The sequence below is a fragment of the Enterobacter cloacae complex sp. I2 genome (genome assembly GCF_014896205.1).
GTDB classification, from domain to species: Bacteria; Pseudomonadota; Gammaproteobacteria; order Enterobacterales; family Enterobacteriaceae; genus Enterobacter; species Enterobacter quasihormaechei.
Genome location: NZ_JADBRA010000008.1, coordinates 57377 through 114249, shown reverse-complemented (window position 1 = coordinate 114249; position 56873 = coordinate 57377). Strand labels below are relative to the sequence as shown.

Sequence of the window (56873 nt, the reverse complement as noted above, 5' to 3'; positions counted from 1 at the left end):
GCTGCTCGTGGCCGCACAGCCTGACCTCGGTACCTCGATTCTTATCGCCCTCTCCGGCCTGTTCGTCCTGTTCCTGTCCGGCCTGAGCTGGCGCCTGATCGGCATTGCGGTGGTCCTGCTGGCTGCCTTTATCCCTATTCTCTGGTTCTTCCTGATGCATGATTACCAGCGCCAGCGCGTGATGATGCTGCTCGATCCCGAGACCGATCCGCTGGGCGCAGGCTATCATATTATTCAGTCGAAGATTGCGATTGGCTCCGGCGGCCTGCGCGGAAAAGGCTGGCTGCACGGTACGCAGTCGCAGCTCGAATTTTTACCGGAACGCCACACCGATTTTATCTTTGCCGTTCTGGCTGAGGAGTTAGGGCTGGTTGGCATCCTGGTGCTGCTTGCACTCTACGTGCTGCTGATCATGCGTGGGCTCTACATTGCCGCGCGTGCACAGACCACCTTTGGCCGGGTCATGGCGGGTGGGTTAATGTTGATTTTATTCGTTTATGTCTTCGTAAATATTGGTATGGTGAGTGGTATTCTGCCGGTTGTTGGCGTACCGCTGCCGCTGGTGAGTTACGGGGGCTCGGCACTGATCGTGTTGATGGCCGGGTTTGGTATCGTGATGTCGATCCATACCCACAGGAAAATGTTGTCCAAAAGCGTATAAAAATAAGGGGATCGCAATGCGTAAGCAGTGGCTGGGTATCTGTATCGCAGCAAGTTTACTTGCCGCCTGTACAAGTGATGATGGTCAGCAACAGGCAACCGTCGCGCCGCCGCAGCCTGCGGTCTGTAATGGCCCGATAGTTGAAATTAGCGGTGCCGATCCCGTTTATGAACCGCTGAACCCCAGCGTGAATCAGGATTATCAGCGCGACGGTAAAAGCTATAAAATCGTTCAGGATACTTCCCGCTTCAGCCAGGCGGGCTTTGCTGCCATCTATGATGCTGAGCCAGGCAGCAACCTGACCGCGTCAGGTGAAACCTTCGATCCGATGCAGATCACGGCGGCACACCCGACGCTGCCCATCCCGAGCTATGCGCGCATCACTAACCTGGCGAACGGCCGAATGATCGTGGTGCGCATCAACGATCGTGGCCCTTACGGCAACGATCGCGTGATTTCCCTGTCGCGCGCGGCGGCCGATCGTCTGAACACCTCCAATAATACGAAAGTGCGTATCGACCCGATTATCGTGGCGCAGGATGGGTCGCTGTCTGGACCAGGCACAGCCTGTACCACGGTGGCGAAGCAAACCTACGCCCTGCCCGCTCGCCCGGATCTGAGCGGTGGTATGGGGGGCGCGTCAACGCCGGCAGAGCCCGCACAGCCGCAGGGTGAAGTGCGCGCCATCAGCAACGATACGCTGCAAAGTGAAGATGCGACAGGCGCCCCGGTGAAAAGCAGTGGTTTCCTTGGCGCACCCACCACGTTAGCGTCGGGCGTGATTGAAACGAATGAACCTGCTCCAGCGCCTGCGCCTGTCGTTACTGCGCCCGCAGCACAACCCGCCCCGGTAACTGCGCCGGCTGCGACGCAGACTGCTGCGCCTGCGGCGGCGAGCGGCACCTACGTGGTTCAGGTTGGCGCCGTCAGCGATCGGACGCGTGCAGAGCAGTATCAGCAGCGCTTAAGCCAGCAGTTTGGCGTGCCAGGCCGCGTTGAGCAAAACGGTGCGGTATGGCGTATCCAGATGGGCCCGTTTGCCAGCAAAGCACAGGCCGCGTCCCTGCAACAGCGTTTGCAGAGCGAGGCGCAACTCCAGTCGTTTATCGCTGTTACAAAATAATTAATCGGTGGTATCCGAAATGTCAGTTTGTGTAAACCACGTTAACACTCTCATGATGAAAGTCGGATGCCTGCCCGTATAGCATTTGCTATAGTAAGGCACTTTTTTAATTCCATCACGGATGTCGTAGTTCTGACCATGAAGACCACTTTTTCTGCTCGTTTTGTGCAGCGCATGGCGCTGACCACGGCCCTTTGCGCTGCTGCGTTCTCCGCCGCTCACGCTGATGACCTGAACATCAAGACCATGATCCCTGGCGTTCCGCAGATCGACGCGGAATCCTACATCCTGATTGATTACAACTCCGGCAAAGTTCTGGCAGAACAGAACGCCGATGTCCGCCGCGATCCGGCCAGCCTGACCAAAATGATGACCAGCTACGTTATCGGCCAGGCGATGAAGGCAGGTAAATTCAAAGAAACCGACCTGGTAACTATCGGTAACGACGCGTGGGCGACCGGTAACCCGGTGTTCAAAGGTTCATCGCTGATGTTCCTGAAGCCAGGCATGCAGGTTCCCGTCTCTCAGCTGATTCGCGGCATTAACTTGCAGTCCGGTAACGACGCCTGCGTGGCAATGGCCGACTTTGCCGCAGGCAGCCAGGACGCGTTTGTGGGTCTGATGAACAGCTACGTCTCCGCGCTGGGCCTGAAAAACACCCACTTCCAGACCGTTCACGGCCTGGATGCGGAAGGCCAGTACAGCTCCGCGCGTGACATGGCGCTGATTGGTCAGGCGCTGATCCGCGATGTGCCAAACGAATACTCTATCTACAAAGAGAAAGAGTTCACCTTTAACGGCATTCGTCAGACCAACCGTAACGGCCTGCTGTGGGATAACAGCCTGAACGTCGACGGCATTAAAACCGGTCACACCGACAAAGCCGGCTATAACCTGGTGGCCTCCGCTACTGAAGGCCAGATGCGTCTGATCTCCGCCGTGATGGGAGGCCGCACGTTTAAAGGACGCGAAACAGAAAGCAAAAAACTGCTGACCTGGGGCTTCCGCTTCTTCGAAACCGTGAACCCGCTGAAGGCCGGTAAAGAATTTGCTTCTGAGCCCGTCTGGTTTGGCGATAACGACCGTGCTTCCCTGGGCGTGGACAAAGATCTCTATCTGACAATCCCACGCGGGCGCATGAAAGATCTGAAAGCCAGCTACGTGCTGAACACCACCGAACTGCACGCCCCGCTGCAAAAGAATCAGGTTGTGGGTACCATCAACTTCCAGCTGGATGGCAAAACCATCGATCAGCGCCCACTGGTGGTGCTGGAAGAAATTCCTGAAGGCAATTTCTTCGGCAAAATCATTGATTACATTAAGCTGATGTTCCATCACTGGTTTGGTTAAAAATTGAACACTTGAAAGTGTGATTTTGATCCCCATATACTACGTATCAGTAAAACTCCCGCCCCGTGGCGGGAGTTATTATTTTTTATACACACGCCGGAGCTGACATGAAAACCAAACTTAACGAACTGCTTGAATTCCCTACCCCTTTTACTTACAAAGTAATGGGTCTGGCGAAACCTGAGCTGGTTGATCAGGTGGTTGAAGTGGTACAGCGCCATGCGCCGGGCGACTACTCTCCATCAGTCAAACCGAGCAGCAAAGGTAACTACCACTCGGTCTCAATCACCATTACTGCAACACACATTGAGCAGGTAGAGACCCTGTACGAAGAGCTCGGCAATATCGAAATTGTTCGTATGGTACTGTAGTCCCTCTGCGGTTGCCCGGTTTGCCGGGTAACCCCCTTCCCCGCTGTGATATACTCCCCGTTACCTATTCTCCCCTGTCTTCGGAGACATCCTTTTGTACCAGGATAAAATTCTTGTCCGCCATCTTGGGCTACAGCCTTACGAGCCTGTTTCTCAGGCTATGCATGACTTTACCGATACGCGCGATGACACCACGCCTGACGAAATCTGGCTGGTTGAACACCTGCCGGTGTTCACTCAAGGCCAGGCAGGAAAAGCAGAACATTTATTGATGACGGGCGATATCCCGGTGATCCAGAGCGATCGCGGTGGACAGGTGACATACCACGGCCCTGGCCAGCAGGTGATGTATGTCTTGCTAAACCTGAAACGCAGAAAGCTGGGCGTGCGCGAGCTGGTTACCCTACTGGAACAGACCGTGGTGAACACGCTGGCTGAGTATGATATTGACGCTCATCCTCGCGCCGATGCGCCGGGCGTCTATGTTGGAGAGATGAAGATCTGTTCGCTGGGGCTGCGTATTCGTAAAGGCTGCTCGTTCCATGGGCTGGCGTTGAATATCAATATGGATCTGACCCCCTTCCAGCGCATCAACCCGTGTGGGTATGCCGGTATGGAAATGACGCAAATGTGCCAGTGGGTTGATACCGCCACGCCTGACAATATCCGCCCCGTGCTTCTGAAGAACTTTTTAGCGCTGCTTAACAATCCCGCTTACGAATATATTACTGCTTAACACCCATCCGTCAGTGGCTCGATTATTTGACGAGCCACGTCTTAATAAACGCATTTACGCTTTACAATAAACCGCATATTCTATATTTTCGAGTCGCCCATATATTAGCGACCCATATTAATTAGAACCTTAATAGAACCATTACCGGGTATCGTGTAACGTGCGTGACAATCACCCAACTGCTTGTTTTCGATAAACAATGGAAACTTACGAAAGACTTTACTGATCTCTGCAAGCATAATAAATAAATTCAACTATCATTCATATTGTGAATGAATACGGAGTAAGAGCGTGGAGCCTACTAATTTACCAGCCAAACGCCTGAATGAAACCGGCGGCGAAGATAAGCCGCAAATTTTTCGGACTTTACGTAATATTGATCTCAATTTACTGACTATTTTTGAGGCGGTATATGTCCACAAAGGTATCGTTAATGCTGCGAAAATTCTTAATCTCACGCCCTCTGCTATTAGCCAGTCCATTCAAAAATTGCGCGCGATATTTCCCGATCCGTTATTTATTCGTAAAGGCCAGGGCGTAACCCCAACCGCATACGCCACCCATCTGCATGAGTACATCAGTCAGGGCCTGGAGTCGATTCTGGGCGCGCTGGATCTCACCGGCAGTTACGATAAGCAAAGAACCATCACAATAGGCACCTCGCCCTCGGTGGGCGTTCTGGTCATGCCGGCTATTTATCAGGCTGTGAAACAGCATGCGCCGCAGCTGCTGATCCGCAACGTGCCCGTAAACGATCCGGAAACACAGCTGGCGCAATTCCAGACAGATCTGATCATCGACAGCAATACCTTCGCGGCCAGAGCATTAGGGCATAACGTTCTTTATTCCGACTCGCTGGCGCTCGTTTGCCGTCAGGATCACCCTGCGTTAAGCGCACCATTGACGCCAGAAAATCTGCGTCAATACGAACATGCCACGTTTATGGCCGAAGGACAGGGACAAGATCCGCTGCGACAGCGTATTAACGAACTGTTCCCGGACCGTCTGATCAGCTTCAGCAGTTACAATATGTTTACCCTTGCGGCCCTGCTTGGCAGCAGCGATTTGCTCTGTATCATGCCCGTGCGTCTCTTCACTCTGCTGCAAAAGTGCTGGCCGCTGGAGAGCATTCCGCTGAGCCAGCTCGCTACGGAATCTGTTGAAATCTCACTGCATTACAACAAACTAAGCCTGCGCGATCCGGTCCTGGAAAACGTCATTAACGTGATCCGTCAGGCTTTCTGATCCTGCCTTTCAGCACAAGCCCCTGCCGCATGCGGGGCAAAAGGCACAAAACAACAACTATTTTACAAATTGGCGACCTGGCAGGCTGCTTTCACGCCCCTATAAATGATATACTGCCTGTCGTTCGTTCAAAAATAGTTGATAATTACAACATTCCCTTGAATTGAAACGCTTTCCTTCGATATTCGCAACTGGAACACGCACGCTATGAGTAAACCCATTGTGATGGAACGCGGTGTTAAATACCGCGATGCCGATAAAATGGCCCTTATCCCGGTTAAAAACGTGGCTACAGAGCGCGAGGCGCTGTTAAGAAAACCGGAATGGATGAAAATTAAACTTCCGGCTGACTCTTCGCGTATCCAGGGGATCAAAGCGGCGATGCGCAAAAATGGCCTCCACTCTGTCTGTGAAGAGGCCTCCTGCCCTAACCTTGCTGAATGTTTCAATCACGGTACCGCGACGTTTATGATTCTGGGTGCCATCTGCACCCGCCGCTGTCCGTTCTGTGACGTTGCCCATGGCCGTCCTGTTGCGCCTGACGCAAACGAACCGCAAAAACTGGCGCAGACCATTGCCGATATGGCGCTGCGTTATGTGGTTATCACCTCCGTTGACCGTGACGATCTGCGCGATGGCGGTGCTCAGCATTTTGCTGACTGCATTACCGCCATCCGCGAAAAAAGCCCGAACATTAAGATTGAGACGCTGGTGCCGGACTTCCGTGGCCGAATGGACCGCGCGCTCGATATTCTGACCGCGACGCCTCCAGACGTGTTCAACCACAACCTGGAGAACGTGCCGCGTATCTACCGTCAGGTGCGTCCTGGTGCAGATTACAACTGGTCTCTGAAACTGCTGGAGCGCTTTAAAGAAGCCCATCCGCATATTCCTACCAAGTCTGGCCTGATGGTGGGTCTGGGTGAAACCAACGCTGAAATCATTGAAGTGATGCGCGATCTGCGCCGCCATGGCGTGACGATGCTGACGCTGGGCCAGTACCTACAGCCGAGCCGTCACCACCTGCCCGTACAGCGTTACGTGAGCCCGGATGAGTTCGATGAAATGAAAGCCGAAGCGATGGCGATGGGCTTTACCCACGCGGCCTGCGGCCCGTTTGTTCGCTCCTCTTATCACGCCGATATGCAGGCGAAAGGCGAAGAAGTTAAATAAACCTGTAAAATTTGCTTACAGTAAAACAAAAAACCGGCCTCGTGAGCCGGTTTTTTTATGCAAGCCTTGCAGCATTGCCATTACTCTTTGTGCGAAAGCTTCTGTGCGGTGATGTCATCTTCGGCACTTTTCTTTGCTGCCGCGTCGTCATCGTTCATTGCTTTCTTAAAGCCCTTAATGGCAGCACCCAGGTCTCCACCCAGCGTGCGTAACTTCTTGGTACCGAACAGCAGGACGACCAGTGCGGCAACCACCAGCAGTTTGGTAATACTAATCTCACCCATAAATACCTTCTTTACATGAAACAGGCTGCATTCAGCGCCAAAGAAACCTGAACGTATTAACGGTCATCAGGCGCGCGCACACAATAGCAATCTGTAACAAGGTGAATCAAGCATTGTTGAAAAAAACATCATATTAATTGCGGTGGCGCAAATCTGCGGTTACGCAGAACAGGTAATTGCTCACGCGCAAGCGCGATTCGGTCTGATATTATCTCCGTCAGCAGTAGCGCAGGCGACTCCGCCGCCGCCGCAACGGTCACTCCCAGCGGATCAACAACCCTGCTCTGCCCGATATTCCTGTTACCACATTCCCCTGCGGCAACCACATAACAGGTGGTATCCAGCGCGCGTGCGGTCAGCAGCGTGGCCCAGTGATGCTCCTTAAGCGGGCCTCTGACCCACGCGGCAGGCAGCACCAGCACCTCTGCCCCCTGCAATGCCAGATTCAGCGCCAGCTCGGGAAAACGGATATCGTAGCAGGTCATCAGGCCAACCTTAAAACCGTCCACCTCAATCAGCGGCGGAATAATACTCCCCGGATCGACCAGCCGCGACTCCTGGATGCTGAACGCATCATACAGATGTAGCTTGGCGTAACTCGCGACAATCGCACCTTCACGAATCGCCACCAGCGTGTTCACCGCGCGTCCCGGCGTGGAGGGAACATGAACAGTCAAAATGGTGGTGAGCGCGTTGCCAGCGCTCTCGGCCAGAAGTCGTTTCAAAAACGCCCCCTCCAGCATTTGCGCAGATTTGACCGACAGGTCCGGATCGCTATCATCGCGCGCCAGTAACGCTTCCGGAAGCACCAGCAGCGCCGCCCCTTTTTGCGTTGCCTGGTCCATCAGGGAGACGCATTTGCGCGCATTTTCATTCCAGTCCGGCGTCACCGCGAACTGCCCTACTGCTACATACATAATTGTCTCCCGGTTAAAAACAGCGTTACACTCGACGCATTCACACAGCAAACAGCAGGTAATGACAGTGTTACAACTACTTATAGCCGTTTTTATTGGTGGGGGCACGGGTAGCGTTGCGCGGTGGCTCTTAAGCATGCGGTTTAACCCTGTGCATCAGGCCATTCCGATGGGCACACTGGCAGCAAATCTGCTTGGCGCATTTATTATTGGCATGGGGCTAGCGTGGTTCAACCGCATGACCCATATTGACCCCATGTGGAAGGTGCTGATCACGACCGGTTTCTGCGGCGGCTTAACGACGTTTTCGACCTTCTCTGCGGAAGTAGTATTTCTGTTTCAGGAAGGACGGATGGGCTGGGCGCTGACGAATATCGCCGTTAACATGCTTGGCTCGTTTGCGATGACCGCGATCGCATTCTGGTTATTTTCCCCCGCCAGCGGACAGTAAACGCGGCACCCTTAATGTTGGCTTAACTTTTCTCTGTCACTCTTGGCGCAATACTGACTGAGGGTGAGAGCATGAAAGAGAATCTGTTGAGCGCGGGCATGGTACTGCTAAGCGTTGCGATCGTCGCCAGCTTTCTGAAGATCTATCTTATGGGTTGATTCAGAACGAAAAAAACCCGCTCATTGAGCGGGTTTTGAAATTCTTGCTGACGCGCCTGAATTACAGAGCGATTACGTTAGCAGCAGAAGGGCCTTTGGCACCGTTAGTGATTTCGAACTCTACGCGCTGACCTTCAGCCAGAGTTTTGAAACCATTAGACTGGATTGCAGAGAAGTGTACGAACACGTCTTTGCTGCCATCTTCAGGAGTAATGAAACCGAATCCTTTGGACTCATTAAACCACTTAACGTTACCTTTAATCTTAGACATCAAAATTACCTTTACATTAAAAAACGACACAAATGCTGTGTCGGGTATCAGTACAACAATTGTGAGGCGTTTTGTCCAGCGGATCTTTGATAAAAAGTGACAAAAGTCGCGTTAATTTTCGCTGTCCGATTTTTATCCTTTACATTTCAATGTCTGTGCATTTTTTGGCCGATTCATCACCCGAAATCAGTTAAAACTGGAACCGCATCCAGGCAAAGTAAACGTTACCGTTGTTATACGTACCCGGTATGTAGGTCATCTGAAACGTCGCCGGGCCGTAACCGATAGAGGCAAGCGGCAACAGCACCGGGACAGGAATGTATTTCCAGTTATCACGCGCCGTCACCCCTGCCGTATAGCCTAAACCCAGATGGAAATTGTCGTCTGATAACGGACGCCAGGTTTTTTCCCAGCCGTAGCCACCGATGGGCTCCCATTTGTTGTAGGAGTCCTTAAACGCCATCAGGTACAGGCCATGCCAGTTCCCTTTTTCATCCCAGCGAGACTGACCGAAGCCAGCCCCCCAGGGACGCTCGTTATAACGGTCTGTTTTTTCTTTATCGTAGGCAAAACGGGCGTGCCACGTAATGGCCGGAACATAGAGATCGTAATGCTCGGGTTCCTTCCATGTTTGCGCGACGTTATCCGTGAAGGTCGTAAACCAGCCTTTATCCGCTGTATTACCCTCTGCATTTACAACGGACGCGAACGATAACTGCCCAATAATAAACAATAAAAGAAGGGGGAATTTAAATCGTACAATCACAGTGCCATTACCCTATTTCGTATTCAGTGCAAACCTTAACACAGGATACTTGAATGAACGCTTAACGGCATGGGGGGGTATTCTTAATTAACAATCCGGTACTAAGAATAGTCTGCGTACCGGAAATCTGCCTGACTGAATAAGCGCATGCAGATGGCATATTTAACTCTGATGTAACAATTTATGCTGCGCAGGAATATCCGACATTCACAGCCGTGGTGCGGTAATCTTCCTGCCGCCATCGCTGCGACGGTACAGCGCCGGGCCGCGGCCAGGGCACGTTCGCGTGCTTCAACGCTTTTCGAAGCGAGATGCTGGGACAACAGCACGCCACACCCAAAAAATTAACACTTAAATATCAATTTAATGACATATAATCTCTATTCATCCGGTCAATAAGGACATAAGATAAATGACGCAGGATGAGCAAAAATATCATCATCATTGCCTTTAGTCGTCGCTTTCTTGATTTTAATCAGCAAGGACTGGCCATTTATTCGGCACATTTCAGGCTGCTTTTTTATTGATTATTTGTCCTCTCGGGCAGCAAGGATACAGGGGAAATCATGCTTACTTTTCTCGAACTCCTCATTGGAGTCGTGGTCATTGTCGGTGTAGCGCGCTACATCATTAAAGGATACTTTGCCACCGGCGTGTTATTTGTCGGCGGCCTTGCGCTGCTCATCATTAGCGCGCTAATGGGTCATCAGGTATTACCCGCCAGTGAAGCCAGCACGGGATATACCGCCACCGATATTGTGGAATATATAAAAATTCTGCTGATGAGCCGCGGCGGCGATCTGGGCATGATGATCATGATGCTCTGCGGTTTTGCCGCCTACATGACCCATATCGGCGCGAATGATATGGTGGTGAAGCTGGCCTCTAAACCGCTGCAATATATTAACTCCCCCTACCTGCTGATGGTCGCGGCCTATTTCCTGGCCTGCCTGATGTCGTTAGCCGTTTCCTCAGCCACAGGCCTCGGCGTGCTGTTGATGGCGACGTTATTCCCGGTGATGGTTAACGTCGGGATCAGCCGTGGCGCAGCGGCGGCTATTTGCGCCTCTCCGGCGGCAATTATCCTCTCCCCTACTTCCGGTGACGTAGTGCTGGCCGCAAAAGCAGCGGAAATGTCGCTGATTGACTTCGCCTTCAAAACCACGCTGCCGATCTCTATTACCGCTATTCTCGGTATGGGCGTGGCGCACTTCTTCTGGCAGCGCTATCTCGATAAGAAAGAGAACGTCAGCCATGAAATGATGAACGTCAGCGAAATCACCACTACCGCCCCGGCGTTTTATTCCATCCTGCCGTTCACCCCGATTATTGGCGTGCTTATTTTTGACGGCAAATGGGGTCCGCAGCTGCACATCATCACTATCCTGGTGATCTGTATGCTGCTGGCGGCCATCCTCGAATTTGTCCGTGGCTTTAATACCCAGAAAGTGTTCACTGGTCTGGAAGTCGCCTTCCGCGGTATGGCAGACGCCTTCGCGGGCGTGGTAATGCTGCTGGTTGCCGCAGGGGTATTTGCCCAAGGGCTGAGCACTATCGGCTTTATTCAGAGCCTGATCTCTATCGCCACCTCGTTCGGCTCGGCCAGTATTATCCTGATGCTGGTACTGGTGGTGCTGACCATGCTGGCGGCGATGACCACCGGCTCCGGTAACGCGCCTTTCTACGCCTTTGTTGAGATGATCCCTAAGCTGGCACACACCTCCGGCATCAACCCGGCTTACCTGTCCATTCCAATGCTTCAGGCCTCTAACCTGGGTCGTACCATCTCTCCGGTATCGGGCGTGGTGGTTGCGGTTGCGGGGATGGCAAAAATCTCTCCGTTTGAAGTGGTAAAACGCACGTCAGTGCCGGTGCTGGTTGGTCTGATTATCGTCATCATCGCCACCGAAGTGCTGGTACCCGGCGCTGCCTAAGCGAAATTCCTGGTTTCCAAAAAGCGCCTGCTGGCGCTTTTTGTGCTTTAATAACCCCCAGAAATTAATCGCGCCCAACCAATCAGGAAAGCAAATGTTCAGGAAGGATATCGTTATCCCGTCTGGCGCAGTAGCGCTTGCACTCTGTGTCTTCTCACTCCAGGCGGACCCTCTTAAGGCAACGCAGTACGGCGATTTCGATCGCTACGTTCTGGCGCTTTCCTGGCAAACCGGATTTTGCCAAAGCATGGTCGAACGTAACCGCGACGAACCGGACGAGTGCCGGCTGCAAAAAGAGAGCAACAACAAAACCGATTTTCTGACCGTCCACGGCTTATGGCCCGGCCTGCCGAAATCGATCGCTGCTCGCGGCGTGGATGAACGCCGCTGGATGCGCTTCGGCTGCGCCACGCGTCCGGTGCCGAACATGCCGGAAGCAAAAGCCAGCCGCAAATGTGCCGCCGCAGAAACCGGACTATCGCTCTCGGGCGCGGCAAAGCTGAACAGCGTGATGCCCGGCGCGGGCGGCAACTCCTGCCTTGAACGTTATGAATACGCGAAACACGGCGTCTGCTTTGGTTTTGATCCCGACGCCTACTTCGGCACCATGGTGCGCATGAACCAGGAAGTGAAGAGTAGCGCAGTAGGGGAATTTCTGGCGGAAAACTACGGCAAAACCGTACGCCGCAGCGACTTTGATGCCGCCGTGGCCAAAAGCTGGGGGAAGCAGAACGTAAAAGCCTTCAAGCTTACCTGCCATGGCAATCCGGCCTATTTGACCGAAATGCAAATCTCGCTGAAATCCAGCACCATTAACCAGCCGCTCTCTGCCGGCTCCTTTGCTCCGCAGCCGCATCCGGGCAACTGCGGTAAACAGTTCGTCATCGATAAAGCCGGTTACTGATTGTTCCTGCGCGCGTCCGGGCGTACCAGATCGAACCGATGGCTGTCGCTGATGGCGTAATAGGCCGTCGGTCCACCCGCACGCAGAATGGGCTGCGCTTTTGCGGTCTGGTAAATCCCCTCTTCCAGCAGACTTTCGGCGATATGGACGCCCACCACTTCGCCGAGCACCAGCCAGGTATCAATCGGCGTCCCGTCCGCGCCGGTAAGCTGAATGCACTGCGATAATCGACACTCGAAATTAACCGGGCTTTCCGCCACGCGCGGCGCGCCCACAAGCTGGCTGGCTACGGGCGTCAGGCCGGCAAAGGTAAATTCATCCTCACCATGAGGCAGCGTGACGGAGGTTTCATTCATCGCCTCGGCCAAATCGCGCGTAGCGAGATTCCAGACAAACTCACCGGTTTCGGTAATATTCCGCACGCTGTCTTTCCAGCCGTTGCTGGAAAAACCAATGATTGGGGGGCGATAGTTAAAGCAGTTAAAGAAGCTGTACGGGGCCAGGTTCAGCTGTCCGGCCTTATCACTGGATGAGATCCAGCCAATCGGACGCGGGCCGATAATGGCATTCAGCGGGTCGTGCGGCAGGCCGTGCCCCTGAGAAGGTTGGTAAAAGTACATATCGCTCTCTCTACGGTGGGCTGCAACGCGCATTGCCCGGGTTCGGTCTTCCCAGACTAACGAAATTTCCGTTCAGCGTGAATCGGGGGCCGGGTTTATTGCCAAAAATTCATATGGCGCATGATTGTGACGTTCATCACTTCAAACTTACGGGTTCAGACAGTATCATCAGATAAGTTAAACCCTCGCTGCCAGACGGCGAGGGTTTTCTTTTGGATTGGTTTCTGCGTTACACGCAGCATTAACGACATGGAGTAAAAATGTCCAGACCTACGATTATCATCAATGAACTCGACGCAGAACGTATTGACCGCCTGTTGGAAAAACCAGAATTTGCCTCGCTGCCGGTAGCGGATGCGCTGAACGAGGAGCTAGACCGGGCGCAGATGTGTACGCCTGAAACCATGCCGCATGATGTGGTCACCATGAACAGCCAGGTGAAGTTCCGCAACCTGACGACCGGGGAAGAACTGACCCGCACGCTGGTCTACCCGGCGCAGATGACCGACAGCAGCACGCAGCTTTCGGTGCTGGCCCCCGTGGGCGCGGCGCTGCTTGGGCTGCGCACGGGCGATACCATCCACTGGGAACTCCCGGGCGGCGCCTCGGCCCATCTGGAAGTGCTTGAGCTGCTCTACCAGCCCGAAGCCGCGGGCGATTACCTGCGTTAATCCCTTCTGAACAAGCGACCCCGCTTTGCACAGAGGATGCGTCTGCATCCTCTTTCCGCAAAATCACCCGAGAGTGTCAGTGAGAGGCCTCACACGACGCCGCCGGGGAAAGCATTCACCAGCCCTTTCACCTTCTGCTGTGCGGCCTCCGGGGTATCTGCGCCAGGCACCAGGATCACCTTGCGGCACTCCTCCTCGCGTTTTTCGAAAATCTTATAGGCGCGCTCCGCGTCGGCCAGCGGAAGGTAATGGGTCACAATATCTTCCGGCGTGAGCAGCCCCTTTTCGATGAGCGGCAGCAGCTCTCCCAGCCAGGCATGGACGTGCGTCTGGCCCATCTTAAAGCTCAGCCCCTTATCGAAGGCATCGCCAAACAGGAAGCCGTGGATAAACCCGGCATACACGCCCGGCACGCTGACCACGCCACCGCGTCGCACCGCCGCAATGCACTGGCGCAGGGCTTTGCCGCTGCTGCCTTCAATTTTCAGGTTACTGAGGATCGTTTCCGTCGTGCTGCCTTTGGCCTCAAACCCGACGGCATCAATGACCGCATCCACCCCGCGCTGCCCGGCCGTTTGCTCAATGATTTTCTCCGCCGCGTCGTTATCGTCATCAAAGTTAATCGGGATGGCGCCATAGCGCTCCTGAGCAAACCGCAGCCGGTAAGGGTGATGGTCAACCACGAAAATCTGCTCTGCGCCAAGCAGACGCGCGCAGGCAATGGTCAGTAGCCCCACTGGTCCGGCCCCGAATACGGCGACGCTGGAGCCCTTCTGGATCTGAGCATTTTTCGCCGCCTGCCAGGCGGTTGGCAGAATATCGGACAGGAAAAGCGCTTTGTCATCAGACAACAGCTGCGGCACTTTAAACGGCCCCACGTTACCTTTCGGCACGCGCACGTACTCGGCCTGTCCGCCCGGCACGCCGCCGTAGAGATGGCTGTAGCCAAACAGCGCCGCAGGAGCGGGAATTTGCTTTTTGTTCAGCGCCGCGCCCTGCCCGCGGTTCGTGTTTTCGCAGGCCGCGTACTGCTGCATCTGGCAAAAGAAGCAGTCGCCGCAGGCGATCACAAACGGGATCACCACCCGGTCGCCTTTCTGCACGTTTTTCACCTCGCTTCCGCACTCCACCACTTCGCCCATAAATTCATGACCAAAGATATCGCCGTGCTGGACCTTGGGAATTTTTCCGCGATAAAGATGCAGATCGGAACCACAGATCGCCGTGGCCGTTACGCGCAGGATGATATCGTCTGGCTGTTCAATGCCCGGGTCAGGCACGTTATCAACCCGAACATGGTGTGGACCGTGATAGGTGAGAGCTTTCATGCAACCTCCGAAAGGGTGTGGGTTAGCTTATAAAAGGGTAGCTACCCCACGGGATCTGCCCCGGAATCCGGCTGTTTTGAGATTTATCCTGGCGAAATGAAAAAGTGCTGTCGGGATTACAGAAACCATTTATATTTTGTGGTTGAATGATTTCAGCGTTTATAAACAAGGAGAAACGGTTATGTATCAAACAATCATTATGCCGGTTGATGTTTTCGAAATGGAACTGAGTGATAAAGCTGTACGTCACGCGGAATTTCTCGCGCAGCAGGACGGAATTATTCATCTTCTGCATGTCTTACCGGGCTCTGCCAGCCTGAGCCTGCACCGCTTTGCTGCCGACGTGCGTCGTTTTGAAGAGCATTTACAGCACGAAGCCGAGACGCGCCTGCAAACCATGGTCGGGCATTTCAGCATCGACCCTTCCCGCATTAAAACTCACGTTCGCTTCGGCAGCGTTCGCGACGCCGTTAACGAGCTGGCCGCGGAGCTGAATGCGGACGTAGTGGTGATCGGTTCACGTAATCCTTCCATCACCACGCACCTGCTGGGATCGAACGCGTCCAGCGTGATTCGCCACACCCACATTCCGGTGATGGTCGTCAGATAAAAAAAGAGGCCACCTTCTGGTGGCCTCTTGCATTGCAGGTATAGTCTTGCTTTCTTTTGTTATGCGGTTTTGGTGCGGATCAGGTAATCAAACGAGCTCAGCGACGCTTTCGCACCTTCGCCGGTGGCGATGATGATCTGCTTGTACGGCACGGTGGTGCAGTCGCCCGCCGCAAATACCCCTTTCACGCTGGTTTCGCATTTCGCATCAATGATGATCTCGCCCATGCGGTTGCGCTCAATCGCGCCTTCCAGCCAGGTGGTGTTTGGCAGCAGACCAATCTGAACGAAGATCCCCGCCAGCGGTACACTGTGGATATCGCCGCTCACGCGGTCGCGGTATTCCAGGCCGGTCACCTTGCTGCCGTCGCCTTTCACTTCCGTCGTCTGGGCATTCAACACAATGTCGACGTTATTCAGGCTACGCACTTTGTCCTGCAACACCTGGTCCGCTTTCATCTCTGGGGCGAACTCCAGCAGGGTAACGTGTTCAACAATCCCCGCCAGATCGATAGCCGCTTCCACGCCGGAGTTACCGCCGCCGATCACCGCTACGCGTTTGCCTTTGAACAGCGGGCCGTCGCAGTGCGGGCAGTAGGTCACGCCTTTGGTGCGATACTGATCTTCACCCGGCACGTTCATGTTGCGCCATTTCGCGCCGGTGGCAATGATCACGCTGCGCGCTTTCAGCACCGCGCCAGAGGCGGTTTCAATCTGGTGTAAGCCACCTTCTACCGCCGCCGGAACCAGTTTGCTGGCGCTCTGGCTGTCGATGACGTCCACAGCGTAATCGCTGACGTGCGCCTTCAACGCACCGGCCAGCTTCTGACCTTCGGTTTTCGGCACGGAAATGTAGTTTTCGATGTCTACCGTATCGAGCACCTGACCACCGAAACGCTCGCCCATCAGGCCGGTGCGGATCCCTTTACGTGCGGAGTAAACCGCTGCCGCCGCGCCCGCAGGGCCGGAACCGACAATCAGCACATCGTACGCATCGCGTTTGTTCAGCTCTTCCGCCGCGCGTTTTTCCGCGCCGGTATCCACTTTCGCGACGATCTCCGTCAGCGTCATGCGGCCTTGACCGAACTCCTGACCGTTCAGATACACCGCCGGAACGCCCATCACGTTGCGATCGGTGATTTCATTCTGGAACGTGCCGCCGTCAATCGCCGTATGCTTGATGCGCGGGTTCAGAACCGACATCAGGTTGAGCGCCTGCACCACGTCCGGGCAGTTGTGGCAGGAGAGCGAATAATAGGTTTCAAACTCAAAATCACCGTCGATATCGCGGATCTGCTCCAGCAGGGTCTGCGCTTCTTTCGACGGGTGACCACCGGTCCACAGCAGCGCCAGCACCAGTGAGGTAAATTCATGTCCCAGCGGAGAGCCGGCAAAACGCGGTCCCTTGTCCGAGCCCGGGTTAGTAATCAGGAAAGAAGGTTTACGAACCGCAAGCGAATTGTCTTCTTTGAAGGTCACTTTCGGCGACAGCTCAGCGATCTCTGCCAGCAGCTCTTTGATTTCTGCCGATTTCGCGCTGTCGTCCAGCGTGGCAATCAGCTCAACGGGTTTGGTCAGTTTCTCAAGGTAGGCCTTGAGCTGGGTTTTCATATTGGTGTCGAGCATGGTTCTTCCCTCTCTTAAGACGTCATCATGCAAGCTGCCTTTGCGGGCGGCCTGAATGCAACTTGCATCATGGTGCTGGAATGAAATGGGCGCGGGTGCGCCCATTGATTGCCGGGGGCACTTCGTTTACCCGGCCTACGATACCGTAGGCCTGTGCAAGCGCAGCGCCGCCAGGCTTTACAGACTTAGATCTTGCCGACCAGGTCTAAAGATGGCGCCAGAGTTGCTTCGCCTTCTTTCCATTTCGCCGGGCACACTTCGCCTGGGTGAGAAGCAACGTACTGTGCCGCTTTCACTTTACGCAGCAGGTCAGATGCATCACGGCCGATACCTTCAGCGGTAACTTCGATAGCCTGGATAATACCCTGCGGGTCAACAACGAAGGTTGCACGGTCTGCCAGGCCTTCATCTTCACGCATGTTGTCGAAGTTACGGGTCAGGGCGCCAGTCGGGTCGCCGATCATCGCGTATTTGATTTTCGCGATGGTTTCAGAGCTGCTGTGCCACGCTTTGTGGGTGAAGTGGGTATCGGTAGACACTGAGTAAACGTCTACGCCCAGCTTTTGCAGTTCGTCGTAATGGTCAGCAACGTCGCCCAGTTCAGTCGGACAAACGAAGGTGAAGTCAGCCGGATAGAAGAAGAAGACGCTCCAGCGACCTTCAGTATCTTTCTCGGTAACTTCAATGAACTCACCGTTTTTGAACGCCTGGTTTTTGAAAGGTTTAATTTTGGTGTTAATCAAGGACATCTGTACTTCCTCCGTGTTTTCGTTGAGATGTAAGGTAACCAACTTTGCTCATCGGGGCTAATGCGTATGCTTTATCAAATCAATCAGCCAAACCTTACAACGGCAACAAGACAGCAAGGTGAACTCTTTACAGGAAAGCCTGAAAGTAAAAAGGCCGCCTCAACGGGCGGCCCTGATACCTGAATTCCCCGCAGGTACATTCAGTGCCAGCCGAAGCTGGCGTTGCGTTGCGCTCTACTTACCTTGTATCAAGGCGGTAACAGCACCCTGATTACACCACCCGTACAGGCATTGAGCAATCCTTAACAGGGGCATTCCTGTCTATGGCTCTGATAGGTTTAACCGAACAGTCATAACCGCCTGACTAAATCAAAACGGGTGATGAATAAGAGGCAATATATAAATGTCAATTACCCTTTAATTTATTATCGCTCTGTTTAAAGATAAAATTATCTTAATCACATCTGAAGTTCTATTTCATTAATGCGACAGCGTGATATATTAAGATGACTTAAATATCTTTTTAAGTCGTTAACCAAAAGGATTGTAAATGGTTAGCTTTAATCTATAGTTATCAACAATATGTCATACCCGCACATACGGCACAGTCAGGATGAAACATGGCAAACCTTTACGATCTTAAAAAGTTCGATCTTAACCTGTTAGTTATTTTTGAATGCATTTATCAACATCTTAGCATCAGTAAAGCAGCGGAAATGCTTTATATCACCCCTTCCGCGGTAAGCCAGTCGCTTCAGCGCCTGCGTGGACAACTGAACGATCCGCTGTTTATTCGTTCCGGTAAAGGCATCACCCCGACGACCGTTGGCATCAATCTGCACCAGCATCTTGAGAAAAACCTCAACCAGATCGAGCAGACCATCAACCTGATGCACGATGCCGACATCAAAAAGAAGTTTGTGATTTATTGCTCGCAGATGGTCTCTCCGGGCTACCTTTATGAACCCATCCGGCTGCTGATGTCTCAGGAAAATTACGAGGTAGAACAACGCGATATGCTCGTTTCGGCAGAGTCTGCGGAGGATTTACTGGCCTACCGCAAAGCCGACCTGATCTTTACCGTTTCGCCGGTCAACAGCCGCGCCGTGGTGTGCTCTCACTTCGTGACGATTCCGTCTGTGCTGTTTTGTCGCCAGGATCATTCGCGCCTTGACGGCGAGGTCACGCTGGACCAGCTTAAGCAGGAGAAATTTACCTTCTACCAGAGCAACAATCCGGGTATTAAGGAGCTTCAGGGCCGTGCATCGGACATTTATCCTGACAGAAATATCGCCTTTCGCACGGACTCCATGAGCTCGTTTGTCTCTATGGTCAGCATGTCGGACCTGTTAGGGTATATCCCGCTTTCTATTTTTGAAACGTATAAATCGTCGCTCGGGTTAAAACGGCTTTTACCGCCGTTTGAATTACCGGCAGTTCCTATTTATATGCTGTACAACCGCTCATCGCTGAACAGTACCGTTTTTGCAACATTCATTGAAAAAATGCATAAGCTGGCGCATTAAATGTATCAATATATTGAATAACCGCTTCCCGTGAGCAGGCGCACGATATAGCAATGATGACTTGTGAATACAGACAGATAATACCATTATTGGCGTTCAATAATGTAAAAAGTCTTCAATACGCAGGACGCGATTCATCATGTCTCTCTATAAATTACCGCTTCAGGAAAATGTTCTGGAGGCGTCTACCGAACGCATAAACTGGACGCTTCAGAACCTGACGCGGGTCTGCGTCTCTTTTTCTGGCGGAAAAGATTCAACGGTTATGCTCCACCTTGTCGCGCAGCAGGCGCGGCGCTTAAAGCGAAAAATCGACGTGCTTTTTCTGGACTGGGAAGCACAGTTTTCAAGCACCATCGAGCACATCGAAAACATGCGTGTGCTGTATCAGGACGTTATCCATCACTTCTGGTGGGTGGCTCTGCCAATCACCACGCAAAATGCGCTGTCCCAGTTTCAGCCCGAATGGCAGTGCTGGGAGCCGGGCACCCGCTGGGTTCGCCTGCCGCCTGAAGATGCCATTACCGACCCACAATACTTCGCTTTTTATCAGCAAGGGATGATCTTCGAAGCCTTCGTCCGGGACTTTGCCGAATGGTATGCGCGAAGGCGTCCCGCCGCAGTGATGGTGGGCATCCGCGCCGATGAATCCTACAACCGCTTCCTGGCTATCGCCTCCGCCCGCAAGCAGCGCTTTTCCGATGACAAACCCTGGACAACCGTCGCGCAGGGCGGGCATGCCTGGTATATCTACCCTCTCTACGACTGGAAAACCGCCGACATCTGGACCTGGTTTGCCAAATCCGGCTGCCCCTATAACCCCCTCTACGACCTGATGTACCAGGCCGGCGTGCCGCCGCGCTATATGCGCATCTGTGAGCCCTTTGGCCCCGAGCAGCGTCAGGGGTTATGGCTCTATCACGTTGTGGAGCCCGATCGCTGGGCCGCCATGTGCGAACGCGTGAGCGGCGTGCGCAGCGGCGGAATTTACGCCGGGCACGATAACCACTTTTACGGCCACAGGAAGATCCTTAAGCCCGACCACCTGAGCTGGCGCGCATACGCCATGCTGTTGCTCGACAGCATGCCGCAATCGACCGCTGAACATTACCGCAATAAGGTCGCGGTGTACCTGCACTGGTATCAGAAGCGCGGGATGGCGGATATCCCCGAAACGCAGGAGGGCGATATTGGCGCGAAGGATATCCCCTCATGGCGGCGGATATGCAAGGTTCTGCTGAATAACGATTACTGGTGTCGGGCGCTCTCGTTTAGCCCAAACAAACCAAAGCACTATCAGCGCTACAGCGAACGAATGAAATCAAAACGCAAGGAGTGGGGAATTTTATGCAACAACGAATAATCAGCGAAATGGAAGCGTACCTTCAGACGTTAAGCGATGAGAAAAGAATTGACGCTATCAATGCGTTTCGCCAGGCCATCCATCAGCTCAGCCCGTTTCGCGATCAGCCCGTCGACTGCGTGCTGTGGATCAGGCAGGACGACATCAGCGCCAACGACTACAACCCCAACAACGTGGCGCCACCGGAAAAACGGCTGCTCAGCAAATCGCTGGAGCTGGACGGCTTTACCCAGCCCATCGTGGTGACAGAAAGCGAGCCGGCGCACTATGAAATCGTGGACGGATTCCATCGCCACGAAATCGGCAAAAGCAGGGCCGCGCTGAAGCGCCAGCTCAGGGGCTATCTGCCCGTCACCTGCCTGCGCAAAGATCGTCAGCAAAAGCTTGATCGGATGGCGGCCACCATTCGCCATAACCGCGCGCGGGGACGCCACCAGATTAACGCCATGTCCGACATTGTGCGGGAACTGGCCCAGCTAGGCTGGAACGACGAAAAAATCGGTAAGGAGCTGGGGATGGACGGCGACGAGGTGCTGCGCCTCAAACAGATCAACGGCCTGCTGGAGCTGTTTGCAGACCGTCGCTATTCCGAAGCCTGGACGGTGAAATAGTCAGAGCGTCGCCAGACGCTCCGCCGCCGCCAGCAGCGTCGATTCCTGCTTCGCAAAGCACAGGCGAATCAGCTTGTGCGGGAAGGGATCGGCGCAGAACACCGACAGCGGAATGGCCGCCACGCCCACCTCCTTCGTCAGCCACCGGCAAAAACTGACGTCGTCCAGATCGGATATCGCGCTGTAGTCCGCCAGCAGGAAGTAGGTCCCTTCGCAGGGCAGGATTTCCAGGCGGCTTTTGCCGAGCGCGGCCACGAACAGATCCCGACGCGCGCGGTAAAAATCCGGCAGCTCGCGATAGTGCTGCGGTTCACTGCGCAGCATGTCCGCCAGCGCCAGCTGGGCGGGCGTGTTGACCGCAAAGGTCAGGTACTGGTGCACCTTACGCAGCTCCGCGCTGATGGCCGCCGGGGCCACGCAGTACCCCACTTTCCAGCCGGTCATATGGTAAGTCTTCCCGAATGACGACACCGCAACCGCGCGCTCGCGAAGCTGCGGATGGGCCAGCACGCTGGCGTGCCCTTCCGCCGCAAAGCAGATGTGTTCGTAGACTTCATCGCTCAGGACGTAAATTTCCCGCTCGGCGATGGCCTGCCACAGCGCGGCAAAATCGGCCTGTTGCCACACCGTCGCCGACGGATTATGCGGGGTGTTCAGGATCACCAGACGAGTTTTATCACTCAGCAGCGCGGCGAACGCCTGCCAGTCAGGACGAAAGTGCGGCGGCTGGAGCGCCACGCGCTTCACCACGCCACCGGAGAGTTCAACCGCAGGCGCATAGCTGTCGTAGCTCGGGTCAAAGCAGATCACTTCATCCCCAACGCGCACCAGCGCGGTAATGGCCGCATAGAGCGCTTCGGTCGCCCCTGCGGTCACCGTGATATCGCTGTTCGCATCGGGCTGATAGCCATACAGCGCCGCCGTTTTGTCGGCAATGGCTTCCCGCAGCGCCTGCACGCCGGTCATCGGCGCATACTGATTCGCCCCCTGCGCCACGTGGTGTGCCAGACGTTCCTGTAGATATTCCGGACCGTCAAAATCGGGGAACCCCTGCGAGAGGTTAATGGCGTTGTGCTGCTGCGCCAGGGCGCTCATCTGCGTAAAGATGGTGGTACCGAGGTTAGGAAGTTTACTCTGCGGGATCAATGCGTTATTGCTCATGTTGTCGTGCCTGCTTGTAATACTTATGTTGCTGCCACTATAACACGATGTTAATCTTTGGCAATCAAGACGCTTAGACGTCTAAACCATATCAATATTCCTGGCCGAGGGGTAAAAGGAAATGACAGACAACCTGCTGCTCACACACCTGGTCGACGCCTGCCGCTGGATAGGAGCCAAAGGCTGGGCACCCGCCACCGGCGGCAATATGTCGGTGCGTCAGGACGAGCACCTCTGCTGGCTCAGCGAGTCCGGCAGGGACAAAGGCAGCCTGACCACCGACGATTTTCTACAGGTTGAGATCGCCACCAACCGCGCGCCGTCTGGCCGAAAACCCTCGGCAGAGACCGGTCTGCACACCCTCATCTATCGCCTGTTCCCGGAGGCTAACGTCGTCCTGCACGTTCACACCGTTAATGCCACGGTGCTGTCGCGTCTGGTCAAAGAAGCCGAGCTGAATATCAGCGGTTTCGAGATGCAAAAATCCCTCGCCGGACAGACCACGCATCTGGATACCGTCGCCATCCCGGTGTTTGATAACGACCAGGACATCGACGCCCTCGCCTCGCGCATCGCCCATTACGCCCAGGAGCGTCCGCTTAATTATGGTTTTCTTCTGCGCGGTCATGGCTTAACCTGCTGGGGACGTGACGTGGCCGAAGCCCGCCGTCATCTGGAAGGATTAGAATTTCTATTTGAATGCGAAATGCGTTTACGACAACTGGAGAGAGTATGATTCGCGCGATTGTGACGGATATTGAAGGGACCACCAGCGATATCCGTTTTGTCCATGATGTTTTGTTCCCCTATGCGCGTGAGCGGCTGGCGGCCTTCGTGACCGCGCAGCAGTACGCCGAGCCGGTCAAATCAATTCTGGACAACCTGCGCGATGAAATCAGCGATCCGCATGCCGGCGTAAGCGAGCTTATCAACGTGCTGTTTAGCTTTATGGATGAAGACCGCAAATCAACGGTGCTTAAAGCCCTGCAAGGCATCATCTGGCAGGAGGGCTACATCAACGGTGACTTTACCGGCCATCTCTACCCTGACGTTCTGCCCGCGCTGGAAAAATGGAAGGCGCAAGGAATTGATCTCTATGTATATTCCTCAGGCTCCGTTGCTGCGCAGAAACTGTTATTTGGCTACAGCGACGAAGGTGATATTACTCATCTGTTCAGCGGCTATTTTGACACCCACATCGGCGCCAAGCGCGAAGTACAGTCTTACCAGAACATAGCGGCGCAAACGGGCATCGCCCCGTCGCAGATCCTGTTCCTGTCGGATGTTCATCAGGAGCTGGACGCGGCTGAACAGGCGGGTTTTCGCACCCTGCAACTGATTCGCGGTGAAGATGACGGCGCGAGCCATCACCATCAGATCCACCAGTTTGACGAGATTAATCCGGAGCAGATCCCTTCATGAGCGCATTGACCATTTATTCCGATAAAGACGCAAGTCAACACCTGTGGCACAGCACCGACGCCGCCGAGATCGCTCAACAGCTGAACGCTAAGGGCGTGCGCTTTGAGCGCTGGGCGGCAGACCGTGATTTAGGGCAGGATCCTGCGCCCGAAGCCGTGATCGAAGCGTATCAACATGCGATCGACAAGCTGGTGGCGGAGAAAGGCTACCAGAGCTGGGATGTCATCAGCCTGCGCGCCGACAATCCGCAGAAAGAGGCGCTGCGCGCGAAGTTTCTCAACGAGCACACCCACGGCGAAGACGAAGTGCGCTTCTTCGTGGAAGGTGCGGGGCTGTTTTGCCTGCATATTGGCGATGAGGTGTACCAGGTACTGTGCGAGAAAAACGACCTGATTTCCGTGCCCGCCGGCACGCCGCACTGGTTTGATATGGGATCAGAGCCGAACTTTACCGCCATTCGTATTTTCGACAATCCGGAGGGATGGGTGGCGCAGTTTACCGGGGATACGATTGCGGATGCGTATCCACGCCTGGCATAGTTTCCCCCCTCTCCCACCAGGCTTTATGTCAGCACGGAACAGTCCCCTCGCCCCTCTGGGGAGAGGGTTAGGGTGAGGGGAACATACGGCTGTGGTGGTCAGTTCCATACTCAGGCATTAATTAAATACTGGCGATAATCCTCTGCACATCTGCGCCAACCAGCCTCGCCAGATGCACAAACTCCACCACGTCCAACCTACGCTCACCGTTTTCCACTTTAGCAATAAACGACTGCGGTTTTCCCAGTGCCTCCGCAAGCTGCGCCTGAGTCATCCCCTTCTCTTTACGCGCTTTCTTCAACGCGTTGATAACACGCTGGTATTCATCCGAGTAAACTGAAGCCATTGTTCCGATTCCATACAAATATCCTGAAATCGAATATCCTCCCGTTGCCTTTTTATCCCAAAACAGGATAATTGAGCGCGTAACGAACACATGTAAGGAGGACACAATGCACCATCAGAACTGGCACCCGGCCGATATTATCGCTGCACTAAAGAAACATGGAACAAGCCTGGCTGCGTTGTCACGAAAGGCTGGCCTTTCCTCATCCACGCTGGCAAACGCGCTTACCCGACCATGGCCGAAAGGTGAACTGCTTATCGCTCAGGCGCTAGACATTCCGCCTGATGTGATATGGCCGGAAAGATATTTTGATGAAAAGGGAGCGCCAATATTTCGTCAGATGAGGAATACCAAAAAGAGAAATCTTTCTTCAACATGATCAACGCATCCTCCCCCTCACCCCAGCCCTCTCCCTCAAGGGAGAGGGGGTCCATGAGCACTATCGTTTCAGCCCCTTCACATATCCCACCAGCTGATCCAGCACAATCCCCCATCCTTCGTGGAAGCCCATTTGCTCGTGCTGCTCGCGAATTTCCTTCGTCGGGTGTCGCGCTATCGCCGTGTAGCGGGTTTTGCCCTCACCCACATCCTCCAGCAGCAGGATCGCCGTCATAAATGGCTTTTCAGCTGGCTTCCAGCCCTCGGTATAACCGTCGGTAAAGACGAGCTTGTTCCCCGGGTCGATTTCAAGAAATACGCCGCGGTTATCCATCCGCTGCCCGTCCACCTCAAACACGGTGTTGAACCGCCCGCCCACGCGCAGGTCGAGGTCGCATTCGGTCACCTTATGGGGAGCAGGAATGAAGAAGTTTTTGATGTGCTCTGGCGTGGTCCAGCAGAGCCAGAGCAGGTCGCGCGGTGCATCCACCACGCGCTCCAGTTTTAAGTCTGTTTCAGGATCGAGCGTCACGATGTTGTCCTCTTAAGGGAACCCCTTAAAGGATAGCCGGACTCAGGCAAATTTCCCTGCCGCCACCTCATCCGGCGTGACCACGCCCGTGTCCAGCACCCAGCCGCTAATCAGCGAGGCGGGGGTGACGTCGAACGCCGGGTTATACACCGCCGCGTTTTCCGGCGCCCACTGCACCGCGCCAAAGCTTCCGGCAACGCCCGTCACTTCGCTGGCGGCGCGCTGCTCGATGGGGATCGCATCCCCGTTCGGGCAGGCCGGATCGAGCGTCGTTTGCGGGGCGGCCACGTAGAACGGAATGCCGTGGAATTTCGCCAGCACCGCCAGCGAGTAGGTGCCGATCTTGTTCGCCACGTCACCATTAGCGGCGATGCGATCGGCTCCCACCCACACGGCGTCCACCTGCCCTTTCGCCATCAGGCTGGCGGCCATGGAGTCGGTAATCAGCTGATACGGCACGCCCAGCTCGCCCAGCTCCCACGCGGTCAGCCTGCCGCCCTGCAACAGCGGACGGGTTTCATCCACCCACACGTTGCTGACGTTGCCTTCCTGATGCGCGCGGGCAATCACCCCCAGCGCCGTACCGACGCCCGCCGTTGCCAGCCCGCCGGTGTTGCAGTGGGTCAGCAGACGGCTCCCGGGCTTCACCAGCGCGCTGCCCGCTTTTGCAATCGCATCGCACAGCTGCCGGTCTTCGTCAATCAGGCGCAGCGCCTCAGCCACCAGCGCCGGAACGAAATCCTCCTCCCACAGCGCAAGCTTCATGCGGTCGAGGTTATTCATCAGGTTTACCGCCGTCGGGCGTGCGGCGCGAAGCGTGTCCAGCGCCGCCGTCAGCGCGTCGCGGCTTTTGCCGTTTTCCGCCAGCAGCGCCAGCAGCAGGCTTGCAGAGAGACCAATCAGCGGCGCGCCGCGCACCCGCAGAGCGTGAATATGCCCGACCAGCGTCTCTACCGTTGAGGCATCCAGCCAGCGTTTCTCCTGCGGAAGCGCCTGCTGGTCGAGAATAAAGAGCTGATTATCCGCCACCCGCAGGCTGGTCGTCTGTAATGTCTGCATGTCGTTAATTCCCTGTTGCGTTGTTGTAGCACATTGTGTCAGGATGAAATCCAGATGTATAGACGTCTACATGTCTTAATTAGTTAACTCGTGAGGAGCAGGCCATGTCGCAATACCGTACCTTTACCGCTCAGGACGCCGTGGAGTATGCCAGGCAGTTTGGCGGGCTTGACGATCCGTCATCGCTGGTAGAGGCGCAGGAAGTGGGCGACGGCAACCTCAATCTGGTTTTTAAAATTTACGACAGCGCGGGCGTCAGCCGCATCATCGTCAAGCAGGCGCTGCCCTACGTGCGCTGCGTCGGGGAGTCCTGGCCGCTGACGCTGGATCGCGCCCGCCTCGAGGCGCAAACCCTGGTCGAGCATTACAGGCATAGCCCGCAGCACACCGTAAAAATCCACCACTATGACCCGGAACTGGCGGTGATGGTGATGGAAGATCTCTCCAGCCATCGCATCTGGCGCGGCGAGCTGATCGGCAACATTTACTACCCGCAGGCGGCGCGGCAGCTGGGTGAATATCTCGCTCACACCCTGTTCCACACCAGCGATTTCTACCTGCACCCGCACGAGAAAAAAGCGCAGGTGGCGAAGTTCATCAACCCGGAGATGTGCGAGATCACTGAAGATCTGTTCTTTAACGATCCGTACCAGGTTCATGAGCGCAATAACTACCCTGCCGAGCTGGAAAATGACGTCGCCGCCCTGCGCGACGACGCCCCGCTAAAAATTGCCGTGGCCTCCCTGAAGCACCGCTTTTTCTCGCATGCCGAAGCCCTGCTGCACGGGGATATTCACAGCGGCTCGATTTTTGTGGCCGACAGCAGCCTGAAGGCCATCGACGCCGAGTTCGGCTACTTTGGCCCGATAGGCTTTGACGTCGGCACCGCCATCGGCAACCTGCTGCTGAACTTCTGCGGCCTGCCGGGACATCTGGGCATTCGTGATGCCGCCGCCGCGCGCGAGCAGCGCCTGACCGATATTCAGGAACTGTGGAACAGCTTCGCGGAACGTTTCCAGGCCCTAGCGAACGAGAAAGCCCGCGACGCCGCGCTCAGCGCGCCGGGCTATGCCTCCGCGTTCCTGAAAAAAGTCTGGCATGACGCCATCGGCTTCTGCGGCACCGAATTAATTCGCCGCAGCGTCGGGCTTTCCCACGTCGCGGATATCGATAGCATCCAGGACGAGGCGATGCGCCACGAATGCCTGCGCCACGCCATTACGCTTGGTAAAGCACTGATCGTGATTGCCGACCGCATAGACAGCGCGGAAGCGCTGGTGGCAAGGGTGCGGCAGTACAGTTGAGTGCCGTTTGTTTGCCGGGTAAGGCGCAGCCGCCACCCGGCAATAACTCACCCCAGATACTCAATCACCGACAGCCCGCCGTTATAGTCCGTGCTGTAAATAATCCCCTGCGCGTCCACAAACACGTCGCACGACTGGATCACCTGCGGGCGATTCGGCCGCGTGTCCATCATTCTCTCCGGCGCGGTGGGCACCAGTGCCCCGGTCTCCACTGGCCGATACGGGTTGGAAATGTCATACGCGCGTACCCCCGCGTTCTGATACGTCGCGAAAATCAGCGTCGAGCTGACGAAGCTTCCGGGCCGGTTCTCGTGCAGGTTGTGCGGGCCGAAATGCGCCCCTTTTGCCACGTAGTCGGTTTCATTCGGCTGCGGGAAGGTGGAAATGCTCACCGGGTTCGACGGCTCGCGAATATCAAACAGCCAGATCAGCTTCTCGCCGTCCTGCTGGTTATCCAGCACCGCTTCGTCCAGCACCACCAGCAGGGAGCGGTCCGGCAGCGGCAGCGCGGTATGCGTCCCACCGCCAAACGGCGGGCTCCAGTTGCGGTGGCTAATCAGCTGAGGTTGGGTACGGTCCTTCACGTCCAGCAGCGTTAAGCCGCCGTCGCGCCAGCTGCCGTACGCCGTATCGCCGGCGATGATCGCATGGTGCAGCGCGTAGCGCTTGCCCTCCGGCCAGTTGGGCTGTTCCCCTGCGGCCTGGTTCATCCCCGACAGCCACCAGCGCCCCGCCACCTCGGGCTTGCGCGGGTCCGCCAGGTCAATAGTCAGGAAAATATAGTCGGTAAAGCCGTCGATCAGCGCTGACACGTACGCCCAGCGTCCGCCAACGTACCAGATGCGGTGTATGCCGATACCGCTCAGCGACAGAAAGCCAATTTCGCGCGGCGCGTCGGGGGTTGAGATATCAAACACCCGCAGCCCGGCGCTCCATCCTTTATCCTGCACGTCGCTGACGGTCTCCCCCACCTGACGGGTGTAGTAGACCTTCTCGTCGGCAAAGCGGGCATCGGCAAACAGATCCCGGGCGTTGATCACCAGCAGCAGATCGTCGTGCGCCTGGAGGTGCACGTTCCAGGTGCCCGGCGGCGCAGGCACATAGCCCGCGGGTTTCGGATTTTTTGGATCGCGCACGTCCACAATGGAAAAGCCCTGCGACACCATATGGCCAATATACGCAAAGCCGCAGTGCACCATCAGCTGAACGCCGTCCGGGCGACCGCCCTGTTCGCTATGGCCGATCAGCCGCATATTGCGGCTGTATTCGGGGGTGGGTAATTGAGACACCTTGAGCTCCTTATGCCCGGTGGCGCTGCGCTTACCGGGCCTACGGGTGCAAAATGTAGGCCGGGTAAGGCGCAGCCGCCACCCGGCTTGGTTTACTTGTTTTTAGCGGTAAGCGTCGCAAACCACGGCGCGATAAAATCGTCCGTCTGGCCCCAGCCTGGAATGATTTTGCCCAGCGACGCCACGTTCACCGCCCCCGGCTGCGCGGTCAGCAGCGCCTGCGGGATCGCGGCGGCTTTGAAGTCGTAGGTGGCAGGCGTGGCTTCCCCGGCAATCTTGTTGGCGATCAGGCGTACGTTGGTCGCGCCAATCAGCTTCGGATCCACCGCCACGCTCACTGCCCACGAGCTACCCGGCTCGCGCATCAGCTGTAAGTCCTGGTTGGAGATATCAATGCTGTAGAGCTTGATCTCGGTGCGTCCATTCTCCTTCAGCGCCTTATACGCCCCCTGGCTGAAGGCGTCCCAGGTGCCCCAGATGGCGTCGATTTTCCCTTTCGGGTATTTCGCCAGGATCGCCCCCACCTTGTTGGCGGTGTCGCCCTGCACGTCAGAAGAGACCGCGCCGATGGACTCCAGCTCTTTAATCTCTGGGTACTGCTTTTGCAGTTCTTTATAGGCTGCCTGACGGCGCTCCATCGGCGGGAAGCCCGCCACCCACAGCTTGACGATGTTGGCCTTGCCGTTGAAATCTTTCGCCAGCTGGCCGAAGGAGAGATTCGTCAGGGAGGCGTCGTCCTGCTGGGTGACGGTCACGCCCGGGATCTCGCCGTTAACGGCGGTATCAAATACGGCGACCTTGATCCCGGCATCCACCGCCTTCTTCACCAGCGCGGTGGAGTACGGATCGCGGCCCTGCGACAGGATGATCCCGTCATATTTCTGGCTGATGGCCTGGTTAACAAAGTCCTGAAATTTAGCGTCATCACCGTTGCTCAAAAAGGTGCTGACCTTAAAGCCGAGCTTTTTCCCTTCCTGAATGGCCCCGGCAACAAACTGCGTGGTGTTGTCGTCCGAGCCGAGGTTACGGATCACCGCGATGCGGATCGGTCCTTCGTGGTTCGCAATGGCGGCCGGAACCGGCGCGGGCGTGGCCGCAAATCCCGGCAGAGAAGTGAGTAACCCCAGTGCCACCAAAGAGAGCGCAATCTTTTTCATTTATTATCCCGTTGTGTTGTCAGCATTTTTGTATGTAGGTGATCGCCAGCGCTACCGCGAGCACCAGCCCTTTTATTATGTCCATGGCGTAATACGGCACGGAGAGCATGACCAGCCCGTTCGACAGTACGCCGAGGATCACCGCTCCCACCAGCGTGCCCAGCGCGTTCGGCTTGCCGGAACCTGCCAGCGAGAAGCCAATCCACGCCGCTGCCACCGCATCCATCAGATAGCCGCCGCCCGCATTGACCTGCGACGATCCGATGCGCGAGGCCAGCAGAATGCCGCCCAGCCCCGCCAGCAGCGAGGCAATCACGTAGGCCGCCACCTTGTAGCGCGTGGTGCGAATGCCCGAGAGGCGCGCCGCTTCCGGGTTACCGCCAATGGCGTACATCCGGCGTCCATGGGTGGTCAGCGACAGCCCCAGCTGCGCCAGCAGCGTCACCGCCAGCATGATGATGACAATGGTCGGCACCTGTCCCAGCAGGCCAAACGCCGCCGGAATGGTGCCTTCCGCCATGTCGCCGCTCGGCAGCACCATGTTCTCGGTAATCGACCCGCCGTAGCTGTAGGTCATCGCCACGCCCTGGATGACAAACAGGCTGGCGAGCGTGGCGAGCATATCGGGGATGCGCAGGATGACGATCAGAAAGGCGTTAAACAGGCCGACCAGCGTGCAGAGCGCAAGGGTGATCAAAATTGACTCGGTAGTGCCGAAGCCGTGCCAGACGAAAAGCGAAATGACCAGCGCGTTCGCCAGCGACGCCGTGGAGCCCACGGAGAGATCGAACCCGCCGACGGTCAGGGAAATCGACACGCCAACGGCAATCACCGTCACGATGGCAATCGAGCGCAGAATATTGATGATGTTGTTCGGGTCGAGGAAGCTGTCCGACGCCAGGCCAAAGACGGCCACCAGCGCGACGACGGTGAGCAACATGCCCCATTTATAGAGAAAATCAAAAAGTTGCTGACGGCCAGACGCCGCCGCGGTCACTGAAAGGGCCTTGCTCACGACGCCGTTCCTCCGGTTGAATAATAAAGTAGTGTCTCTTCACGGGCCTCGGCCCCGGCGATTTCTGCCACGATGCGCCCGTCCCACAGCACGCAGATGCGGTCGCACAGTCCCACCAGCTCGGCAAACTCGCCGGAGGCGTAAATCACCCCTTTGCCCTCGCGCGCCAGGCCGTCAATCAGCTGGAACAGATCGGTTTTGGCCTTCACGTCCACGCCTTTGGTCGGCTCGTCGAAAATCAACACGCTGGCGTCATTACGCAACCATTTACCGATGGCAACCTTCTGCTGGTTACCGCCGGACAGACGGCGCAGCACCTGCCCCGGTCCCCGAGCGCGCACGCCGATGCGGGAAATGACCTCTTCCGCCCAGCGCCACGCCTGACGATGACCAAAAAGACTCCAGCGCGAGAAGCTGTTATCGGCGCTCACGGCAAGGTTCATGCTTACCGTCTCGTCGATAAAAATACCCTCCTTGCGCCGCTCCTCCGGCACCAGCGCAAGGCCGCGCAGCACCGAGTCTGCCGGATCGCGCGGTTTCCAGGCCTGATGGTTCAGCTCGCCACGCGCCACGCGGCTTTTGCTGGCGCCAAACAGCGCCTTGCAGAGTTCGGTTTTCCCCGCCCCCGCCAGCCCGGCAATGCCGAGGATTTCGCCTTTGCGCAGGTGCAGGGAGATGTCTTTCAACAGGACATCGTCGTGAAGCCCGTCGACGCGCAGCAGCGTCTCTTCGCCGTGCGGCGGTCGCGCGGGCGGGTAGATATCGCTCAGCTCGTGGCCCAGCATCTTCTCAACAATCTCTTCACCGCTGAGATCGGCCATCGGGCCGGACTCAATCAGCTTGCCGTCGCGCAGCACCGTTAAGGTGTCGCAGATGGCCTTCAGCTCGTGAATACGGTGGGAGATAAACACCACGCCGATGCCCTGCTCTTTTAAACGTCTCACCACCGCAAACAGACGCTCGCTTTCGTGCGCGTCCAGCGGCGCGGTGGGCTCATCAAGGATCAAAAATCGGCAATGGTGCGACAGCGCCCGCGCCAGCAAAATCTGCTGCTTTTCGGCAAGGGTGCAGCTGTCGATGGAACGGCGAACGTCCAGCGAAACATCCAGCTGCGCCAGCGCCTGCCGCGCCTGCTGACGAACGGCGCGCCAGCTGTAGCGGTGTCCCGGCTGCGCCAGCTGGTCGAGCATAATGTTCTCCGCAATGCTCAGCCCTGGGATCAGCGCCACGTCCACCTCCTGCTGCACCAGGTGGATGCCCAGCCGTTTGGCGTCCAGCGGCTCGCGGATACATACCGGCTGGTTGTTAATGCAGATTTCGCCTTCATAACGATCGTGCGTCCCGCACAGTACCGCCATCAGCGTTGATTTCCCCGCACCGTTGGCCCCGGTCAGCGCATGCACCGACCCGCCGTTCAGGGTAAAGTCCACGCGCGACAGCGCCTGAAAGCCGGAAAAGGCCAGGCTGATACCGCGCATCTCAAGGCGACTGGAAACCATCCGCGTAAATCCTTCATTACTCTTCTGATTTAGCGAATTTTTCACAGCTCCGGTTGACTGACAACGACGGAAAAGGCATAAGATAAAGCGAAATATTATTAGCCATCCGGATGTCCAGACATAACATCGGGTTAGCGCTTGCTAAAATAAGGACAACTTCATGAGCAACACCGATATTCGCGTCGTGCCCGGCCCGGCGAACTACTTTTCTCACCCGGGAAGCCTTGCGCGCCTGGATGATTTTTTTACCCCGGAACAGCTTTCCCGAGCGGTGTGGATCTACGGCGAGCGGGCGATTGAGGGCGCGCGCCCTTATCTGCCGCAGAGTTTTAACGCGCCGGGGGCAAAACAGCTGCTGTTTAAGGGCCATTGCAGCGAGCGTGACGTCACCCGTCTGGTGAACGAAGCGGGAAGCGAAGCCAGCGTGGTGATTGGCATCGGCGGCGGCGCGGTGATGGATACCGTCAAGGCCGTGGCGCGTCGTCTGGGCGTGCCGTTCGTGGGTATTCCCACCATCGCCGCCACCTGCGCGGCGTGGACGCCGCTCTCCGTCTGGTACAACGATGCCGGTCAGGCGCTACAGTTTGAGATCTTCGACGACGCCAACTTCCTGGTGCTGGTAGAGCCGCGGATCATTCTGAACGCCCCGGCAGAATATCTGCTGGCGGGCATCGGCGATACGCTGGCGAAGTGGTACGAAGCGGCGGTGCTCGCTCCTCAACCTGAGATCCTGCCGCTCACCGTGCGTCTCGGTCTCAACGGTGCGCTGGCGATCCGCGACGTGCTGCTGGAGCGCAGCGAAGAGGCGCTTGCGGACCAGCAGCGCGGCGAACAAACGCAGGCGTTCCGGGACGTGGTGGATGCCATTATTGCCGGCGGCGGTATGGTTGGCGGTTTGGGGGAGCGCTATACCCGCGTGGCGGCGGCGCACGCGGTGCATAACGGCTTAACCGTGCTGCCGCAGACGGAAAAATACCTGCACGGCACAAAAGTGGCCTACGGCATTCTGGTGCAGAGTGCCTTGCTCGGCCAGGACGACGTGCTGGCGCAGCTGGTGGCGGCGTACCAGCGTTTTAATCTGCCGACCCGGCTTCGCGAGCTGGACGTCGACATCAATAACCGCGACGAGCTGGATAGGGTTATCGCCCACACCCTGCGCCCGGTGGAGTCGATTCACTATTTACCCATTACGTTAACGCCTGAGGTTCTGCGCGCCGCGTTTGAGAAGGTGGAATCCTTCAACCGTTAATCGCGCCGACGGGCTATACCTAATGATGATTCTCACCACTCTCGTAACGAGGTCATCATGCAGATCGATTTAACAGGTAAAAAGGCGCTGGTTACCGGCGCCAGTCGTGGGCTGGGCCGGGCGATTGCGCTGTCGCTGGCGCGCGCCGGTGCTGATGTGGTTATCACCTACGAAAAATCCGTCGATAAAGCCCAGGCGGTCGTCGATGAGATTAAGGCGCTGGGGCGGCACGGCGAGGCCATTCAGGCGGACAGCGCCAGCGCGCAGGCGATTCAGGATGCGGTCACGCAGGCGGCGCGCTCCCTTGGCGGACTGGATATTCTGGTCAATAACGCCGGCATTGCGCGCGGCGGCCCGCTGGAGTCCATGACCCTGGCGGACATCGACGCCCTCATCAACGTCAACATACGCGGCGTGGTGATCGCCATTCAGGAAGCGCTGGTGCACATGTCCGACGGCGGGCGCATTATCAACATCGGCAGCTGTCTGGCGAACCGCGTGGCACAGCCGGGGATTGCCGTCTACTCAATGACCAAATCTGCCCTCAACTCCCTGACCCGCGGACTCGCCCGCGATCTTGGCCCACGCGGCATTACCGTGAACCTGGTCCATCCCGGACCGACCAACAGCGATATGAACCCGGAAGACGGGGAACAGGCTGACTCACAGCGTCAGCTTATTGCCCTGGGCCATTACGGCCAGCCGGAAGACGTCGCGGCGGCGGTCACCTTCCTCGCCAGCCCGGCTGCGGGGCAAATATCCGGCACCGGTCTGGACGTGGACGGTGGTTTGAACGCCTGATCGCAATTTTCCTGCAAGCCTCTGTCGTCCGGCAGAGGCCTTCTCGAGCGCTCTCGACGGTTCGCGTTTTGCCGCTTTCTCACGGTTTTTCTCCGCTCTACAGTACCCCATAAGAAATTCGGAATTTATCTAATAGTCTTATTATTTCCTTGTGTTTTGTGTGGGCGTACAGTGGAGGTACGGATGAAGATTGTGTGGTCAAAGAATGCAAAGAAAGAGCTTTCCAAAATTGATGGCCGATATCAGCGAAGAATCAAAGCAAAACTTGCTGAACTGGACGATCGTTCAGCTCCCCGGCCCGATATCAAAAAAATATCGGCGACAGAAAATCATTTCCGGCTACGCGTTGGCGAATACCGCATCCTGATTACACTTCGGGACAATCCCAATACCCATTGTTATGTTTTGGCCGTCAAGCGCAGAACATCAACAACTTACCTGCACGAGGAGAAAGCCACCTATGGCTGTTCAGCTAATTAAGGACGATAACGGAAAAACACAGTTCGTGGTCATGCCCTATCACGAATACTTTCGTATGTGCTTACAGATGGCAGAGATCGACGACGAAACCGATGAGGATCTGGAGGATATCGAAGTCGAACACGATTGCTATGATGACGTGGAATTGCCCGGAGAAGTATGCAGCATCATGACCTGGCAGAACGTCAGCCTACAGGCCGCGTGGCGCATTCTGCGCGGCATGTCCCAGCAGGAGGTCGCTGAGAAACTTGGCATCACCCAGTCCGCCGTGTCACAGCTGGAAGCGCTGGACTCCCGCCCGCAAAAGCGCACCCGCGAAAAGCTGGCGGCAATCTACGGCTGTAAACAGGAGCAGATCAGCCTCTATTTACCAAAAGAGGGTTAACAGCACTTCGCCCCGCCCTTGCCGCCGTAGCGGGCGTCCTGGCGGTCGCGGAAAAACTCTTCGTACGTCATTGGCGTCTGGTCCGGGTGGTTGACGCGCATATGCTCGACGTAGTTGTCGTAATCCGGCACGCCAATCATCATTTTGGCGGCCTGGCCCAGGTACTTACCTGCTTTGGAGAGGGTGTCGAACATCATTCTGGTCTCACTGAAAATGTAGGCCGGGTAAGCGCTAGCGCCACCCGGCACACGGGTTAATGCGCCCCTTTCGCCTGGGTCACAATCTCGTCCAGGTTTTCAGGCATCGGCTCGTACGGCGTCTCTTTCGCCGTCGGCGTGTCGACCTTCAGCGCCGCCAGCGCGGTTTTCAGAGAATACAACGCCAGCACCACAACCACCACCATAAAGAAGATGGTCAGCCCGGCATCCAGACGGTTGTTGAACACCAGCTGCGACAGTTGCGATTCGGTGTACTGCGCCGGGATCTTACCGCTATCGATCATCGCCTGGAACTTGTTGGCGATGGCCAGGAAGCCCACCTTGTTGTCCGGGCTGAAGGCTTTTTGCCAGCCCGCCGTCAGGGTACAGATCAGCAGCCACGCGGTTGGCACCAGCGCCACCCATGCGTAACGCTGGCGCTTCATCTTGAACAGCACCACCGCGCAGAGCATCAGCGCCATGCCCGCCAGCATCTGGTTGGCGATACCGAACAGCGGCCACAGGGTGTTGATCCCGCCCAGCGGATCGACCACGCCCTGATGCAGGAAGTAGCCCCACGCCAGCACGCACAGCGCCGTCGCCAGCAGGTTAGCCGGGAGCGAATCGGTCCGCTTCAGGTTTGGCGAGATCACCCCCAGCAGATCCTGGAGCATAAAGCGCGCCGCACGCGTACCGGCATCCACCGCCGTCAGGATAAACAGCGCCTCGAACAGAATGGCGAAGTGATACCAGAACGAGACGTCCATCAGCCCGCCCAGCGCGCCGTGCAGGATGTAGGCCATGCCCACCGCCAGCGTCGGCGCCCCGCCCGCGCGGGAGATAATTGACTGCTCGCCCACCTCATTAGCGATATGCGTCAGCGTTTCCGGGGTAATGGCAAAGCCCCAGCCGCTCACCACCTGCGCGGCAGAGGCGACCACGTCAACGGTGCCGGCCGGGGCCAGCACCGCCATCGGGCTGTTCATCGCAAAGTACACGCCCGGATCAATAATGCAGGCGGAGACCAGCGCCATAATCGCCACGAAGGACTCCATCAGCATGCCGCCGTAGCCAATCAGGCAGGCCTGATTCTCGTTGGCCAGCATCTTCGGCGTGGTCCCGGAGGCAATCAGCGCATGGAAGCCGGACACCGCGCCGCAGGCGATGGTGATAAACAGGAACGGGAACAGGTTGCCGGTCCAGACCGGGCCGGTGCCGTCAATGAATTTGGTCAGCGCAGGCATGGTCAGAGTCGGGCGCATAATCAGAATGCCGATGGCCAGCCCGACGATGGTGCCGATTTTCAGGAAGGTTGAGAGGTAGTCGCGCGGGGCCAGCAGCAGCCACACCGGCAGCACCGCCGCCACAAAGCCGTAGCCCACCAGCATCCAGGTCAGCTGCACGCCGGTAAAGTCGAAGAACGGTGCCCAGGTCGGGCTTTCCGCCACCCAGCCGCCGGAGATAATCGCGAACACCAGGAATACCAGGCCAATGACCGAGACTTCCCCGATGCGGCCCGGGCGCAGGTAGCGAATGTAGATCCCCATGAATAGCGCCAGCGGAATGGTAAAGGCGACGGTATAGGTTCCCCACGGGCTGTGGGTCAGCGCTTTCACCACGATCATCGCCAGCACCGCGAGGATGATCACCATGATCATAAAGGTCGCCACCAGCGCGATGACCCCGGCGGTCGCGCCCATCTCCTCTTTCACCAGCTCGCCCAGCGAACGACCGTCGCGACGGGTGGAGACGAACAGCACCATAAAGTCCTGCACCGCGCCCGCCAGCACCACCCCCGCGAGGATCCAGATCATCCCCGGCAGATAGCCCATCTGCGCCGCCAGCACCGGCCCTACCAGCGGGCCCGCACCGGCAATCGCCGCGAAATGGTGACCGAACAGCACTTTTTTATCGGTCGGCACGTAGTCCAGACCATCGTTGTGGCGAACGGCAGGCGTCATGCGCGTGCCGTCTACGCCCAGTACCGTCTTTGCGATATAGCGACCATAAAAACGGTACGCGATGAGATAAATGCAGACGGAGGCGACGACGATCCAGAGCGCATTGATCTGCTCCCCCCGATTGAGGGCGATGTAGCCCAGGGCAAAGGCTCCCACAACGGAGAGCGCCGCCCACGTAAGGTATTTCCCTGAGTTGTTCATAGCTGTTATCCGTTGTTGTGAAACAGTGAGATGTTACATTTTGTTTCTAGAACAACGGATAAAATTTAACAACTTTGAAACGCAATAATGCGTGGTCAAACCAGAGATTTACACTACAGTGTTAAGCCGATCACTTTCAGCTGAATGACTTACCCCAGCACCATCGTGCTCAACCGACAGGTACAGCACCGCCGCCCCTGCTCGTCGAATACCACGATCTCCCAGCTCTGGCTGGAACGCCCCAGATGCAGCGGCTGACACACGCCGCGCACCTTGCCCTGCGACACCGCGCGGTGGTGCGTGGCGTTCAGCTCCGTGCCCACCACGCTCTGCCCGTCGCGGGTCATCAGAAAACCGGCCATTGAGCCCAGCGTTTCCGCCAGCGCCGCCGAGGCGCCGCCGTGCAGCAGGCCAAACGGCTGATGGGTACGCGCATCTACCGGCATCTCCGCTTCCAGCGTGTCGTCCCCGAGGCGGGTATAGACGATGCCCAGGTGCGCCACCATCGTGTTCTGGCTGGTGGCGTTCAGCTCGTCGAGGGATAAATGACGTTTCCAGATCATCACGCCCCCAGCGTGGAGCCGCCGTCCACCACGATATCCTGCAAGGTAATATGGCTGGCGGCATCGGACGCAAGGAACAGCACGGTCGAGGCAATCTCCTGCGGACGGGCGATTTTGCCCAGCGGAATGCCGAGCTTGAACTGCTCGCCAAAGCCGCGAATGCGCTGCTGCTCCGCGTCGTCGCTTTTCCACAGGGTGCGCTGCATGTCGGTATCCGTGGAGCCGGGCGACACCAGATTACAGCGCACGCCGCTGCCTGCCAGCTCCAGCCCGACTGTCAGCGCCAGGCTTTTCAGCGCCGCCTTCGACGCGCCGTAGGCACTCATGCCGATGCGCGGGGTGTGCGCCGCGTCAGAGGCCACGGTCACTATCGCCCCGCCCTGTTGACGGCGGAACTGGCCCATCGTCTGCTGAAACAGGTTAAACGCGCCGCCGACGTTAACCGCAAAGGTCTGCTGCCAGTCCTCCAGCGAGAGCTCGTCCGTCGCGCCCATGCGCAGAATGCCCGCCGCGTTAACCAGCACGTCGAGGCGCTCAAGGGTGCCGAGTAAACGCCCGCAGACGTCGCCCACCTGCGCCGCGTCCGCCACGTCCAGCGTTTCGGTGGCAAACGGATAATCGTCCTGCGGGAAGGCCAGATCGAACCCGGTCACCCGCGCGCCCGCCTCCACAAAGGCCAGCGCGGTCGCATAGCCAATACCTTTACCCGCGCCCGTTACCCAAACCGTTTTACCGGTAAAATCGAACCCGGCCATCACTTCACCTCACGGGAGAGCAGCGCCCACCAGGCGTCGAGGGTCGGATTTTTCGCCAGCATCACGAAGTCGATGTCGCCGTGCACCTTCCGCCAGCGGGCGGCCAGCGCCATCATGCGCACTGAATCCAGACCGTAGTCGATCAGGTTTTCGTCATCCATCGGCTCGTCGGACTCGTCCAGCAGCGGCAGGATCAGCTCGCGCAGCGCGGCTTTCGTTGCCGGAACGGACGGCAGCAGCTCGTCGGTCATCACCACGCGGCCCGAACGTCCTGCCACGTATTTCAGCGACATCAGGTGCTCGTCACGGGTGAAGTCCGCCAGCGCATCGGCGATAAAGAACGGCTTGATGTCGCGCATAAAGGCGTCGGTGGCGGTGGTCATGCAGCCAATGTGGGCATACACGCCGGTAATCAGCAGCTGGTTGCGGCCGGTCTCTTTCAGCATCTGCTCCAGCGGCGAGCGGTGAAATGCGCTGTAGCGCCACTTCACCAGCACGGTGTCCGCTTCGTCCGGCGTCAGTTCAGCCACGATGCGCTGCTGCTCCGGCGAGCGGGTCAGCCCCGGCCCCCACATGTCGTTCAGCAGGGCGCGGTCTTCATCGCTCTGCTCTTTCGGCTGCGCGGTGTAGTACACCGGGATATTGTGTTCTTTGCAGTACGCGCGCAGTTTAGCGATGTTCGCCACCACCTGCTGCATCATGTCGCTATTTTCGCCCCAGAAGTTCAGGAAATACTCCTGCATATCGTGGATCAGCAGCGCGGCGCGCTCCGGCTCAAACGCCCAGTTCACCTTGTTGGTCGGCAGCTCTGCGGCGGTTGGCAGCGCATAAGCGGTTAATTTTGGAATAGCCATTCTCTGTTCCTCAGCCCCGGGCGCGTTCAGCAAGCCACAGGCGCAACTGTTTCTTATCAACTTTGCCGACCGGCGTGAGCGGAAGCGCATCCACGCTCTCCACGCGGTCCGGCAGCTTAAATTCGGCAACGCCCTGCTCGCGCAGGAAGCGGCGCACCTCAACCGCGCGCAGGGGCTGTTTCACCACCAGATACGCACAGCTTTTTTCGCCCAGCAGGCTGTCCTCCATGCTCACCAGCGCGGCGTGGATCACCGCTTCGTGGCGCAGCAGCATGTTTTCGATCTCTTCGGCGGCAATCTTTTCACCACCGCGGTTGATCTGATCTTTCTCGCGCCCCTGCACGGTGATGTAGCCCTGCTCGTCGATGGCGATCAGATCTCCTGAGCAGTAAAAACCGTTGGCATCAAAGGCGCTGGCGTTGTGCTCCGGGCTGTTGAAATAGCCGCGGAAGGTGTACGGGCCGCGCGTCATCAAACGTCCGACTTCCCCGCGCGGGAGCGGATTGCCGTCCTCGTCCGCCACCCACACCTCGTCGTCCGGACACATTGGTCGGCCCTGAGTGTTGATGATGCGTTCCGGCGCATCGTCGAGGGCGGTGTAGTTCACCAGCCCTTCCGCCATGCCAAACACCTGTTGCAGCTGGCAGCCGATTTCCGCCGGGATACGCGCCGCGAGCGTGGCGGAGAGCCGTGCGCCGCCTACCTGGAGCAGCTTCAGCGACGCAAGTTGGGCATTGCCCGCCCCTTCAGCAATCGCCTGCAACCACAGGCTGACCGCCGGCGGTACCAGCGAGGTCACGTTAACCTGATGCTGTTCAATCAGCGGGAAGCAGAGCGTGGCGCTCGGATCGTTCGCCAGCACCACGCAGCCGCCCGCCGTGAACACGCCTAACGATCCTGGCGAGCTCATGGCGTAGTTGTGCGCTGCGGGAAGCGCGTTCAGATAGCGGGTCTGCGCAGTGATACCGCAGATTTCGTTGCTGCGACGGATGCTGTAGTCGTAGTCGTTATGCGTACGCGGGATCAGCTTCGGCGTGCCGGTGCTGCCGCCGGAGAGCTGGAAGAACGCCACTTCGTCGGCGGGCGTCGGGTTAGGGATAAAATTACCCGCCGGACGGGCAATCGCCGCTTCCAGCGCGCGATCGCCCCGATCGCCACGCAGCAGTACCCCGCGCACCGAGCGATGCTCGTCGATAAACGTATTAAGAAATTCGTCGCCCGCGAACAGGGCGTGGTCGCGATCGGCAATCAGTACGGCGGGTTTGATCTGCACCGCGTAGGCGTTCAGTTCGCTGCGTTGATGGCTAAAGAGCGCGTTGACCGGCGCGACGCCAATTTGCAGCAGCGCAAAGAAAGTGATGTAAAACTCGGCCACGTTGCCGAGCTGCACCAGCGCGGTCTCACCGCGATGCAGCCCCTGCGCCTGGAGGGCAGACGCCAGATTCGTCACCGCCTCATTAAACGCGCGGTAGGTGATGTGGCGATCGCCGTCGATAATCGCGACCGCATCGCTTTGCGCATGGTCCGTCAGGATGTGGGTCAGGGGCAGATCCTGCCAGTAGCCTTTTTCACGGTAGCGGCGGGCAAAATCCTCAGGCCAGCGGGTAAAAGGGATGGTCATGGGTATTCCTTAGTGCAAACCAAACACGTTAAGCATGGTGGAGAGCTTCACGCCCGTCTCGCGCCACTCGCCCACCGGGGAGGAAGCAGGCACAATGCCCGCGCCGGCAAACAGGCGAACGGTATTTTGATGCAGCCGCGCGCAGCGGATGGTCACCACCCACTCGCCGTTGCCTTCGCTGTCGCACCAGCCAACGATGCCGCCAAACAGTTCGCGGTCGAAGGGCTCCAGCTCGGCAATAAGTTCTTTTGCCGCCTGATGCGGGAAACCGCTCAGCGCCGGGGTCGGGTGCAGCAGGCAGGCGAGCGTCAGGGCGTTTTCGTTTTCACGCGCCTCGCCTTCTACTGGCGTCGCCAGGTGCCACAGCGTCGGGGTGGTGATGAGCTGCGGGGAAGCCGGCATGCTCAGTTGATGGCTGCGCGGTTCCAGAATGGTTTTCATCGCCTGAGTCACCAGGTCGTGTTCGTGACGATCTTTTTCAGAGGCCAGCAGCTTATTGCCCGCCTCGCGATCCAGCACATCATCCGGCTGACGCCGCGCGGAGCCTGCCAGCGGCAGGGAGCTAAAGTGCGCGCCCTCTTTGCGCAGCAGCAGCTCCGGGCTGGCGCCCAGCAGCACGCCGCCGTCTTCCAGCGGCACGTGGAAGTTAAAGCTCGCCGGGTTCTGGGCGATCAAACGCTCCATCAGCGCACCGCTATCAATGGTTTTGTCGGTAGCGATATCAATCAGGCGCGACAGCACCACCTTATTCACCTGCGGCGTGGCGGTGAGCGACGCGGCGCGGGCAACCATCTCCTCGAAAACCGGCTGCGGTGGGATCTCGGTGCGTTGTTGCACGTTCAGCGTCTGTGCGCCGGAGGCGTAGCGTGCAGTCTGCTGACGCGCAGGACGAGAGAAGGTCTGCCAACGCTGCGGAATAAACAGCGACGACGGTTTGCGGGTATCGAAGGGGATCGCCCCTACCATTACCGGATGGGCAATGCCGCTGTTTTTCGCATTTCTGAAAGCCTGAGCCAGTTTTTGCTGAAAGGCCCCCGCCGGATCGTCACCGCCGACGGCGGGTTCCGAAAAACGGGCAAAACAGCCGGACGTGGTAAAACTGCGGTAAGGCGACATAAAGAAAAAGCTGTCTGATTGCAGCGTGGTCGCGGTGTGCTGAACTTCCTCAGCCAGGGACGTGTCCATATCATCCTCCTTAAAATGATAAAAGAAGCAATAATGATTATCATTTATATTTTCGTCGGCTAACCTAATCCCACAGCGCGCCGCTGTCAACCGTCGGGCCATTAACTTGTGCGACAAACGCTTGCATCCCTTCCCGGCAACCGTGAAAATGAGAAGCATTATCTTCAATAAAACAGGATGCCGCTTTGTGAAAATCGCTGCCGTTTGCCGCAATGCCCTTCTTCTGACAGGACTTTTTGTTTTAGGACTAACCTCAGCCGCCGCCGACGACTGGCCGCGCCAGGTCACCGACAGCCGCGGGGTGCACACGCTTGAGAGCAAGCCGACGCGCATTGTCTCCACCAGCGTGACCTTAACCGGCTCCCTGCTGGCCATTGACGCGCCGGTCATTGCCAGCGGTGCGACCACGCCCAATAACCGCGTGGCGGATGCGCAGGGGTTTCTGCGCCAGTGGGGCGATATCGCGAAACAGCGCAAAGTTGCCCGGCTGTATATCGGCGAGCCAAGCGCCGAAGCGGTGGCCGCCCAGATGCCGGACCTGATTCTAATCAGCGCCACCGGCGGGGATTCCGCGCTGGCGCTCTACGATCAGCTCTCCGCCATCGCCCCGACGCTTATCATCAATTACGACGACAAAAGCTGGCAGGAACTGCTGACCCAGCTGGGCACGATGACCGGGCATGAAAAACAGGCCGCTGAACGCATCGCCGAATTCGATAATCAGCTCGCGCAGGTAAAACAGCAGATGAAACTGCCGCCGCAGCCGGTGAATGCCATCGTCTATACCGCCGCTGCGCACACGGCGAACCTGTGGACGACAGAATCGGCGCAGGGCAAGCTGTTACACCAGCTGGGCTTTACGCTGGCGGCGTTACCCGATGGGCTGCAAACCTCAAAAAGCCAGGGCAAGCGTCACGACATTATTCAGCTGGGTGGAGAAAACCTGGCGACGGGGCTGAACGGCGAAGGGCTGTTCGTGTTTGCCGGCGACGAGAAAGACGTGAATGCGATTTACGCCAACCCGCTGCTGGCGCATTTACCGTCGGTGAAAAACAAGCGCGTCTGGGCGCTGGGAACGGAGACGTTCCGCCTGGATTATTACAGCGCGATGTTGGTGTTACAGCGTTTAGATTCAATTTTTAAATAATTGGCATATTCCCCGTAGGCCCGGTAAGCGCAGCGCCACCGGGCGTTTTGTCGGGTGGCGGCTACGCCTTACCCGACCTACAGGGGCTGAACCGCCGCAATTCCACCAGCGTCACCAGTAAGATCGCGCCAACCATTGCTAACACAAACCCGCTGCTGCTCGCCGACGCCACCGGAGTCATTATTGCTCCCAGCCCGCCGAGGATCGCCGCGCCAATCGCATCGCCCGTCACGTTCTGCGCCGTCCACAGGCCGTTAATACGCCCCAGCATCCCTTCCGGCGTCTGGGTCTGGATCAGGGTGTACTGTAAAAGTGAGCTGACCGCGCTCAGCCAGCCGAAAATCACCAGACACATCACCCCCAGCGCCCAGACCGGCATCAGGCTGAAGAAGCCGATGGCGATAAACGAGGCCAGCGTCGCCACCAGCATAATCAAGCCCGGACGCGCGCTTTGAGCCAGGTTACCGCTGGTCAGCGCTCCGCAGGCCGCGCCGAGTGGAATGGCGGCATACAGCACACCAATCTCTGAGGCGCTCATCTGCCACTCGCCCGCCAGCGCCGGGTAAAGCACGCGCACGGCGCTCGCCATGGTCAGCAGGCCGCCGAGCAGCGCAATGCCGCCAATCAGCGGGTTACTGAACAGAAAACGAATCGCGGCCATTAACGACTTCAGCGGGTGCTCGCGCGGCTGCGGCGGCGGTGGCAGGATCGGCAGACGCAGCAGCGTCAGCGTGGTGATAAAGGTTCCCGCCGCTGCAAGGCCATAGTTCCACGCCACGCTGCCGGTGGCCAGCAGCAGGCCGCCGACCATCGGCGAAATCACCGAGCCGAGGCGCACGGTGAGCATGGTGATCGCCCCCGCCTGCATCAGGTTCTCGCGCCCCACCAGCGCGGGCGTCGCTGCCAGCAGCGCCGTCACGCCGAGCGAGGCGAAAAAACCGTCCCACAGGCCAAGGGCATAAATCGCCACCAGCGACGGCTCCGGCAGCATCGCGTTCAGACACAGCCCGATAAAGCCCACCCCGCAGGTACCGCGCGCCAGCAGGATCAGCTTCTTACGCTCGTAGCGATCCGCCAGCACGCCACCGACCATCAGGCCGATAAACATCGCCCCGCCGGTTAAGGTCACGGATAACCCCACCAGCCAGCTGGAGTGCGTCATGGTCTGGATCTGGACGGGCACGGCGACGCCGAGCAGGCCGAGGGACAAAATGGAGATAAAACGGGCGATAAAGACCGCACGAAACGCCGGGTGCGTCTTAAGCAGGCTGAGGTTAAGCAGCCAGGATTTTTGATTCATGACAAGGCCTTGAGTCTATTTCTACCAATTCCATGGGCGCACATGCTAACATAGCCAAATAAGATAGATAACGATAATCACTATCATTATCAAATCATGGATGTTGCTATGTCGTTTTCCTCTTCTGCGGTGCGCGCCATTGCCGTGCCCGTATTATTGCTACTGCTAATCCTTGCGATTGCACTCAGCCTGCTGGTCGGCGCTAAACCGCTGCCCGCGTCCGTTATTGTCGATGCGCTCTCCGGAACCTGTCAGAGCGCCGACTGCACCATCGTGCTCGACGCTCGCCTGCCCCGTACCCTTGCCGGACTGCTGGCCGGCGGCGCGCTCGGCCTCGCGGGTGCCCTGATGCAAACCCTTACCCGTAACCCGCTGGCGGACCCCGGTATTCTCGGCGTGAACTCAGGCGCAAGCTTTGCCATCGTGCTCGGCGCAGCGCTGTTCGGGTTAACGTCGCCCTCTGAACAGCTGGTGATGGCTTTCTGCGGCGCGCTGGCGGCCTCGCTGGTGGTGGCGTTTACCGGCAGTCAGGGCGGCGGCCAGCTCAGCCCGGTACGCTTAACCCTGGCAGGCGTGGCGCTGGCGGCGGTGCTGGAAGGTCTGTCCAGCGGTATCGCCCTGCTCAACCCGGACGTGTATGACCAGCTGCGCTTCTGGCAGGCCGGTTCGCTGGATATCCGGACCCTTGAAACCTTAAACGTGGTGGCGATCCCGGTCATTATCGCCGCCGTCGTGGCGCTGTGTTTAAGCCGGTCGCTGAACAGCCTGAGCCTCGGCAGCGACACCGCGACCGCCCTCGGCAACCGCGTCGCGCGCACGCAGTTGACTGGCCTGCTCGCTATCACCGTGCTGAGCGGTAGCGCAACCGCCGTGGTCGGCCCCATCGCCTTTATCGGCCTGATGATGCCGCACATGGCGCGCTGGCTGGTGGGGTCGGACCACCGCTGGTCGCTGCCGGTCACGCTGCTGGCGACCCCTGCCCTGCTACTGTTTGCCGACGTGCTGGGCCGCCTGCTGGTGCCCGGCGAGCTGCGCGTCTCGGTGGTGAGCGCGTTTATCGGCGCGCCGGTGCTGATCTTCCTGGTACGTCGCAGACGCGGGGGTGGCGCATGATGGCTCTGTCCCGCCGTTTACTCACCAGTGTCTTCCTGCTGGCTATCGCCATTACTCTGCTGGCGGTCTGGAGCCTGCAAAGCGGTGCCGTAACGCTTGATTTCGCGCAGGTCTTTCACGCCCTCACCGGCAGTGCGCCGCGTAACATCACCATGGTGGTCACGGAATGGCGACTGCCGCGCGTGGCGATGGCGATCCTGGTGGGCGCGGCGCTCGGCGTCAGCGGCGCGATTTTCCAGTCGCTGATGCGTAACCCCCTCGGCAGCCCGGACGTGATGGGCCTGAATACCGGCGCGTGGAGCGGCGTGCTGGTGGCGATGGTGCTGTTCGGGCAGCATCTGACGGCCATTACCTTTACGGCGATGGCGGGCGGCATTCTGACCTCGCTGCTTATCTGGGCCCTGGCCTGGCGCAACGGTATCGACACCTTCCGGCTGATCATTATCGGGATCGGCATCCGCGCGATGCTGATGGCGTTTAACACCTGGCTTTTGTTGCAGGCGTCTCTGGAAACCGCGCTCTCCGCCGGGCTGTGGTATGCCGGTTCACTTAACGGCCTGACGTGGGGCAAAACCTGGCCCGCCGCACCGCTGATTTTACTGATGTTTATCGGCGCCCTGCTGCTGGTACGCCGGATGCGCCTGCTGGAGATGGGCGACGACAGCGCCTGCGCGCTGGGCGTGAGCGTTGAGCGTTCGCGTCTGATGCTGATGCTGGTGGCGGTATTGCTGACCGCAGCGTCCACCGCGATTGCCGGGCCGATCTCGTTTATTGCCCTTGTCGCGCCACATATCGCGCGGCGTCTTAGCGGCACCGCACGCTGGGGCTTGACCCAGGCTGCCCTGTGCGGTGCGATGCTGCTGCTGGCCGCCGATCTCTGCGCCCAGCGGCTGTTTATGCCTTATCAACTTCCGGTGGGCGTGGTGACCGTCAGCCTCGGCGGGATTTACCTCATCGTCTTGCTCGTTCAGGAGTCACGCAAGAAATGACAGATTCAACAACCCGCTTGCGCGGCGAAAACTTGACCCTCGGCTATGGCAAAAAAATCATTGCCCGTGATTTAACCGTCGCCATTCCGGACGGCCACTTCACCGCGATTATCGGACCGAACGGCTGCGGCAAATCGACCCTGCTGCGCACCCTGAGCCGCCTGATGTCGCCGACAGAGGGCAGCGTATTCCTCGACGGAGAGCAGATCCAGCGCTTCGCCAGCAAAGAGGTGGCGCGACGCATCGGGCTGCTGGCGCAAAATGCCACCACGCCGGGAGATATTACCGTGCAGGAGCTGGTCTCGCGCGGGCGCTACCCGCACCAGCCATTGTTTACCCGCTGGCGCAAAGAGGACGACGAGGCGGTGAAGCGCGCGATGGAGGCAACGGGCATCACCGATCTGGCTCAGCAAAGCGTGGATACCCTCTCCGGCGGACAGCGACAGCGGGCGTGGATCGCGATGGTGCTGGCGCAGGAAACCGCCATTATGCTGCTGGACGAGCCGACGACCTGGCTGGACATCAGCCATCAGATTGACCTGCTGGAGCTGCTGAGCGAGCTGAACCGCACGCAGGGGTACACCCTGGCGGCGGTGCTGCATGATTTAAATCAGGCCTGCCGCTACGCGACGCATCTGATTGCGCTGCGCGACGGCGAAATTGTGGCGCAGGGCGCGCCGAAGGAGATTGTGACGCCGGAGCTGATCGCGCGGATCTACGGCATGCGCTGCATGATTATTGACGATCCGGTGGCGGGTACACCGCTGGTGGTGCCGTTAGGTCGGCGGTAATTGCCGGACCCGGCCTACAGTCAGCTCCCGTAGGCCGGGTCCGGCGTAGCCGCCACCCGGCGCTGTTGACGTTACTCCAATATTTCCTTCAACACCGGTCCTATCTTCTCGAACGCCTGCGGTGAAATGATATCCACGTGGGCGCAGTCCTGGCTGTAGACCTCCAGCTCGCCCACCCACGGCGCCCAGGCCGTATGCGGATCCATCGTTCGCGTGCGTTCGGCAACAAACAGCGTCGCTTTACCGTCGAACCGTGAACTGTGCGCGGTGGTGAGCAGCCGCACCGCGTCCGCGTAGTTGCCTTCAATGGTGTTAAACAATTCGCTGGAGCCCTGCCCCTGCTGGGCGGCGATAAACGCCTGACGCTCGCGCTCGATCTCCGCCAGCACTTCCGGGTCCAGACCGTTGGCCTCTTTCTCCGCCCAGTTCAGGGTTTCCGGCGGCCAGGTATCCAGCAGACCAAGAAACGCCACTGCTTCGCCCTGCTCGCGCAGACGCGCCGCAATGCCCTGCGCCAGCGTGCCGCCGAGCGAATAGCCGAACAGATAATACGGTCCCTGCGGCTGCTGCTTACGCAGCGTTTTCAGGTGATGTTCTATCACCCCATCGAGATCCGCGCACTGCTGCATCGGGCCGTTTGGCCGCGGCGACTGAATGCCGGTAATCGACCAGCGCGGGCTGAGGTAGCGCGCCAGGACGCTGAACTGCCAGGCAAAGCCGGACGCCGGATGGAAGCAGAACAGCGTCGGGCCGTTGCTTTCACGCAGCGGCAGCAGGGTTTCGTACCCCAGACGCTGCGCCTGTTCGTCGCTCAGTTGCGAGTCCAGCAGCGCGCTGAGCTTGCCGACCGTCGAGGCGACCATAATCTGCCCCGGCGTGACCTTGCGGCTGAACGCACGGCCGAGCTGAGCCGCGAGGCGCATCGCCAGCAGCGAGTGGCCGCCAAGGGCAAAGAAGTCGGCGTCGATATCGTTCACTTCGCAGCCCAGCAGCGCGGAAAACGCCTGCGCCACGACGGCTTCGGTTTGCGTCTCGGGTGCGCGACCGGAGGTTTTGCTGGTCAGCTCCGGCAGCGGCAGCGCCTTGCGATCCAGCTTGCCGTTGGCGCTCAGCGGCAGCGCGCTGATTTGCAGCAGCACCACCGGCACCATATGCGGCGGCAGCTGTGCCCTGAGCGAGTCCAGCAGCGCGTCGCGATCCAGCGGTAAACCGGATTCGGACACCACATACCCCACCAGTTGGCGGGCATCGCCGCCCGTTGCCGCTGCCTGGTTGAACACGCACGCATGCGCCACGGCCTGGGCCACGTCAGGCAGTGACAGCATCGCCCGGTCGATTTCGCCCAGCTCAATGCGCTGACCGCGGATTTTCAGCTGGTCATCGCTGCGGCCCAGATATTCCACCGCCCCGTTGTCCAGCCAGCGGGCAACGTCTCCGGTGCGATACATCCGCTCGCCTGGGGCAAACGGATCGGCAATAAAGCGGCTGGCGGTGAGGTCGGGGCGTCCCAGATACCCCTGTGCCAGCTGAATGCCGGTGAGATACAGATCGCCCGCCACGCCGAACGGCACCGGGCGCATCATCGCATCCAGAATGCGCAGCCCCGTATTCCACACCGGGAAGCCAATCGGCACGCTGTTGCCCTCCACCGCCGCCAGCTCCGGGCCGTACGCCGGATACCAGCTCACGTCCACCGCCGCTTCGGTTGGGCCGTAGAGGTTGTGCAGCGGTACATGAGTGAGCTGCTCCCACTCGCGGCACAGCGCCGTTGGCAGCGCCTCGCCGCTACAGAACACCTGCTTCAGCGTCCTGCAACAGTCGACGTTTTCCGGCGTCAGCGAGGCGACAAATGCCGCCAGCATCGACGGCACGAAGTGGGTGGTGGTTACGCCATATTCTGCGAAGAAGCTCTGCATCGCCTGCGGATCGCGGTGCGCGTCCGGTTCGGCCATCACCAGCTTAGCCCCGGCGATAAACGGCCACCAAAACTCCCACACCGACACGTCAAAGCTGCACGGCGTTTTCTGCGCCACGACGTCATCCGCCGCCAGTGGATAATGATCCTGCATCCACTTCAGGCGGTTAACGATGGCGGTATGCCCCACCATCACTCCTTTCGGGCGTCCCGTTGAACCCGAGGTAAAGATGATGTACGCGGTCTGCTCCGGCTTCGCCAGCCGCAGAGGTTCAGCGTCCGTGGTCGGCAATAGCATGTTGTAACTAAGCGAAGGTATCGGCAGATCGTTAAAGCGCGGAAGCTGCGCGTCGGTGGTAATGAGGAGAGACGGTTTCGCGTCCTCCAGCATCATCCGCAGACGATCGTCCGGGTAGCCGGTATCCAGCGGCAGCCAGGCGGCACCGGCTTCAACAATGCCGTGCAGCGCCAGGGTCAGGAACACCGAACGCGGAAGCGCCACCGCCACGCTGTCGCCGGGCTTCACGCCGCGCGCGCGCAGCAGGGTTGCCAGCGCGACCACCTGCTCTCGCATCTGGCGGTAGTTCAGCTCAATATGGGCATCCGCCAGCGCGGGGGCGTCCGGCGTTTTGTTTGCCTGCTCCGCCACCAGATCCGCCAGCGTGGTGGAGGGCAGCGCCAGGCCGGTATCGTTGATGCGCGCCAGCCGGGCGTACTCCTGCTCGGATACTGTTTCCACGTCGCCACAGCGCAGGTCCGGGTTCGCGGCAATCTGCGTCAGCATCGCGTTCAGGCGCGAAACGTGGCGCTTCAGCGTCGCGTCGTCGTAACGCTGCCTGTTGGCGAGGATCTCAATGCTTAATCCGCCCTGCTCGTCCGGGAACAGCGCCAGCTCAAGATCGTTCACCGGGCCGGTCGCCAGCGTGTGGGTGATGGCCTCCACGCCGTCGATATCCAGCTGATAATCGAACACCTTCACGTTCAGCACCGGCCCAAACAAGGGTTCGTCCCCTGCGGCCCGCCCGCTGTCGCGCACGATCTGCTCGGCGTCGTAGCGCTGATGGCGGCGCATCTTTTTCAGCTGGTTCGCCAGGCGCAGCGCCAGCTCCGGCAGGCTCTCAAGCGGATTAATATTCACCGCCAGCGGCAGGACGTTAAGCACCGGGCCGGTTGCGGTCAGCGCGGCGGACCCCATGCGGCGCATAAAGATAAACCCGGCGGCGTAGTCCAGCCGTCCGGTGAGGCGGCCGAGCCACAGCGCCACCAGCGCAAGCGCCAGATCGGTGCGCTGTGCCTGCCCGGCTGCCTGCGCCAGCTGGCTAAAGGCGCGAGCGTCCATTGCAATTTTCAGGCGCAGGATGTCGGTAGTGGCGGCGCGTCCCGGCAGCGGCGCGGAGGAGAGCGAGACCGGAGGAGGAAGCTGTTTGCGCTGCCCGGCCCAGAAAGCACCGTCGCGCTGCCATGCCTCGCTGTCGCGATAGCGCTGATACTCGTCAACAACCTCGGCGAACGGGGTAAACGGTGAGGCTGGGGTGGGTTCCCCTTTCTTCCATGCAGCGTAAATCGCGGCGATCTGGCGGGTAATGGCCGGGAAACTGAAGCCATCCACCACCAGATGGTGATAGCGCTGATACCAGTACCAGCGGTTGTCACCGACCTGAATCAGCTGATGGAAAGCGAGCGGCTGACCGCTGTCCACGCGCAGATCCTGACTGAGATCGGCCTCCATCAGCGCCACGGCGGCATCGTGAGAATCAACGCGAACGATGGACGGCTCCGGCAGGATCAGGGTCTCATCGACCCACTGCCAGACCTCGCCGTTATCTTCAGCGAAACGCGTGCGCAGGGTATCGGCCTGCATCATGCCTTCAGCTATGGCTTTTGCCAGCAATGGCGCGTCGATATTGCCTTTCAGCTCGGTGTAGTGCGCCACGCTCCAGGCGTTTGGCAGCGAGGAAAGCTGCTCTGCCATCCAGATACCCGGCTGGGCGGCGACGAGAGGAAGACGGTTCATGCGCGCTCCCCCGCAAAACAGGACGGCTCAAGCGTCTGCCAGCGTTGCGCCAGCCACTGCTGGCACGCCTCCTGAGAGTGCGGTTCGCAGACCACGCGCCAGCCCGCGGGCAACTCGCACTGCTGCGGCCACAGGCTGTACTGCCCCTGGTCATTTTGCAAAATGGCGAACTGTCCCTGCGGATTATCGAAAGGATTGCTGAATTCCATACAGACTCCGTTATTGAATGAGCGGCTGCCAGAGGGTCATCAGCCCCTGCGTCAGCCCACCGCGCCAGCAAAGCGCATCGTGTCCGCCGTCAACCTGACGCCAGAATACCGGTTGCTGTGCGTGTAGTTCGGCGTAAATCGCCTGGTTTGCGCGCAAGATAAGCGGCTCATTGCGCCCGGCCTCAAGGACGATGCGCAGCCCGCGAGCGGTTTTTTCACCCGCTTTAAGTTGTTCGATGAGCAGCCCGTCCTGCTGTGCACCGCGGTGCGGCCACCAGTAAGATCCGGACTGGCTGAGGATGCAGCCAAACCGCTGCGGCCAGTTGAGGCCGGCATAGAGCGAAGAGAGCCCGCCGAAGCTCTGGCCCGCCACCACGGTGCGATCGGCGCGATCGCTGAAGGGCGCAATGCTGTTCACCTGCGGGAGAAGCTCTTCCTGCACCGCCAGCCAGAAATCAGGGTTGCAGGGCAGCTCGCGGCTGCGGTGCGCGGTGTCTATCACGTCGATCAGCACGTAAACCGCTGGCGGCAGTTTGCCTTCACGGGTGAGCGACGCCAGCGCGGGCCAGACGGGCATGCTTTCGGCCCAGAACTGCCCGTCGAGGAGGACCGCCAGCGGGCGACCGGGGTTATCATCGCCGGTGGTAAAAATCCACACGCGGCGACGGTTCTTCAGGCGCGCGCTGTTCCACGTAATGCAGACGGGCTTTTTATAAGGCGCATCGGGATGGTTCCAGCCCGGCTGAACGGGGGCCGCAGGCATTTCCAGCGCCGAGACGGCGTGCCCGCGCCCGCCGCGCCAGCTCTGCGCATTCAGCGGGTCAGAAATTGCGTGCGGCAGCAGTTTTCGCCAGCCTTCGCGCAGCGCCATGCGGTCCGGCTGATCGCCTTCAAACACTGCATCGGCAAAATCGTTTTCGTTATCGGAGGGGATAAAACAGTAGCTGCCGCGCCATTCGGGGCTGAACTCCCCCTGCCAGTGCCAGACGTCGGTATCCGGGATACGTTCAAGCGATTGCGGGCGGGCATTCTGATGGTGGTCGGTCACGCCGGTAACGTAGAGCCAGACGCGCTTGATCGTTGAGGTCTGCTGGGTTCCCGCCGGGTCCCGCCACCAGAATGTGACGCGATAGTTTTCCTCATGACGTTCCCATTCCGGCCCGTTTTTCGACTGCCACCACGCTTCACTTCCGGTTGTTAACGCCGTCACCCTTATAACCCCATGTTTAACAATATTTTTTGTTTCAGAGCAAATTTTATTGATAATATTATTGATAACTATTTGCATTTGCAATAGCGTATTGCCCGCGCTGTGGGAAGCGCGTTCATAAATAACCATAAAAGCGGGACGTACAATGAATAAGAAGATTCACTCTCTGGCCTTGCTGGTCAATTTAGGGATTTATGGCGTCGCGCTGCCCGCCATGGCAGACGACAACGCCGCCTCCGCGCAGCACGAAGACACCATGGTGATCACCGCCGCCGAGCAGAATTTGCAGGCGCCTGGCGTGTCGACCATCACCGCCGATGAGATCCGCAAAAACCCGCCCGCGCGGGACGTGGCGGAAATCATCCGCACCATGCCGGGCGTTAACCTGACCGGGAACTCCACCAGCGGCCAGCGGGGGAATAACCGTCAGATCGACATTCGCGGCATGGGCCCGGAAAACACCCTGATCCTGATCGACGGCAAGCCCGTCACCAGCCGCAACTCGATTCGCCTGGGCTGGCGCGGCGAGCGTGATACCCGCGGCGATACCGGCTGGGTGCCGCCGGAGATGATCGAGCGCATCGAAGTGATCCGCGGCCCGGCCGCCGCGCGCTACGGTAACGGCGCGGCGGGCGGCGTGGTGAACATCATCACCAAAAAATTCGACGACCAGTGGCACGGCTCCTGGAACACCTACCTGAACGCGCCAGAACATAAAGACGAAGGTTCTACCAAGCGCACCAACTTCAGCCTGAGCGGCCCGCTGGGCGGCGACTTCAGCTTCCGCATGTTCGGTAACCTGGACAAAACCCAGGCCGACGCGTGGGACATTAACCAGGGTCATCAGTCTGACCGCACGGGCGCTTACGCCAACACCCTGCCCGCGGGCCGCGAGGGTGTAGAGAACAAAGACATCAACGGCGTGGTGCGCTGGGACTTCGCGCCGATGCAGTCGCTGGAGTTTGAAGCGGGCTACAGCCGCCAGAACAACCTGTATGCGGGTGACACGCAGAACACCAACAACGACAACGCGCTGGTGAAGAAAAACTACGGCAAAGAGACCAACCGCATTTATCGCCAGAACTTCGCCGTAACCTGGAACGGCGGCTGGGATAACGGCATTACCACCAGCAACTGGGCGCAGTACGAACACACCCGCAACTCTCGTCTGGGCGAAGGGCTGGCGGGCGGTCTGGAAGGCCTGTTCAACAGCAATAAATTCACCGATACCGACCTGGCCGACGTGATGCTGCACAGCGAAATCAACCTGCCGATTGATTTCATTGTGAACCAGAACCTGACGCTCGGCACCGAGTGGAACCAGCAGCGGATGAAGGATTCAACCTCCTTCACGCAAACCCAGCAGGGTGGCACCATCCCGGGCATGAGCGAAGACCGTAGCCCGTACACGTCAGCGGAGATCTTCTCCCTGTTCGCTGAGAACAACATGGAGCTGACCGACAGCACCATGCTGACCCCTGCCCTGCGCTTCGATCACCACACCATTGTGGGCAATAACTGGAGCCCATCCCTGAACCTGTCGCAGGGTCTGGGGGATGACTTCACCCTGAAGATGGGCATCGCGCGTGCCTACAAAGCGCCAAGCCTGTACCAGACCAACCCGAACTACCTGTTGTACAGTAAAGGCCAGGGTTGCTACGCCAGTTCTGACGGCGTGGGCTGCTACATGATGGGTAACGACGATCTGAAAGCGGAAACCAGCATCAATAAAGAGATTGGCCTGGAGTGGAAACGCGACGGCTGGCTGGCGGGCGTGACCTGGTTCCGCAACGACTACCGCAACAAGATTGAAGCGGGCTACGCGCCGATTGGCCAGACCTCCACCGGTAAAGTCACCACCGATATCTACCAGTGGGAAAACGTGCCGAAGGCGGTGGTGGAAGGTCTGGAAGGCTCCCTGAACGTGCCGGTCAGCGACACCGTCAACTGGACCAACAACATCACCTATATGCTGCAAAGCAAGAACAAGGAGACCGGCGACCGTCTGTCGATCATTCCGGAGTACACGCTGAACTCGACCCTGAGCTGGCAGGTGCACCAGGATGTGTCATTGCAGTCGACCTTCACCTGGTACGGCAAGCAGCAGCCGAAGAAGTACAACTACAAAGGTCAGCCGGTGACCGGGTCTGAGAAAGACGAAGTCAGCCCGTACAGCATCGTTGGCCTGAGCGCCACCTGGGACGTGACGAAAAACGTTAGCCTGACCGGCGGCGTGGACAACGTCTTCGACAAGCGCCAGTGGCGCGCGGGTAATGCCCAGACGACCGGAAATGCCACCACCGGTGCGTATATGTACGGTGCGGGTGCCTACACGTATAATGAACCGGGTCGCACCTGGTATATGAGCGTGAATACGCGTTTTTAAGGCACTGAAGTCAATCCTTCCCTCTCCCCTCCGGGGAGAGGGTCAGGGTGAGGGGAAAAACCATGCACACCACCCACAGCACATTTTCTCTCGCCGGCCTCACCCTCCACCGCATCACCTTCGCCCCCGCCACCTTCACCGACGCCGATCTCCTCTGGCTTCCCCATCACGCCCAGCTCGCTGATGCCGGACGTAAACGCAAGGCTGACCATTTGGCAGGACGCATCGCCGCCGCGCACGCCTTGCCTGACCACACCGTTCCCGCTATCGGCCCCAGCGGGGAACCGCTCTGGCCGGACGGAATTTCCGGCAGCATCACCCACAGCGGCACCCAGGCCATGGCGGTAGTGGTTCGCGATCGACACGCGCTCATCGGCATCGACTGCGAAACCCTCCTGC

General features: G+C 58.3%; 57 protein-coding genes (2 of these 57 running past the window's edge). 30 read left to right on the top strand and 27 right to left on the bottom strand.

Annotated features, from left to right (window positions below; all coding sequences use genetic code 11):
- The 7 genes from mrdB to lipA all read left to right on the top strand — a co-directional run.
- Positions 1–661, top strand: the 3' portion of a protein-coding gene (gene mrdB / locus IM300_RS08985; protein ID WP_048966702.1) for a peptidoglycan glycosyltransferase MrdB. 452 nt of this gene lie to the left of the window's left edge; 661 of the gene's 1113 nt are visible here — the last part of the coding sequence; the start codon falls outside the window, past its left edge; its stop codon occupies positions 659–661.
- 16 nt (positions 662–677) lie between these two features.
- The gene (gene rlpA / locus IM300_RS08980; protein ID WP_193036219.1) at positions 678–1784 is read left to right on the top strand and encodes an endolytic peptidoglycan transglycosylase RlpA; all 1107 of its coding nucleotides are present in this window, start codon (positions 678–680) and stop codon (positions 1782–1784) included.
- 138 nt (positions 1785–1922) lie between these two features.
- Positions 1923–3134 carry a D-alanyl-D-alanine carboxypeptidase DacA gene (gene dacA / locus IM300_RS08975; RefSeq protein WP_063866078.1) on the top strand — a complete coding sequence of 404 codons (1212 nt, stop codon included), beginning with the start codon at positions 1923–1925 and terminating at the stop codon, positions 3132–3134.
- 107 nt (positions 3135–3241) lie between these two features.
- On the top strand, positions 3242–3505 hold the full coding sequence (gene ybeD, locus IM300_RS08970) for a DUF493 family protein YbeD (protein ID WP_003858718.1): 264 nt from the start codon (positions 3242–3244) through the stop codon (positions 3503–3505).
- Positions 3506–3599: 94 nt separating this feature from the next.
- Positions 3600–4241, top strand: a complete 642-nt coding sequence (gene lipB / locus IM300_RS08965) for a lipoyl(octanoyl) transferase LipB (protein WP_193036217.1) — start codon at positions 3600–3602, stop codon at positions 4239–4241.
- A 291-nt stretch (positions 4242–4532) separates the two neighbouring features.
- Positions 4533–5486 (top strand): YbeF family transcriptional regulator, encoded by a 954-nt coding sequence (locus IM300_RS08960; protein ID WP_193036214.1) that lies wholly within the window; start codon positions 4533–4535, stop codon positions 5484–5486.
- A gap of 207 nt (positions 5487–5693) precedes the next feature.
- Complete coding sequence (gene lipA, locus IM300_RS08955) at positions 5694–6659, top strand: lipoyl synthase (RefSeq protein ID WP_006809637.1); 966 nt, start codon at positions 5694–5696, stop codon at positions 6657–6659.
- An 80-nt stretch (positions 6660–6739) separates the two neighbouring features.
- Here the strand turns inward: lipA and tatE are convergent, their stop codons facing one another.
- Entirely contained in the window at positions 6740–6943 is a 204-nt protein-coding gene (gene tatE / locus IM300_RS08950; RefSeq protein ID WP_003858723.1) for a twin-arginine translocase subunit TatE, read from the bottom strand.
- A gap of 128 nt (positions 6944–7071) precedes the next feature.
- Positions 7072–7860, bottom strand: a complete 789-nt coding sequence (locus IM300_RS08945) for a deaminated glutathione amidase (protein WP_193036212.1) — start codon at positions 7858–7860, stop codon at positions 7072–7074.
- A 67-nt stretch (positions 7861–7927) separates the two neighbouring features.
- Between IM300_RS08945 and crcB the strand changes: the two genes are divergently transcribed.
- Positions 7928–8311 carry a fluoride efflux transporter CrcB gene (gene crcB / locus IM300_RS08940; RefSeq protein ID WP_193036210.1) on the top strand — a complete coding sequence of 128 codons (384 nt, stop codon included), beginning with the start codon at positions 7928–7930 and terminating at the stop codon, positions 8309–8311.
- A gap of 219 nt (positions 8312–8530) precedes the next feature.
- Here the strand turns inward: crcB and cspE are convergent, their stop codons facing one another.
- Together cspE and pagP are read right to left on the bottom strand one after the other, a co-directional pair.
- Entirely contained in the window at positions 8531–8740 is a 210-nt protein-coding gene (gene cspE, locus IM300_RS08935) for a transcription antiterminator/RNA stability regulator CspE (protein WP_002439184.1), read from the bottom strand.
- A gap of 190 nt (positions 8741–8930) precedes the next feature.
- Entirely contained in the window at positions 8931–9473 is a 543-nt protein-coding gene (pagP, locus tag IM300_RS08930) for a lipid IV(A) palmitoyltransferase PagP (RefSeq protein ID WP_226842183.1), read from the bottom strand.
- Between the two features lie 599 nt (positions 9474–10072).
- On the opposite strand from pagP, the gene dcuC reads away from it, so the two are divergent.
- Positions 10073–11440 carry an anaerobic C4-dicarboxylate transporter DcuC gene (gene dcuC, locus IM300_RS08925; RefSeq protein WP_193036206.1) on the top strand — a complete coding sequence of 456 codons (1368 nt, stop codon included), beginning with the start codon at positions 10073–10075 and terminating at the stop codon, positions 11438–11440.
- A gap of 94 nt (positions 11441–11534) precedes the next feature.
- Positions 11535–12344 carry a ribonuclease I gene (gene rna, locus IM300_RS08920; RefSeq protein ID WP_131636161.1) on the top strand — a complete coding sequence of 270 codons (810 nt, stop codon included), beginning with the start codon at positions 11535–11537 and terminating at the stop codon, positions 12342–12344.
- Here the strand turns inward: rna and IM300_RS08915 are convergent.
- Positions 12338–12964 (bottom strand): flavin reductase family protein, encoded by a 627-nt coding sequence (locus IM300_RS08915; protein WP_107534915.1) that lies wholly within the window; start codon positions 12962–12964, stop codon positions 12338–12340. The two genes, rna and IM300_RS08915, sit on opposite strands and share 7 nt — an antisense overlap.
- A gap of 260 nt (positions 12965–13224) precedes the next feature.
- On the opposite strand from IM300_RS08915, the gene rnk reads away from it, so the two are divergent.
- On the top strand, positions 13225–13635 hold the full coding sequence (gene rnk, locus IM300_RS08910) for a nucleoside diphosphate kinase regulator (protein ID WP_006809650.1): 411 nt from the start codon (positions 13225–13227) through the stop codon (positions 13633–13635).
- Positions 13636–13724: 89 nt separating this feature from the next.
- Here the strand turns inward: rnk and IM300_RS08905 are convergent, their stop codons facing one another.
- Complete coding sequence (locus IM300_RS08905; protein WP_015571156.1) at positions 13725–14963, bottom strand: zinc-dependent alcohol dehydrogenase; 1239 nt, start codon at positions 14961–14963, stop codon at positions 13725–13727.
- A gap of 181 nt (positions 14964–15144) precedes the next feature.
- On the opposite strand from IM300_RS08905, the gene uspG reads away from it, so the two are divergent.
- Positions 15145–15573: a universal stress protein UspG gene (gene uspG / locus IM300_RS08900; RefSeq protein WP_063449390.1), complete on the top strand. Its 429-nt coding sequence runs from the start codon at positions 15145–15147 to the stop codon at positions 15571–15573.
- A 59-nt stretch (positions 15574–15632) separates the two neighbouring features.
- Here the strand turns inward: uspG and ahpF are convergent, their stop codons facing one another.
- Positions 15633–17198 carry an alkyl hydroperoxide reductase subunit F gene (ahpF, locus tag IM300_RS08895; RefSeq protein ID WP_107534913.1) on the bottom strand — a complete coding sequence of 522 codons (1566 nt, stop codon included), beginning with the start codon at positions 17196–17198 and terminating at the stop codon, positions 15633–15635.
- Between the two features lie 185 nt (positions 17199–17383).
- The gene (ahpC, locus tag IM300_RS08890) at positions 17384–17947 is read right to left on the bottom strand and encodes an alkyl hydroperoxide reductase subunit C (protein WP_008501015.1); all 564 of its coding nucleotides are present in this window, start codon (positions 17945–17947) and stop codon (positions 17384–17386) included.
- A 620-nt stretch (positions 17948–18567) separates the two neighbouring features.
- Here ahpC and IM300_RS08885 point away from each other — a divergent pair.
- From IM300_RS08885 to IM300_RS08875, 3 genes are all read left to right on the top strand, one after another.
- Positions 18568–19473 (top strand): LysR substrate-binding domain-containing protein, encoded by a 906-nt coding sequence (locus tag IM300_RS08885; RefSeq protein ID WP_193036204.1) that lies wholly within the window; start codon positions 18568–18570, stop codon positions 19471–19473.
- Positions 19474–19612: 139 nt separating this feature from the next.
- Positions 19613–20836: a phosphoadenosine phosphosulfate reductase gene (locus IM300_RS08880; protein WP_193036202.1), complete on the top strand. Its 1224-nt coding sequence runs from the start codon at positions 19613–19615 to the stop codon at positions 20834–20836.
- The gene (locus tag IM300_RS08875; RefSeq protein WP_107534910.1) at positions 20821–21447 is read left to right on the top strand and encodes a ParB/RepB/Spo0J family partition protein; all 627 of its coding nucleotides are present in this window, start codon (positions 20821–20823) and stop codon (positions 21445–21447) included. Before IM300_RS08880 ends, IM300_RS08875 begins: the two co-directional genes overlap by 16 nt.
- On the opposite strand, the gene IM300_RS08870 is transcribed toward IM300_RS08875, so the two are convergent.
- Positions 21448–22608 carry a pyridoxal phosphate-dependent aminotransferase gene (locus IM300_RS08870; RefSeq protein WP_107534909.1) on the bottom strand — a complete coding sequence of 387 codons (1161 nt, stop codon included), beginning with the start codon at positions 22606–22608 and terminating at the stop codon, positions 21448–21450.
- Positions 22609–22729: 121 nt separating this feature from the next.
- Between IM300_RS08870 and IM300_RS08865 the strand changes: the two genes are divergently transcribed.
- From IM300_RS08865 to IM300_RS08855, 3 genes are read left to right on the top strand one after another with little or no spacing between them, the layout of a single operon-like run.
- Positions 22730–23344 carry a methylthioribulose 1-phosphate dehydratase gene (locus IM300_RS08865; RefSeq protein ID WP_107534908.1) on the top strand — a complete coding sequence of 205 codons (615 nt, stop codon included), beginning with the start codon at positions 22730–22732 and terminating at the stop codon, positions 23342–23344.
- Positions 23341–24030 carry an acireductone synthase gene (mtnC, locus tag IM300_RS08860; protein WP_107534907.1) on the top strand — a complete coding sequence of 230 codons (690 nt, stop codon included), beginning with the start codon at positions 23341–23343 and terminating at the stop codon, positions 24028–24030. The genes IM300_RS08865 and mtnC overlap by 4 nt, the downstream gene beginning before the upstream one ends.
- Positions 24027–24569: an acireductone dioxygenase gene (locus IM300_RS08855; RefSeq protein WP_193036200.1), complete on the top strand. Its 543-nt coding sequence runs from the start codon at positions 24027–24029 to the stop codon at positions 24567–24569. The genes mtnC and IM300_RS08855 overlap by 4 nt, the downstream gene beginning before the upstream one ends.
- A 121-nt stretch (positions 24570–24690) precedes the next feature.
- Here IM300_RS08855 and IM300_RS08850 read toward each other — a convergent pair whose 3' ends face one another.
- Positions 24691–24915: a helix-turn-helix transcriptional regulator gene (locus IM300_RS08850; protein WP_023299573.1), complete on the bottom strand. Its 225-nt coding sequence runs from the start codon at positions 24913–24915 to the stop codon at positions 24691–24693.
- A 106-nt stretch (positions 24916–25021) separates the two neighbouring features.
- On the opposite strand from IM300_RS08850, the gene IM300_RS08845 reads away from it, so the two are divergent.
- Positions 25022–25294, top strand: a complete 273-nt coding sequence (locus IM300_RS08845; RefSeq protein ID WP_193036198.1) for a helix-turn-helix transcriptional regulator — start codon at positions 25022–25024, stop codon at positions 25292–25294.
- Between the two features lie 60 nt (positions 25295–25354).
- Here the strand turns inward: IM300_RS08845 and IM300_RS08840 are convergent, their stop codons facing one another.
- Positions 25355–25825, bottom strand: a complete 471-nt coding sequence (locus tag IM300_RS08840; RefSeq protein WP_063866058.1) for an SRPBCC family protein — start codon at positions 25823–25825, stop codon at positions 25355–25357.
- A gap of 42 nt (positions 25826–25867) precedes the next feature.
- Complete coding sequence (mtnA, locus tag IM300_RS08835) at positions 25868–26884, bottom strand: S-methyl-5-thioribose-1-phosphate isomerase (protein WP_193036196.1); 1017 nt, start codon at positions 26882–26884, stop codon at positions 25868–25870.
- A 104-nt stretch (positions 26885–26988) separates the two neighbouring features.
- On the opposite strand from mtnA, the gene mtnK reads away from it, so the two are divergent.
- Complete coding sequence (gene mtnK / locus IM300_RS08830) at positions 26989–28188, top strand: S-methyl-5-thioribose kinase (protein ID WP_193036194.1); 1200 nt, start codon at positions 26989–26991, stop codon at positions 28186–28188.
- Positions 28189–28235: 47 nt separating this feature from the next.
- On the opposite strand, the gene IM300_RS08825 is transcribed toward mtnK, so the two are convergent.
- From IM300_RS08825 to IM300_RS08810, 4 genes are all read right to left on the bottom strand, one after another.
- A complete protein-coding gene (locus IM300_RS08825) occupies positions 28236–29477 on the bottom strand; it encodes an LVIVD repeat-containing protein (RefSeq protein WP_193036192.1) in 1242 nt (413 codons plus the stop codon).
- 92 nt (positions 29478–29569) lie between these two features.
- A complete protein-coding gene (locus tag IM300_RS08820) occupies positions 29570–30634 on the bottom strand; it encodes a sugar ABC transporter substrate-binding protein (protein WP_193036190.1) in 1065 nt (354 codons plus the stop codon).
- A gap of 19 nt (positions 30635–30653) precedes the next feature.
- Positions 30654–31649 carry an ABC transporter permease gene (locus tag IM300_RS08815; RefSeq protein ID WP_193036188.1) on the bottom strand — a complete coding sequence of 332 codons (996 nt, stop codon included), beginning with the start codon at positions 31647–31649 and terminating at the stop codon, positions 30654–30656.
- Positions 31646–33148 (bottom strand): sugar ABC transporter ATP-binding protein, encoded by a 1503-nt coding sequence (locus tag IM300_RS08810; protein ID WP_193036186.1) that lies wholly within the window; start codon positions 33146–33148, stop codon positions 31646–31648. Before IM300_RS08810 ends, IM300_RS08815 begins: the two co-directional genes overlap by 4 nt.
- A gap of 160 nt (positions 33149–33308) precedes the next feature.
- On the opposite strand from IM300_RS08810, the gene IM300_RS08805 reads away from it, so the two are divergent.
- The 4 genes from IM300_RS08805 to IM300_RS08790 all read left to right on the top strand — a co-directional run bounded on the left by IM300_RS08805 (position 33309) and on the right by IM300_RS08790 (position 36063).
- Entirely contained in the window at positions 33309–34397 is a 1089-nt protein-coding gene (locus tag IM300_RS08805; protein ID WP_193036184.1) for an oxidoreductase, read from the top strand.
- 57 nt (positions 34398–34454) lie between these two features.
- On the top strand, positions 34455–35198 hold the full coding sequence (locus tag IM300_RS08800) for an SDR family NAD(P)-dependent oxidoreductase (protein WP_063866048.1): 744 nt from the start codon (positions 34455–34457) through the stop codon (positions 35196–35198).
- Positions 35199–35381: 183 nt separating this feature from the next.
- On the top strand, positions 35382–35678 hold the full coding sequence (locus IM300_RS08795) for a type II toxin-antitoxin system RelE/ParE family toxin (protein WP_063866047.1): 297 nt from the start codon (positions 35382–35384) through the stop codon (positions 35676–35678).
- The gene (locus IM300_RS08790; RefSeq protein WP_107534894.1) at positions 35659–36063 is read left to right on the top strand and encodes a helix-turn-helix domain-containing protein; all 405 of its coding nucleotides are present in this window, start codon (positions 35659–35661) and stop codon (positions 36061–36063) included. The genes IM300_RS08795 and IM300_RS08790 overlap by 20 nt, the downstream gene beginning before the upstream one ends.
- On the opposite strand, the gene IM300_RS08785 is transcribed toward IM300_RS08790, so the two are convergent.
- The 7 genes from IM300_RS08785 to entC form a co-directional block, all read right to left on the bottom strand.
- Positions 36060–36257, bottom strand: coding sequence for a YbdD/YjiX family protein (locus IM300_RS08785; RefSeq protein ID WP_006809671.1), 198 nt, complete (start codon positions 36255–36257; stop codon positions 36060–36062). The genes IM300_RS08790 and IM300_RS08785 overlap by 4 nt on opposite strands.
- 59 nt (positions 36258–36316) lie before the next feature.
- A complete protein-coding gene (gene cstA, locus IM300_RS08780) occupies positions 36317–38422 on the bottom strand; it encodes a pyruvate/proton symporter CstA (protein WP_063449408.1) in 2106 nt (701 codons plus the stop codon).
- A gap of 149 nt (positions 38423–38571) precedes the next feature.
- Positions 38572–38985, bottom strand: a complete 414-nt coding sequence (entH, locus tag IM300_RS08775) for a proofreading thioesterase EntH (protein WP_063449409.1) — start codon at positions 38983–38985, stop codon at positions 38572–38574.
- Positions 38985–39740 (bottom strand): 2,3-dihydro-2,3-dihydroxybenzoate dehydrogenase EntA, encoded by a 756-nt coding sequence (gene entA / locus IM300_RS08770; RefSeq protein WP_193036182.1) that lies wholly within the window; start codon positions 39738–39740, stop codon positions 38985–38987. The genes entH and entA overlap by 1 nt, the downstream gene beginning before the upstream one ends.
- On the bottom strand, positions 39740–40594 hold the full coding sequence (locus IM300_RS08765) for an isochorismatase (protein ID WP_063154729.1): 855 nt from the start codon (positions 40592–40594) through the stop codon (positions 39740–39742). The genes entA and IM300_RS08765 overlap by 1 nt, the downstream gene beginning before the upstream one ends.
- A gap of 10 nt (positions 40595–40604) precedes the next feature.
- The gene (entE, locus tag IM300_RS08760; protein WP_193036180.1) at positions 40605–42215 is read right to left on the bottom strand and encodes a (2,3-dihydroxybenzoyl)adenylate synthase EntE; all 1611 of its coding nucleotides are present in this window, start codon (positions 42213–42215) and stop codon (positions 40605–40607) included.
- Positions 42216–42224: 9 nt separating this feature from the next.
- Entirely contained in the window at positions 42225–43400 is a 1176-nt protein-coding gene (entC, locus tag IM300_RS08755) for an isochorismate synthase EntC (protein WP_107534891.1), read from the bottom strand.
- Between the two features lie 187 nt (positions 43401–43587).
- On the opposite strand from entC, the gene fepB reads away from it, so the two are divergent.
- A complete protein-coding gene (gene fepB / locus IM300_RS08750; RefSeq protein ID WP_193036179.1) occupies positions 43588–44547 on the top strand; it encodes a Fe2+-enterobactin ABC transporter substrate-binding protein in 960 nt (319 codons plus the stop codon).
- A 61-nt stretch (positions 44548–44608) separates the two neighbouring features.
- On the opposite strand, the gene entS is transcribed toward fepB, so the two are convergent.
- Entirely contained in the window at positions 44609–45847 is a 1239-nt protein-coding gene (entS, locus tag IM300_RS08745; RefSeq protein WP_131636143.1) for an enterobactin transporter EntS, read from the bottom strand.
- A 108-nt stretch (positions 45848–45955) separates the two neighbouring features.
- Here entS and fepD point away from each other — a divergent pair, with 108 nt between their 5' ends.
- From fepD to fepC, 3 genes are read left to right on the top strand one after another with little or no spacing between them, the layout of a single operon-like run.
- Positions 45956–46960 (top strand): Fe(3+)-siderophore ABC transporter permease, encoded by a 1005-nt coding sequence (fepD, locus tag IM300_RS08740; protein WP_063866037.1) that lies wholly within the window; start codon positions 45956–45958, stop codon positions 46958–46960.
- Positions 46960–47949 carry an iron-enterobactin ABC transporter permease gene (fepG, locus tag IM300_RS08735; RefSeq protein WP_193036269.1) on the top strand — a complete coding sequence of 330 codons (990 nt, stop codon included), beginning with the start codon at positions 46960–46962 and terminating at the stop codon, positions 47947–47949. Before fepD ends, fepG begins: the two co-directional genes overlap by 1 nt.
- Positions 47946–48740 (top strand): iron-enterobactin ABC transporter ATP-binding protein, encoded by a 795-nt coding sequence (gene fepC, locus IM300_RS08730; RefSeq protein WP_028012291.1) that lies wholly within the window; start codon positions 47946–47948, stop codon positions 48738–48740. Before fepG ends, fepC begins: the two co-directional genes overlap by 4 nt.
- A 71-nt stretch (positions 48741–48811) precedes the next feature.
- Here fepC and entF read toward each other — a convergent pair whose 3' ends face one another.
- The 3 genes from entF to fes are packed head-to-tail and all read right to left on the bottom strand — an operon-like array spanning position 48812 to position 54088.
- Positions 48812–52669 (bottom strand): enterobactin non-ribosomal peptide synthetase EntF, encoded by a 3858-nt coding sequence (entF, locus tag IM300_RS08725; RefSeq protein WP_193036177.1) that lies wholly within the window; start codon positions 52667–52669, stop codon positions 48812–48814.
- Positions 52666–52878 (bottom strand): MbtH family NRPS accessory protein, encoded by a 213-nt coding sequence (locus tag IM300_RS08720; protein ID WP_063449420.1) that lies wholly within the window; start codon positions 52876–52878, stop codon positions 52666–52668. The genes entF and IM300_RS08720 overlap by 4 nt, the downstream gene beginning before the upstream one ends.
- Positions 52879–52888: 10 nt before the next feature.
- Complete coding sequence (fes, locus tag IM300_RS08715) at positions 52889–54088, bottom strand: enterochelin esterase (protein WP_193036175.1); 1200 nt, start codon at positions 54086–54088, stop codon at positions 52889–52891.
- A gap of 145 nt (positions 54089–54233) precedes the next feature.
- On the opposite strand from fes, the gene IM300_RS08710 reads away from it, so the two are divergent.
- Positions 54234–56474, top strand: a complete 2241-nt coding sequence (locus IM300_RS08710; RefSeq protein WP_193036173.1) for a TonB-dependent siderophore receptor — start codon at positions 54234–54236, stop codon at positions 56472–56474.
- A gap of 62 nt (positions 56475–56536) precedes the next feature.
- Positions 56537–56873, top strand: the beginning of a protein-coding gene (gene entD, locus IM300_RS08705; protein ID WP_193036170.1) for an enterobactin synthase subunit EntD. The gene runs 356 nt beyond the window's last position; 337 of the gene's 693 nt are visible here — the first part of the coding sequence; the start codon lies at positions 56537–56539; its stop codon lies beyond the right edge, outside the window.

Coding starts and splice junctions, on each gene's coding strand:
- IM300_RS08805 (WP_193036184.1), top strand. CDS start 33,309: ATGAGCAACACCGATATTCGCGTCGTGCCCGGCCCGGCGAACTACTTT.
- dacA (WP_063866078.1), top strand. CDS start 1,923: ATGAAGACCACTTTTTCTGCTCGTTTTGTGCAGCGCATGGCGCTGACC.
- ahpC (WP_008501015.1), bottom strand. CDS start 17,947: ATGTCCTTGATTAACACCAAAATTAAACCTTTCAAAAACCAGGCGTTC.
- fepC (WP_028012291.1), top strand. CDS start 47,946: ATGACAGATTCAACAACCCGCTTGCGCGGCGAAAACTTGACCCTCGGC.
- lipA (WP_006809637.1), top strand. CDS start 5,694: ATGAGTAAACCCATTGTGATGGAACGCGGTGTTAAATACCGCGATGCC.
- IM300_RS08865 (WP_107534908.1), top strand. CDS start 22,730: ATGACAGACAACCTGCTGCTCACACACCTGGTCGACGCCTGCCGCTGG.
- mtnK (WP_193036194.1), top strand. CDS start 26,989: ATGTCGCAATACCGTACCTTTACCGCTCAGGACGCCGTGGAGTATGCC.
- IM300_RS08845 (WP_193036198.1), top strand. CDS start 25,022: ATGCACCATCAGAACTGGCACCCGGCCGATATTATCGCTGCACTAAAG.
- dcuC (WP_193036206.1), top strand. CDS start 10,073: ATGCTTACTTTTCTCGAACTCCTCATTGGAGTCGTGGTCATTGTCGGT.
- mtnA (WP_193036196.1), bottom strand. CDS start 26,884: ATGCAGACATTACAGACGACCAGCCTGCGGGTGGCGGATAATCAGCTC.
- entS (WP_131636143.1), bottom strand. CDS start 45,847: ATGAATCAAAAATCCTGGCTGCTTAACCTCAGCCTGCTTAAGACGCAC.
- IM300_RS08850 (WP_023299573.1), bottom strand. CDS start 24,915: ATGGCTTCAGTTTACTCGGATGAATACCAGCGTGTTATCAACGCGTTG.
- IM300_RS08820 (WP_193036190.1), bottom strand. CDS start 30,634: ATGAAAAAGATTGCGCTCTCTTTGGTGGCACTGGGGTTACTCACTTCT.
- IM300_RS08720 (WP_063449420.1), bottom strand. CDS start 52,878: ATGGAATTCAGCAATCCTTTCGATAATCCGCAGGGACAGTTCGCCATT.
- IM300_RS08795 (WP_063866047.1), top strand. CDS start 35,382: ATGAAGATTGTGTGGTCAAAGAATGCAAAGAAAGAGCTTTCCAAAATT.
- IM300_RS08765 (WP_063154729.1), bottom strand. CDS start 40,594: ATGGCTATTCCAAAATTAACCGCTTATGCGCTGCCAACCGCCGCAGAG.
- rna (WP_131636161.1), top strand. CDS start 11,535: ATGTTCAGGAAGGATATCGTTATCCCGTCTGGCGCAGTAGCGCTTGCA.
- entF (WP_193036177.1), bottom strand. CDS start 52,669: ATGAACCGTCTTCCTCTCGTCGCCGCCCAGCCGGGTATCTGGATGGCA.
- IM300_RS08790 (WP_107534894.1), top strand. CDS start 35,659: ATGGCTGTTCAGCTAATTAAGGACGATAACGGAAAAACACAGTTCGTG.
- IM300_RS08915 (WP_107534915.1), bottom strand. CDS start 12,964: ATGTACTTTTACCAACCTTCTCAGGGGCACGGCCTGCCGCACGACCCG.
- rlpA (WP_193036219.1), top strand. CDS start 678: ATGCGTAAGCAGTGGCTGGGTATCTGTATCGCAGCAAGTTTACTTGCC.
- ahpF (WP_107534913.1), bottom strand. CDS start 17,198: ATGCTCGACACCAATATGAAAACCCAGCTCAAGGCCTACCTTGAGAAA.
- mtnC (WP_107534907.1), top strand. CDS start 23,341: ATGATTCGCGCGATTGTGACGGATATTGAAGGGACCACCAGCGATATC.
- IM300_RS08810 (WP_193036186.1), bottom strand. CDS start 33,148: ATGGTTTCCAGTCGCCTTGAGATGCGCGGTATCAGCCTGGCCTTTTCC.
- uspG (WP_063449390.1), top strand. CDS start 15,145: ATGTATCAAACAATCATTATGCCGGTTGATGTTTTCGAAATGGAACTG.
- IM300_RS08785 (WP_006809671.1), bottom strand. CDS start 36,257: ATGTTCGACACCCTCTCCAAAGCAGGTAAGTACCTGGGCCAGGCCGCC.
- fepD (WP_063866037.1), top strand. CDS start 45,956: ATGTCGTTTTCCTCTTCTGCGGTGCGCGCCATTGCCGTGCCCGTATTA.
- IM300_RS08885 (WP_193036204.1), top strand. CDS start 18,568: ATGGCAAACCTTTACGATCTTAAAAAGTTCGATCTTAACCTGTTAGTT.
- entH (WP_063449409.1), bottom strand. CDS start 38,985: ATGATCTGGAAACGTCATTTATCCCTCGACGAGCTGAACGCCACCAGC.
- entE (WP_193036180.1), bottom strand. CDS start 42,215: ATGACCATCCCTTTTACCCGCTGGCCTGAGGATTTTGCCCGCCGCTAC.
- cstA (WP_063449408.1), bottom strand. CDS start 38,422: ATGAACAACTCAGGGAAATACCTTACGTGGGCGGCGCTCTCCGTTGTG.
- IM300_RS08870 (WP_107534909.1), bottom strand. CDS start 22,608: ATGAGCAATAACGCATTGATCCCGCAGAGTAAACTTCCTAACCTCGGT.
- tatE (WP_003858723.1), bottom strand. CDS start 6,943: ATGGGTGAGATTAGTATTACCAAACTGCTGGTGGTTGCCGCACTGGTC.
- IM300_RS08945 (WP_193036212.1), bottom strand. CDS start 7,860: ATGTATGTAGCAGTAGGGCAGTTCGCGGTGACGCCGGACTGGAATGAA.
- entA (WP_193036182.1), bottom strand. CDS start 39,740: ATGGCCGGGTTCGATTTTACCGGTAAAACGGTTTGGGTAACGGGCGCG.
- fepG (WP_193036269.1), top strand. CDS start 46,960: ATGGCTCTGTCCCGCCGTTTACTCACCAGTGTCTTCCTGCTGGCTATC.
- IM300_RS08875 (WP_107534910.1), top strand. CDS start 20,821: ATGCAACAACGAATAATCAGCGAAATGGAAGCGTACCTTCAGACGTTA.
- IM300_RS08710 (WP_193036173.1), top strand. CDS start 54,234: ATGAATAAGAAGATTCACTCTCTGGCCTTGCTGGTCAATTTAGGGATT.
- ybeD (WP_003858718.1), top strand. CDS start 3,242: ATGAAAACCAAACTTAACGAACTGCTTGAATTCCCTACCCCTTTTACT.
- entC (WP_107534891.1), bottom strand. CDS start 43,400: ATGGACACGTCCCTGGCTGAGGAAGTTCAGCACACCGCGACCACGCTG.
- IM300_RS08905 (WP_015571156.1), bottom strand. CDS start 14,963: ATGAAAGCTCTCACCTATCACGGTCCACACCATGTTCGGGTTGATAAC.
- IM300_RS08800 (WP_063866048.1), top strand. CDS start 34,455: ATGCAGATCGATTTAACAGGTAAAAAGGCGCTGGTTACCGGCGCCAGT.
- IM300_RS08855 (WP_193036200.1), top strand. CDS start 24,027: ATGAGCGCATTGACCATTTATTCCGATAAAGACGCAAGTCAACACCTG.
- rnk (WP_006809650.1), top strand. CDS start 13,225: ATGTCCAGACCTACGATTATCATCAATGAACTCGACGCAGAACGTATT.
- cspE (WP_002439184.1), bottom strand. CDS start 8,740: ATGTCTAAGATTAAAGGTAACGTTAAGTGGTTTAATGAGTCCAAAGGA.
- IM300_RS08880 (WP_193036202.1), top strand. CDS start 19,613: ATGTCTCTCTATAAATTACCGCTTCAGGAAAATGTTCTGGAGGCGTCT.